Source organism: Ruegeria sp. BHSB058 (assembly GCF_059613285.1).
In genome coordinates this window covers 1-45,305 of sequence record NZ_JBXWSF010000028.1, presented here as the reverse complement: position 1 = coordinate 45,305, position 45,305 = coordinate 1, and the positions used below count along the sequence as shown (strand labels likewise).

Annotated in this window: 45 protein-coding genes and 1 tRNA gene; 28 read left to right on the top strand and 18 right to left on the bottom strand. The window is 57.6% G+C overall.

Features of this window, described 5'->3' with window-relative positions:
• Window positions 1-28 precede the first annotated feature (28 nt).
• The 4 genes from AC2FNB_RS09490 to fsa all read right to left on the bottom strand — a co-directional run bounded on the left by AC2FNB_RS09490 (window position 29) and on the right by fsa (window position 3,309).
• Entirely contained in the window at window positions 29-616 is a 588-nt protein-coding gene (locus AC2FNB_RS09490) for a cytochrome P460 family protein (protein WP_496745899.1), read from the bottom strand.
• 112 nt (window positions 617-728) lie between these two features.
• The gene (locus AC2FNB_RS09485; RefSeq protein ID WP_496745897.1) at window positions 729-1,649 is read right to left on the bottom strand and encodes a tyrosine recombinase XerC; all 921 of its coding nucleotides are present in this window, start codon (window positions 1,647-1,649) and stop codon (window positions 729-731) included.
• The gene (locus tag AC2FNB_RS09480; protein WP_496745895.1) at window positions 1,646-2,353 is read right to left on the bottom strand and encodes a DUF484 family protein; all 708 of its coding nucleotides are present in this window, start codon (window positions 2,351-2,353) and stop codon (window positions 1,646-1,648) included. Before AC2FNB_RS09480 ends, AC2FNB_RS09485 begins: the two co-directional genes overlap by 4 nt.
• A gap of 302 nt (window positions 2,354-2,655) precedes the next feature.
• Complete coding sequence (fsa, locus tag AC2FNB_RS09475) at window positions 2,656-3,309, bottom strand: fructose-6-phosphate aldolase (RefSeq protein WP_480748017.1); 654 nt, start codon at window positions 3,307-3,309, stop codon at window positions 2,656-2,658.
• A gap of 90 nt (window positions 3,310-3,399) precedes the next feature.
• Here fsa and AC2FNB_RS09470 point away from each other — a divergent pair, with 90 nt between their 5' ends.
• Window positions 3,400-5,595, top strand: coding sequence for a primosomal protein N' (locus AC2FNB_RS09470; RefSeq protein ID WP_496745893.1), 2,196 nt, complete (start codon window positions 3,400-3,402; stop codon window positions 5,593-5,595).
• A gap of 3 nt (window positions 5,596-5,598) precedes the next feature.
• On the opposite strand, the gene AC2FNB_RS09465 is transcribed toward AC2FNB_RS09470, so the two are convergent.
• Window positions 5,599-6,660, bottom strand: coding sequence for a YeeE/YedE family protein (locus AC2FNB_RS09465; protein WP_496745892.1), 1,062 nt, complete (start codon window positions 6,658-6,660; stop codon window positions 5,599-5,601).
• Between the two features lie 127 nt (window positions 6,661-6,787).
• On the opposite strand from AC2FNB_RS09465, the gene AC2FNB_RS09460 reads away from it, so the two are divergent.
• The 4 genes from AC2FNB_RS09460 (at window position 6,788) to AC2FNB_RS09445 (ending at window position 10,745) form a co-directional block, all read left to right on the top strand.
• Window positions 6,788-8,020, top strand: a complete 1,233-nt coding sequence (locus tag AC2FNB_RS09460) for an MFS transporter (RefSeq protein ID WP_496745890.1) — start codon at window positions 6,788-6,790, stop codon at window positions 8,018-8,020.
• A 6-nt stretch (window positions 8,021-8,026) separates the two neighbouring features.
• Window positions 8,027-9,421 carry an MATE family efflux transporter gene (locus AC2FNB_RS09455; RefSeq protein ID WP_496745888.1) on the top strand — a complete coding sequence of 465 codons (1,395 nt, stop codon included), beginning with the start codon at window positions 8,027-8,029 and terminating at the stop codon, window positions 9,419-9,421.
• Entirely contained in the window at window positions 9,421-10,299 is an 879-nt protein-coding gene (locus AC2FNB_RS09450; RefSeq protein WP_496745886.1) for a 50S ribosomal protein L11 methyltransferase, read from the top strand. Before AC2FNB_RS09455 ends, AC2FNB_RS09450 begins: the two co-directional genes overlap by 1 nt.
• Before the next feature lie 101 nt (window positions 10,300-10,400).
• Window positions 10,401-10,745, top strand: coding sequence for a hypothetical protein (locus AC2FNB_RS09445; protein WP_496745884.1), 345 nt, complete (start codon window positions 10,401-10,403; stop codon window positions 10,743-10,745).
• A 101-nt stretch (window positions 10,746-10,846) separates the two neighbouring features.
• On the opposite strand, the gene AC2FNB_RS09440 is transcribed toward AC2FNB_RS09445, so the two are convergent.
• Complete coding sequence (locus AC2FNB_RS09440; RefSeq protein ID WP_480748010.1) at window positions 10,847-11,059, bottom strand: DUF1127 domain-containing protein; 213 nt, start codon at window positions 11,057-11,059, stop codon at window positions 10,847-10,849.
• 333 nt (window positions 11,060-11,392) lie between these two features.
• Here AC2FNB_RS09440 and ruvC point away from each other — a divergent pair, with 333 nt between their 5' ends.
• The 17 genes from ruvC (at window position 11,393) to AC2FNB_RS09355 (ending at window position 27,361) form a co-directional block, all read left to right on the top strand.
• Window positions 11,393-11,890 (top strand): crossover junction endodeoxyribonuclease RuvC, encoded by a 498-nt coding sequence (gene ruvC, locus AC2FNB_RS09435; protein WP_480748009.1) that lies wholly within the window; start codon window positions 11,393-11,395, stop codon window positions 11,888-11,890.
• Window positions 11,887-12,570 carry a Holliday junction branch migration protein RuvA gene (gene ruvA / locus AC2FNB_RS09430; protein ID WP_496745883.1) on the top strand — a complete coding sequence of 228 codons (684 nt, stop codon included), beginning with the start codon at window positions 11,887-11,889 and terminating at the stop codon, window positions 12,568-12,570. The genes ruvC and ruvA overlap by 4 nt, the downstream gene beginning before the upstream one ends.
• Before the next feature lie 7 nt (window positions 12,571-12,577).
• Complete coding sequence (gene ruvB / locus AC2FNB_RS09425) at window positions 12,578-13,597, top strand: Holliday junction branch migration DNA helicase RuvB (protein WP_480748007.1); 1,020 nt, start codon at window positions 12,578-12,580, stop codon at window positions 13,595-13,597.
• Window positions 13,598-13,661: 64 nt separating this feature from the next.
• The gene (locus AC2FNB_RS09420; RefSeq protein ID WP_496745881.1) at window positions 13,662-14,285 is read left to right on the top strand and encodes a hypothetical protein; all 624 of its coding nucleotides are present in this window, start codon (window positions 13,662-13,664) and stop codon (window positions 14,283-14,285) included.
• Entirely contained in the window at window positions 14,282-14,665 is a 384-nt protein-coding gene (gene ybgC, locus AC2FNB_RS09415) for a tol-pal system-associated acyl-CoA thioesterase (protein ID WP_480748005.1), read from the top strand. Before AC2FNB_RS09420 ends, ybgC begins: the two co-directional genes overlap by 4 nt.
• A gap of 109 nt (window positions 14,666-14,774) precedes the next feature.
• Window positions 14,775-15,470: a protein TolQ gene (gene tolQ, locus AC2FNB_RS09410; protein ID WP_496745879.1), complete on the top strand. Its 696-nt coding sequence runs from the start codon at window positions 14,775-14,777 to the stop codon at window positions 15,468-15,470.
• Window positions 15,471-15,473: 3 nt separating this feature from the next.
• Entirely contained in the window at window positions 15,474-15,941 is a 468-nt protein-coding gene (tolR, locus tag AC2FNB_RS09405) for a protein TolR (RefSeq protein ID WP_480748003.1), read from the top strand.
• Window positions 15,942-15,956: 15 nt separating this feature from the next.
• Complete coding sequence (gene tolA, locus AC2FNB_RS09400; RefSeq protein ID WP_480748002.1) at window positions 15,957-17,093, top strand: cell envelope integrity protein TolA; 1,137 nt, start codon at window positions 15,957-15,959, stop codon at window positions 17,091-17,093.
• Window positions 17,090-18,409: a Tol-Pal system beta propeller repeat protein TolB gene (tolB, locus tag AC2FNB_RS09395; RefSeq protein ID WP_496745877.1), complete on the top strand. Its 1,320-nt coding sequence runs from the start codon at window positions 17,090-17,092 to the stop codon at window positions 18,407-18,409. Before tolA ends, tolB begins: the two co-directional genes overlap by 4 nt.
• A gap of 89 nt (window positions 18,410-18,498) precedes the next feature.
• Window positions 18,499-19,008, top strand: a complete 510-nt coding sequence (pal, locus tag AC2FNB_RS09390; RefSeq protein WP_496745875.1) for a peptidoglycan-associated lipoprotein Pal — start codon at window positions 18,499-18,501, stop codon at window positions 19,006-19,008.
• A 5-nt stretch (window positions 19,009-19,013) separates the two neighbouring features.
• Window positions 19,014-19,835 (top strand): tol-pal system protein YbgF, encoded by an 822-nt coding sequence (gene ybgF / locus AC2FNB_RS09385; protein ID WP_480747999.1) that lies wholly within the window; start codon window positions 19,014-19,016, stop codon window positions 19,833-19,835.
• Complete coding sequence (gene tilS / locus AC2FNB_RS09380) at window positions 19,832-21,085, top strand: tRNA lysidine(34) synthetase TilS (protein ID WP_496745873.1); 1,254 nt, start codon at window positions 19,832-19,834, stop codon at window positions 21,083-21,085. The genes ybgF and tilS overlap by 4 nt, the downstream gene beginning before the upstream one ends.
• Before the next feature lie 76 nt (window positions 21,086-21,161).
• On the top strand, window positions 21,162-23,078 hold the full coding sequence (gene ftsH / locus AC2FNB_RS09375; RefSeq protein WP_480747997.1) for an ATP-dependent zinc metalloprotease FtsH: 1,917 nt from the start codon (window positions 21,162-21,164) through the stop codon (window positions 23,076-23,078).
• Between the two features lie 339 nt (window positions 23,079-23,417).
• Window positions 23,418-25,094, top strand: coding sequence for a formate--tetrahydrofolate ligase (locus AC2FNB_RS09370; protein ID WP_480747996.1), 1,677 nt, complete (start codon window positions 23,418-23,420; stop codon window positions 25,092-25,094).
• 55 nt (window positions 25,095-25,149) lie between these two features.
• Window positions 25,150-25,455: a chorismate mutase gene (locus AC2FNB_RS09365; protein ID WP_480747995.1), complete on the top strand. Its 306-nt coding sequence runs from the start codon at window positions 25,150-25,152 to the stop codon at window positions 25,453-25,455.
• Between the two features lie 55 nt (window positions 25,456-25,510).
• Window positions 25,511-26,401, top strand: a complete 891-nt coding sequence (folD, locus tag AC2FNB_RS09360) for a bifunctional methylenetetrahydrofolate dehydrogenase/methenyltetrahydrofolate cyclohydrolase FolD (RefSeq protein WP_480747994.1) — start codon at window positions 25,511-25,513, stop codon at window positions 26,399-26,401.
• A 285-nt stretch (window positions 26,402-26,686) separates the two neighbouring features.
• Entirely contained in the window at window positions 26,687-27,361 is a 675-nt protein-coding gene (locus tag AC2FNB_RS09355) for a LytTR family DNA-binding domain-containing protein (RefSeq protein WP_496745870.1), read from the top strand.
• Here the strand turns inward: AC2FNB_RS09355 and pdeM are convergent.
• A complete protein-coding gene (gene pdeM, locus AC2FNB_RS09350) occupies window positions 27,358-28,020 on the bottom strand; it encodes a ligase-associated DNA damage response endonuclease PdeM (protein ID WP_496745869.1) in 663 nt (220 codons plus the stop codon). The genes AC2FNB_RS09355 and pdeM overlap by 4 nt on opposite strands.
• A gap of 53 nt (window positions 28,021-28,073) precedes the next feature.
• Window positions 28,074-30,482 (bottom strand): ligase-associated DNA damage response DEXH box helicase, encoded by a 2,409-nt coding sequence (locus AC2FNB_RS09345; protein ID WP_496745867.1) that lies wholly within the window; start codon window positions 30,480-30,482, stop codon window positions 28,074-28,076.
• Between the two features lie 210 nt (window positions 30,483-30,692).
• Here AC2FNB_RS09345 and AC2FNB_RS09340 point away from each other — a divergent pair.
• Window positions 30,693-30,769 (top strand) — tRNA-Met (locus AC2FNB_RS09340).
• Between the two features lie 88 nt (window positions 30,770-30,857).
• Here the strand turns inward: AC2FNB_RS09340 and AC2FNB_RS09335 are convergent.
• From AC2FNB_RS09335 to AC2FNB_RS09310, 6 genes are all read right to left on the bottom strand, one after another.
• Entirely contained in the window at window positions 30,858-31,661 is an 804-nt protein-coding gene (locus AC2FNB_RS09335) for a PaaX family transcriptional regulator C-terminal domain-containing protein (protein WP_480747990.1), read from the bottom strand.
• Window positions 31,662-31,759: 98 nt separating this feature from the next.
• Window positions 31,760-33,790, bottom strand: a complete 2,031-nt coding sequence (paaZ, locus tag AC2FNB_RS09330; RefSeq protein ID WP_496745866.1) for a phenylacetic acid degradation bifunctional protein PaaZ — start codon at window positions 33,788-33,790, stop codon at window positions 31,760-31,762.
• A gap of 134 nt (window positions 33,791-33,924) precedes the next feature.
• Window positions 33,925-35,277, bottom strand: a complete 1,353-nt coding sequence (locus tag AC2FNB_RS09325) for a TRAP transporter large permease (RefSeq protein ID WP_480747988.1) — start codon at window positions 35,275-35,277, stop codon at window positions 33,925-33,927.
• On the bottom strand, window positions 35,274-35,780 hold the full coding sequence (locus tag AC2FNB_RS09320) for a TRAP transporter small permease (protein ID WP_480747987.1): 507 nt from the start codon (window positions 35,778-35,780) through the stop codon (window positions 35,274-35,276). Before AC2FNB_RS09320 ends, AC2FNB_RS09325 begins: the two co-directional genes overlap by 4 nt.
• Before the next feature lie 53 nt (window positions 35,781-35,833).
• On the bottom strand, window positions 35,834-36,853 hold the full coding sequence (locus tag AC2FNB_RS09315) for a TRAP transporter substrate-binding protein (RefSeq protein ID WP_496745864.1): 1,020 nt from the start codon (window positions 36,851-36,853) through the stop codon (window positions 35,834-35,836).
• A 61-nt stretch (window positions 36,854-36,914) separates the two neighbouring features.
• Window positions 36,915-38,960: an FAD-dependent oxidoreductase gene (locus tag AC2FNB_RS09310; RefSeq protein ID WP_496745862.1), complete on the bottom strand. Its 2,046-nt coding sequence runs from the start codon at window positions 38,958-38,960 to the stop codon at window positions 36,915-36,917.
• 103 nt (window positions 38,961-39,063) lie between these two features.
• On the opposite strand from AC2FNB_RS09310, the gene paaG reads away from it, so the two are divergent.
• The 5 genes from paaG to AC2FNB_RS09285 all read left to right on the top strand — a co-directional run bounded on the left by paaG (window position 39,064) and on the right by AC2FNB_RS09285 (window position 42,501).
• A complete protein-coding gene (paaG, locus tag AC2FNB_RS09305; RefSeq protein WP_480747984.1) occupies window positions 39,064-39,849 on the top strand; it encodes a 2-(1,2-epoxy-1,2-dihydrophenyl)acetyl-CoA isomerase PaaG in 786 nt (261 codons plus the stop codon).
• A gap of 2 nt (window positions 39,850-39,851) precedes the next feature.
• Entirely contained in the window at window positions 39,852-40,280 is a 429-nt protein-coding gene (gene paaI / locus AC2FNB_RS09300; protein ID WP_480747983.1) for a hydroxyphenylacetyl-CoA thioesterase PaaI, read from the top strand.
• Window positions 40,281-40,295: 15 nt separating this feature from the next.
• A complete protein-coding gene (paaK, locus tag AC2FNB_RS09295; protein WP_480747982.1) occupies window positions 40,296-41,606 on the top strand; it encodes a phenylacetate--CoA ligase PaaK in 1,311 nt (436 codons plus the stop codon).
• Window positions 41,607-41,609: 3 nt separating this feature from the next.
• Window positions 41,610-42,206 carry a TetR/AcrR family transcriptional regulator gene (locus AC2FNB_RS09290; RefSeq protein WP_480747981.1) on the top strand — a complete coding sequence of 199 codons (597 nt, stop codon included), beginning with the start codon at window positions 41,610-41,612 and terminating at the stop codon, window positions 42,204-42,206.
• Window positions 42,207-42,288: 82 nt separating this feature from the next.
• Complete coding sequence (locus tag AC2FNB_RS09285) at window positions 42,289-42,501, top strand: hypothetical protein (RefSeq protein ID WP_480747980.1); 213 nt, start codon at window positions 42,289-42,291, stop codon at window positions 42,499-42,501.
• 59 nt (window positions 42,502-42,560) lie between these two features.
• Here the strand turns inward: AC2FNB_RS09285 and AC2FNB_RS09280 are convergent, their stop codons facing one another.
• The 4 genes from AC2FNB_RS09280 to paaC form a co-directional block, all read right to left on the bottom strand.
• Window positions 42,561-43,319, bottom strand: a complete 759-nt coding sequence (locus AC2FNB_RS09280; RefSeq protein WP_496745858.1) for a Phenylacetic acid catabolic protein — start codon at window positions 43,317-43,319, stop codon at window positions 42,561-42,563.
• A gap of 12 nt (window positions 43,320-43,331) precedes the next feature.
• The gene (paaE, locus tag AC2FNB_RS09275; RefSeq protein ID WP_480747978.1) at window positions 43,332-44,405 is read right to left on the bottom strand and encodes a 1,2-phenylacetyl-CoA epoxidase subunit PaaE; all 1,074 of its coding nucleotides are present in this window, start codon (window positions 44,403-44,405) and stop codon (window positions 43,332-43,334) included.
• Window positions 44,406-44,415: 10 nt separating this feature from the next.
• Entirely contained in the window at window positions 44,416-44,877 is a 462-nt protein-coding gene (paaD, locus tag AC2FNB_RS09270; RefSeq protein WP_480747977.1) for a 1,2-phenylacetyl-CoA epoxidase subunit PaaD, read from the bottom strand.
• A 6-nt stretch (window positions 44,878-44,883) separates the two neighbouring features.
• Window positions 44,884-45,305 (bottom strand): 1,2-phenylacetyl-CoA epoxidase subunit PaaC (paaC, locus tag AC2FNB_RS09265; protein ID WP_496745856.1); only part of this gene is annotated, 422 nt, incomplete at its 5' end.

Sequence of the window (45,305 nt, the reverse complement as noted above, 5' to 3'; positions counted from 1 at the left end):
TTGTCTTCAACCCTGACTGTCTTCTGCTTCAGTTTGATATGCGAACCTCTTCCAACGGATAGGCCAAAGCATCCTGCGCTTCCCAACTCACATGGCAATCGTGACAGAAAGACTGTTTGAACTTCATCGGCTTGCCGTTCGGCTGAACCGCTGAATAGACCCAACCATCGGTCTCGGGCGCTTCGTCCGAGGCAACCTTAGTCATCACGAAAAGTGGTCCGACCTTGGCTTGCTTGTTTTTCTTGTCGATGGAAATGCTCTCTTTGGCCAGAACGGACCCAATCGGCATTTCAACGCCTTCTTCGGCGAATTTCAGGTATTCCTCGGCAGCGATCGGGTTGGCAAATGTCAACAGCAACCGGTTGCCGTGTGGGCCGGCGACCGCAGGCCGGGTTCCGCTAACAGTCCAGTTGCGATAGTTCATCGCCAGCCGATCGCCTTCTTTTGCGTAGCTCTCCACCATCTTGTCTTTGATGCAGTCGTAGATAGTTCCGATATCTGTTTCGGTTAATTCAAACGGGTCTTCAGTCGGAATCGCGCATTCCTGAGCCGATACTGCGGTGACGCCGAACGTGCAGGCGATTGCTGCGGTGACCGTGAAAAGATGTCTTGTCATGGCTGTTCTCCCTTCAGTCGTCGTGGTGACTATCAGGCTCGCACAAAACAGACTTACTTATTCAGCACTTCCGTACACTTCAAAACACGAATCTGTGACAGAATGTGAGGACTTACGCTTTTGGGTGGGTGCGATTGTAGACTTCCATCAGACGCGCAGTGTCAACGGCAGTATAAGTCTGTGTTGTGGATAACGAGGCGTGTCCCAGCAATTCCTGGATGGCCCGCAAATCGCCTCCGGCGGCCAAGAGATGTGTCGCAAAACTGTGCCGAAGCGCATGCGGTGTGGCAGTTGCCGGAAGGCCAAGCTGCATTCTGGCCTTTGCCATCACCCCCTGGATTGTGCGAGGGTTCAATGCGCCGCCCCGGACGCCCCTGAACAGGGGCGCAGATGGTTCCTTGGGATAGGGGCAAAGGCGAACATAGGTGTCGATGGCGACACGGGCAGCTGGAATCACAGGTACAACACGTTCTTTCCCGCCTTTGCCGGTGATCCGAAGCGTATCCGGCAAGGGTGCGTCCATTCCCTTCAAAGACAAAGCTTCGGAGATCCTAAGGCCACAACCATAGAGCAAAGTGACAACCGCCACATCGCGGGCCGCTATCCAATCCTTTTCGGACTGCAGTTCGACAGTGTCGATAATGGCGCGAGCGGCGTCTTCAGCAAGCGGGCGGGGAAGCTTTTTGGTGAATTTGGGTGCGCGTGTGGATAGAACGGCGCTGGGTTCAAACCCTTCGCGCTCTGCCAGCCAGCGATAGAATGTCTTGACTGCAGACAGTTTGCGCGCAAGCGACCGGGCACCGACGCCTTCACTCCGTTGGTGCGCCATCCATGCACGCATGTCCGAGACTAATATCCTTGCGATGGGTGCCAGCCCTTCGGATTGCCCATGGTGCAATGTCATGAAGGACAGGAAATCAACCACATCTCCGCGATAGGCAATCAGGGTGTTTTCGGAATGTCCGGCCAGGGCTTTCTGGTTCTCCAGCCAGCGCTGAAGTGCGTCTCGGCAGGCTGGAGATATCAGGCTCACGACAGCCAGTGGCGCATCGAGCGTTCGAATACGTTGGCAAAAAATGACAGGAGATCGGTGCCAAGCTGCGGAGTGAAATGGCGGGGATCGGTGGAACCCATCACGATCATACCAGGAAGACGTCCGGTTCCCAGATCAAGCTTGAGGCACGCTTCGGATTTCAGTCGCATGGTCTGATCTCCAAAGATCTTCTGTGCAGAAGATGTTATCGGACGCAGTGTTACCGGTCGGGTTGCGCGCCGCGCATTACCACCGAGATAGGTATCGACAAAACCCGGCTCGACTACTTTCAATGCGTCGCCAAGCCGCGAAAGAACCGGATCGGTTCCATCAAGCGTGGACTCGAGGACAAGTGTGACGACGTCTACCCGCAGGATATCGGCTATGTCACCCCCAAGGGTCCCAAGGAACTCTTCGAAATCGGATGGTTCCAGCAGCCGAAGAATGGCGCGATGCACCAGATTGGTTCCTGCGAGGTTTTCATAAGCGGCAGCAATGACAGAACGGTGCGTGTCTTCCAACCGGTCGAGGCGGGCTTCCAGACGCTCCATTGCTATGGACCGCAAGTCTATGATGTTCTCGCCCATGGCGCGTTCATTGGCCGCAACCAGTGCTTGCATCAGATCCTTGTCGTCCAGAACAACGTCGGGTTTCGCTAGGATCGCGGCGCGCAGATTGTCTTCGAGTTTCGCTTCTCTGCTCATGATTTGTCCGTGTTTTTGTGTTGATGCGGTTTATAGCACGGCCTTTCGGCTTTGCTTAGGAAAAATCGAGGCAAAACCGTGAAATCGAAATCGCCCTGTGGTTGAAATGCAGCCAAGGCGTGCTGCTTCCTGCTAAGTCGCGACCAAAAGAGGTTTCCGGTGGAAAGCTTGGGGGCATGTGAGGGCATGGTTGGCCTGGCCGCGCACAAGACACGCTGCCAGACTCGATAGTCGCTTGCGCCGTGTAATCCGGTGTTAAGGGAATGTGTAAAAACCGGGGTTCCGCTTCACGAGCGGAAGTATCAAAGGATTTTCTGCCCAGTCTTAGCCCAGTCCGCCAAAAAGGTTTCAAGCCCTTTGTCGGTCAGCGGATGATCAGCCAACTTTTTGATCACGGCGGGCGGCGCGGTTATGACGTCGGCCCCGATCCGGGCGCTTTCAGTGACATGGTTCACGGTGCGGATCGAAGCGGCAAGGATCTCTGTCTCAAAGCCGTAGTTGTCATAGACGTGGCGGATGTCAGCAATCAGATCCATGCCATCAAGGTTGATGTCGTCAAGGCGACCGATGAAGGGTGAGATAAAGGTGGCACCCGCCTTTGCGGCGAGAATCGCCTGATTCACCGAGAAACACAGGGTGACGTTGACCATCTGCCCTTCGTCAGTCAGCGTTTTACAGGTTTTCAACCCGTCCCAGGTCAGCGGCACTTTGACTGCAATGTTCGGCGCGATGTTGGCCAGCTTGCGGCCTTCGGCAATCATGTCTTCTGCTTTTGTCGCAACAACTTCGGCCGACACCGGGCCATCAACGAGATCACAGATCTCCTGGGTTACTTCCAGAATGTCACGTCCCGATTTCAGGATCAGCGACGGGTTGGTGGTCACGCCGTCCACCATGCCCAGATCGTTCAGTTCCGCGATGGCATCGATCTCGGCGGTGTCTACAAAGAATTTCATGGGGCAGTCCTTTGATGGGTTGGCCTCTGTCGCGCTTGCCTTTACCTCAAAGGAACACCTGCCGAAACCCCTGTCGGAGAAAGGAAACACTTGAGGGCACCAGAATACTTTGGCCAAGGCGAGTTGGTGGCGGTTCTGACCACGCAGCCTCTTGATCGTACGCTGGACTACAAGGCGCCCGAAGGTGGCTGCTTTCCGGGTGCGTTCGTCGAAGTTCCATTGGGTCCGCGCAAGGTGCTGGGCGTGGTCTGGGGGGCGGGCAGAGGCGATTTCGATCGCTCCAAGATACGCTCGGTGATCCGGGTTCTGGATGTGGCGCCGATGCGCGAAGAGATGCGCCTGTTTCTGGCGCGCGCCGCAGATTACACACTGACGCCGATGCCCGCGATGCTGCGGCTGGCCACGCGTGCGCCCGGTCTCGCGGATCCGCCATCCATGCGCAAGATCTATCGGTCAGGCAATGTCGAACCGGATCGGCTGACAGACGCGCGCAGGCGGGTTTTGGAGGTTTTGCGCGACTACGGTGGCCTCGCCTTTACGTTGAGGGAATTGGCAGAGATGGCCGGGGTGACATCTTCGGTTGTCAAAGGGCTGGTCAAACAGGGGGCAGTGCGCGAGGAGGACAGTCCTCGAGATTTGCCTTACCCGATGCTCGATCCAGATAAACCGGGCAAGGTGCTGACGGAAGACCAGACTTTCGCAGCACGGACATTGCAACGAGCAATTCTGACGGGCGATTACGGTACGACGTTACTGAAGGGTGTGACCGGGTCGGGCAAGACCGAAGTGTATCTTGAGGCCGTGGCCGAGTCGGTCCGACTAGGAAGACAGGCGTTGGTACTGTTGCCCGAGATCGCCTTGACCGCCGAGTTCCTTACCCGCGTCGAAGCGCGCTTTGGGACCCGCCCGGCGGAATGGCATTCCGGCGTGACACTGACAGAACGCCGCCGTGTCTGGCGTATGGTCGGTCAGGGCGATGCGCAACTCGTTGTGGGTGCGCGCTCGGCGCTGTTTCTACCTTTTCGCGATCTTGGGCTAGTCGTGGTCGATGAAGAACACGACACATCGTACAAGCAAGAGGACGGAGTACTCTACAATGCGCGTGACATGGCCGTTCTGCGCGCTGCAATCTGCGGGGCGCGGGTGGTGCTGGCCAGCGCGACTCCCTCTTTGGAAAGTTGGGCAAACGCTCAAGCAGGCAAGTATGATCGGCTGGACCTGACAGCGCGCTTTGGCGAGGCAGTCCTGCCCGAGATGAAATCTTTGGACATGCGGGACGAACGGCTGCAGCCGGGGACGTGGATTTCACCGTCGCTCAGGCAAGCGGTCCTTAGACGGATCGAAAAGGGTGAACAGTCACTTTTGTTTATCAACCGGCGCGGTTACGCACCCGTTACTTTGTGCCGCGCTTGTGGCAATCAGATAGGATGTGATCATTGCGATGCGCGTATGGTCGAGCATCGCTTTCTCAAACGCCTGATGTGCCATCAATGCGGCGAAACCAAGCCGATGCCCGATGTCTGTCCTTCTTGCGGGGTGGACGGCAAGCTGGCACCGGTCGGGCCGGGAATAGAACGGTTGGCAGAAGAAGCCGCGGCGGCATTCCCCGATGCCCGGATCGCATTGCTGAGCTCCGATTTGTTCGGGTCTGCACGCGCGCTGAAGGAAAAGATCGAACAGATTGCCGAAGGGAACGCCGATATCATCATTGGTACGCAGCTTGTGGCAAAAGGGCACAACTTTCCGAAACTGACACTCGTAGGCGTCATCGACGCTGATCTTGGCCTGCAGGGGTCTGACCTGAGAGCAGCGGAGAGGACCTTTCAATTGATGCGACAGGTCGCAGGTAGGGCCGGGCGGGCAGACAGGCCGGGCCAGGCACTGTTGCAGACCTTTCAACCCGAACACCCGGTGATCCGGGGAATTCTGGCGGGCGACGAAGAGGCATTCTGGAAGGCCGAGGCTGCAGGGCGGCAGGCGGCGGGCGTACCGCCCTATGGGCGGATGGCGGGGATCATTCTGTCAGGTTCCGAGATTGGCCCTGTCTTCGATCTTGGAAATGATTTGGCCCGTAACGACTTTGCCATACGTCAGATCGGCGCTCAGGTCTTTGGCCCTGCACCCGCCCCGATTGCACGCATCAGGGGACGGCACAGGGTGAGATTGTTGGTCAAGGCCCCCAAAGGCGCATCGTTACAAGACGCAATCGCCAAATGGATTGCGCCGATACGGCTCAAGGGAGATATGCGGTTGGCAGTCGATATTGACCCGCAAAGTTTCTATTGACGATCAGATCGGCACCGTCCCGGATTTCTGATCGACAAGCATGTCGGTCGCCATGGCCCCGACCCACATGCAAAACAAGGCCAGCCATGCGGTTCCGGCAAAGATCGATCCCCCGGTAACGCCCGCACCGATGGCGCAGCCCCCGGCCAGCATTCCGCCAAAGCCCATCAAGGCGGCGCCGATCATCGCCTTGCGCATGGTCAAAGCATCATCAAATGCCTGAAACCGCATTTCGCCAGCCAGCCATGCGGCCAGCATTGCACCGATGAAAACGCCAGGAACCAGGCCCACGTCGAATTCCAGGACCGCATCGCGTTCTAGAAAAAACATCAGCGTATGTGCCGAAGGTCCGGTGAATGTCGCACTTTCGATTTGCACGGGTTCAAATGCAACTTGCGCAAGCGAGTAGGTCAGTACCCAGCCCAGAGCAACTGAAAACCCTACTCCCGACGCAAAGATCAACCGGGACACACCGATCTTTTGCCGGATCGATAGTGCCAATGCGACAAGTGCAATTGCCGCACCTAACATCAATCCACCGTATTGCGGTAACCCCAGCGCGGTCAGCATGTCCATATTGCGACCGCCGTCAGTGATCCACAAACTGGCCAGCTGATCGCGGAGCGGGGAAAGTATGCCGGTCAGGGTCATTTGGGCGACAACCGCAAAGATCAGCCCTGAAACCACTGAACGCAAATTTCCTGTTGCGGCCAGAACCAGCAAACGACCCGAGCACCCACGAGCCAAAACCATCCCGGCGCCAAACAAAAGCCCGCCTATGATCGCTCCGGACCAACTGCCGGGAACGGCCATCATGCGCGCGTCGGCCGACTCCATCAAACCCAGTAATTGTGCGGATTGGACCCAGACGACCGCCGTCGAAAATGTAAGGAACCAGACTGCAATCTTGTCCTCAATCCGTCCTCTGGCGAATTCGACTGTTGCGGCTCGCAGGCAGAATCGCGAACGCTGCGCTGCGACACCAAAAGTTATTCCGGTAATCAGACCGAACAGAGCGGCGGTTGGGGCTTCGCCGATCCGCTCGACGACGCTGACAAGGTCCATGGCAAACTCCATCGCATGCTTGGATGAGAACTAAGTAGATATTCAATTCTCTGCATTGATGCAGATCAGATGTGCGCAACCAGGTTTTCTCTCGCCAAGGTGACATATTGGGCGTAGAGGACATCTCATGCTGCAACCCGTCCCCTTGTCAGATGCGCGCGATCTGCCTTTCTGGCGCCGCCCGGTCACCTTGTTGTTTGTCATGGCCATGACCATGCCGATCGCGTTTAACGCGTGGAGCGCACTGCTGAACAATTTTGTCATTGAGGCGGCGAATTTTGATGGTGCCGACATCGGGTTGTTGCACACGGTGCGTGAAATCCCGGGTTTTCTGGCCATCGGGGTAATCGCTGTGATCATGGTGATCCGCGAACAGGTGCTGGCGATGATCTCGCTTGTGCTTTTGGGTGCTGCAACTGCGGTGACGGCATGGTTCCCAAGCCTGGGAGGATTGCTGTTCGTAACGCTCTTCAGTTCGATCGGCTTTCACTATTACGAAACGGTCAACCAGTCGCTGCAACTGCAATGGTTGCCCAAAGACCGAGCTCCGCAGGTTTTGGGATGGCTGGTGGCGACAGGCTCCACCGCAACTTTGATCGTGTATGGCCTGATCGTTCTGACCTGGAATCGTTTCGATTTGTCCTACAATACGGTTTTCATGGCCGCGGGCGGGATGACCGCGATTATGGCGCTATTTTGTCTTGTGGCGTTTCCACAGTTCGACTCCCCCACTCCACAAACAAAAAAGCTGATACTACGCCGTCGGTACTGGCTGTACTACGCGTTGCAGTTCATGGCTGGAGCGCGGCGGCAGATATTCATCGTGTTCGCCGGGTTCATGATGGTCGAAAAATTCGGTTTCGACGTACATGAACTGACCGGGCTGTACCTAATCAACCTGCTGATCAATATCTCCGTCGCTCCGATGCTGGGAAAGGCTGTAGCGTTGTTCGGCGAACGCCGAACCTTGATTTTTGAATACCTGGGTTTGGCAACGGTCTTTGCAGCTTACGGCGGTATCTATTGGTTCGGTTGGGGTGTGGTTCTGGCTGCCGTCCTTTACGTGATCGACCATGTTTTGTTCGCTCTGGCGTTGGCACTCAAGACCTACTTTCAGAAAATTGCCGACCCCGCCGATATAGCGCCAACTGCCGCAGTTGCCTTTACCATCAACCACATCGCAGCGGTGTTCCTACCCGCGCTGCTGGGTCTTTTGTGGGTGGTGTCTCCGGGTGCGGTATTCGGATTGGCCGCTTTGATGGCGCTGGTATCGCTTGGCCTGTCGCTGTTGATCCCGCGCCATCCCGAACCAGGTAACGAGACGGTTTTCTCAAAATATGCTCCGGCTCCGGCGGAGTGAGGCCTGATGTCTGACAAAAGGCGGTTCCTGAGCGGATCGACGATGGGGCATGTGGCGCGCATGACTCTGGCCGGTGCCGCCGGGATCACATTTGTCTTTCTGGTGGATGCGGCCAATCTGTTTTGGATTTCCAAACTCGGCCAGCCTCGTTTGATGGCGGCGATCGGCTTTGCCTTCGCAATCCAGTTTCTGTCAGTCAGCGTTGGCATCGGATTGATGATTGCGGCCACCGCGCTGATTTCGCGCCGGATCGGGCAGGGTCGGCGCGGGCTGGCGCGGCGTCAAGCTACCAGCACGATGGCCTTGGCATTCTTGATCCAGAGTGTCACAGGGTTCGGTATTCTGTTGTTCCGCCACCAGATCGTTGCCATGTCCGGGGCCGAAGGCGAAACAGCCGCACTGGCAGCGCGTTATCTGGCAATGACCGTGCCGTCTTTGGGCATCATGGCCGCGGGGATGATCGCCAATGGTGCGTTGCGGGCAGAGGGTGATGCCGTGCGTTCGATGTCTGTCACTCTGGCGTCCGGCGGCGTTGCGATGATCATCGACCCCATTCTGATCTATGGTCTGGGGTTGGGGTTGGATGGCGCTGCCGCCGGAGTGGTTCTGTTCCGGTTCGTAATGCTCGGCATGGCGCTCTATTTTGCGACCAATTCGAACGATCTTCTGGCACGTTTCAGGTGGCGTGATTGCCTAGGCACAACCCGCCCCTACCTTCTGATCGCCATACCTGCAATCCTGACCCAACTGGCGGCGCCGACCGGCAACTACATACTGACGTCGGTCATGGCCCAGTTCGGCGACCAGGCCATGGCCGGGTGGGCAGTTGTGGGTCGGCTTACGGTGGTCGCTTTCGGCGGCATCTTTTCTCTGGCAGGCGCGATCGGTGGCATCTTTGGTCAGAATTATGGGGCACGGTACTATGACCGGGTCTGCAGTACCTATCGCGATTCGATCCTGTTCGGTCTGGGGTATACGCTGGTGATGTGGGTTGTTTTGATTTCGGCAAGTCCGGTCATTGCCAGATGGTTTGAACTGCCTGCGGCTGCGCAGGGTGTTCTTCAGGCTTTCACCCATGTGGGAGCAGGTGGTTTCGTATTTGCTTCGATGTTGTTCGTCTCGAATGCGGCGTTCAACGCCCTGGGGCGACCCAGACGTGCAACTCTGACGAACTGGACAAGGGATATGGTGCTGACCTTACCAGCCGCCCTTTGGCTGGCTTCGATCTATGGCTCGTCTGGGGTCATTTACGCACAAGCTTTGTGCAGTTTCTTCGTGGGAATCGGCGCCGCTTCATGGGGGTGGAGATTCACAGTGTCGCTGGGTCGGGAAAAATTGCCAAACCTTGACCTCGAACCACCACGGTCTTACGCGCATGCAGACAGATTCAGGAGACGCTGATGCCCACATATACCGCATTGACCACATTGATCGGCAAAACCGCAGCCGAAGAGCTTGGCGTGGCGATGGAGCGGCTGCAGCCCGAACCGACCGGTGTCGGTGTGTTCGAAGTCGAGGATGGATCGGGGCTTTGGGAGATTGGCGGGTATTTTACCGAAGAGCCAGATGTTGCTGCCTTGGCGCTTCTATCGGCTGCGTTCGGGGCAAATCCCTTTGTTGTTTCAGAGCTTCCCGAAACTGACTGGGTTGCACATGTCCGCCGGGAACTTGCCCCGGTCGAGGCAGGGCGGTTCTTTGTCTACGGCAGCCATGATGCCGACAAGGTGCCGGACGGCAGCATTCCGCTGTTGATCGAGGCGGCAATGGCCTTTGGAACCGGTCATCACGGAACAACCCTCGGTTGCTTGCGGGCGCTGGATCGCTTGGTCGAAAACGGCTTTGAAGCGTCAAAGGTCGCAGACATCGGATGCGGGACCGCTGTTCTGGCTATGGCCGCGGCACGTGTTTGGTCCGGAGATTTTCTTGCCAGCGATATTGATGAAGTCGCGGTTGATGTGGCCAAGGCGAATCTTCGCGCGAACGGGATGGAGGGAAGTGTTCGGTGCCTTGAGGCGGCCGGGTTTGACCATCCGGAACTCAAGGCAGTGGGGCCTTATGAGTTGATTTTTGCCAATATCCTCAAAGGTCCTCTAGTCGCGTTGGCGCCTGATCTTGTGGAGAACCTTCAGCCAGGAGGATACGCCATATTATCGGGTATTTTGAATGAACAGGCACAAGATGTGGCGTCCGTCTATATCGAAAATGGAACCAATTTAGTGGAAAAAGAAGAAATTGGTGAGTGGACGACGCTCACTTTAACAAAAAATGGCGCAAAGTAGGCCTGTTTGCGGGGTTTTTTCGGTTTTCGCCATGCTTTCGGCGCATTTCGCGCCTAGCCTGACCTCTTAGAGGACAGGAGGGCGAAGTCCCGGAGGCTGCAATGGTTGATAAACCAATGGAGTTCGATCAACGAGTAAGGCGCTTGAATAAAAAGCACCAAGCCATGTCGCGCGGCTATTTTGCGAGAATGCGCTCGGATGGTTTGATTGTAATGAAACCGCACAGAGTCCGCTCGGCGCTGCCGCTTCGAGTGCTGGTGATGTTCGGGGTCGCTTTTTTCGTGTTCAAGGCTTTTCTTTTGGCCGCCTTGGGGCAAGCATCATACAGCGACCGGGTCGAGCGTCTGAGCGAAGGTACTTCGGTGGAGAAGGCTGGTGCGTGGGTGATGCAGGTCGAGCCCATCACCGAATTGATTGCAACTCAATTGGGGTCGATTTTGCGCTAAATTCAGCGACCAGTAGTGAAAAACGCCGCGTCTGGGAGAATACGCGGCGTTTTCGTTTTGCCCCCGAGGGAAAAGAATGGGGCGGGATGTGAGCGGCAGGCTTAGCGCTTACCATTGGCAACAAGATCAATGTCGCCACGGCACATGCCGATATCTTCCAATTCACGATCCGACAGCCCGGAAAGTGCGTCACGGGTGACGCGGGCGTCATTCCATTCGACAAAGGTGTTGATGACCATTGCGAAAAGCTCGCCGATACGGCCAACGAGGCCGAACGAGCCAGTGGTGGTGCGGGTGGTGTCCAGTGCAGCCATATCCTGTTTCCTTCTATCTAGAATGAATCGTACGTTGTTTCGATCTGCCGGGCATCTAGTGAGGTAAGAGTGTATCCACAAGCGCGAAAAATGCATGTGTCCTATGCAGTTTCTGCAATGGTCTGATGCTGTGAAACAGCCTTGAAACATTGGTGAATTTCGCCCTTTCAGTGTGTCGAAACCAGACCGCAAAAAGTCGAATTTGAGCGCCGAAGTCGTGAGTGTGGCATCAATGTCGTTTTTGTGCGTGAACGCAAACTTCTTGGAGAATGTTCTTGTTTCGTGCTAGTGGGGTAAAAAGGCATCAATAACCCGAGCGGGCTGAGGCGGAATATGCGAATTCTGGGGATTGATCCGGGGCTGCGTACCCTGGGATGGGGCGTCATCGAATCACATGGCAGTCGTCTTAGCCACGTAGCGAATGGGCTGTGTCATTCCGACGGTGATGATCTGGGTGAAAGGCTGTTGTCGCTTCATAATCAGATCGTCGAGGTGATTGCGGCCCATGCACCCGATCAGGCTGCCATCGAACAGACTTTCGTGAACAAGGATGGGGCCGGAACGCTGAAGTTGGGTCAGGCGCGAGGTGTGGCATTGCTCACCTTGGCCCAAGCGGGGTTGCCGGTCGGGGAATATGCGCCGAACCGGGTGAAAAAGACCGTCGTGGGTGTCGGGCATGCTGAAAAGGAACAGGTCTTGCACATGGTCAAACTGCAACTGCCCGGATGCCAGCCCAAAGGTGCGGATGCAGCGGATGCGCTGGCTATTGCGATTTGTCACGCCTATTACGGCAAGACGCAACCGGTGCGGTTGAAAAAGGTGCGGGGATGATTGGAAAATTGACGGGGCGGCTGGGTTATCGGGCTGCGGATCACATTTTGATCGACGTGCGCGGTGTCGGATACATTGTCTACTGCTCCGACCGGACCATGGCGGCGCTGCCCGGAGCGGGTGAAGCGGTCGCTCTTTATACCGATATGGTGGTGCGGGAAGACCTGATGCAGCTTTATGGTTTCATGTCCTTGGTCGAAAAGGAATGGCATCGTTTGTTGTGTTCGGTTCAAGGCGTCGGCGCCAAGGTCTCGCTCGCCATTCTCGGAGCCTTGGGGCCGGATGGCGTCAGCCGGGCAATCGCACTTGGAGATTGGGCATCGGTCAAGGCGGCCAAGGGTGTCGGTCCGAAGACGGCGCAAAGGATCGTCTTGGACCTGAAAGACAAGGCCCCAGGTGTAATGGCTATGGGCGGGGCCGTTGTTGATGCGATGGACGGGCCCTTTGCTGAAGTAGTCGAGCCGACTATTGCCGAGCCTGCACCGGCAGGGAAAAAACTGCCAAAGCAGCCCGTTGGTGCCGCGGCAGCGACCGCTGGGGCATTGTCTGCCTTATCCAATCTCGGGTATGGACCGTCAGAAGCCGCCGCCGCCGTCGCTGAGGCTGCAGCGAACAATTCGGATGCAGGGGAGGCGGAACTGATCCGCGCTGCGCTGAAACTTCTGGCTCCGAAAGGGTGACTGATTGATGGTCGATGCTGATCCAACTCTTCGCCCAGAGCCTTTGCCCGAGGACAATGACCGCGCCCTTCGCCCGCAGGGATTGGATGAATTCATCGGTCAGGCCGAGGCGCGCGCCAATCTGCGCGTGTTCATTCAGTCCGCTCGCCAGCGGGGTGAGGCTATGGACCACACCCTGTTTCACGGCCCCCCAGGGCTGGGAAAGACGACACTAGCGCAGATCGTTGCGCGCGAATTGGGGGTGAATTTCCGCATGACCTCGGGGCCGGTTCTAGCCAAGGCGGGGGATCTGGCGGCAATCCTCACCAATCTGGAACAGCGCGACGTACTGTTCATTGACGAAATTCATCGCCTCAACCCGACGGTCGAAGAGGTGCTTTATCCCGCGATGGAGGACTTTGAACTCGATCTAGTGATAGGTGAAGGTCCAGCTGCGCGCACTGTGCGGATCGAGTTGCAGCCGTTTACACTGGTCGGGGCGACAACGCGGATGGGTTTGTTGACGACCCCCCTGCGCGACCGGTTCGGAATCCCCACGCGGCTGCAGTTTTACACGGTGGACGAGTTGCACGAAATCGTCACACGGAATGCCAGAAAACTGGGCGCACCTGCGGATCATGACGGCGCGCGCGAGATTGCGCGGCGGTCGCGCGGAACGCCCAGGATTGCTGGTCGCCTGCTGCGTCGCGTTGTGGATTTTGCCGTTGTCGAAGGCGACGGGCGGATCACTCGCGACCTGGCGGATGGGGCGTTGACCCGGCTTGGTGTGGATAATCTGGGTCTGGACGGAGCGGATCGAAGGTATCTCAAGCTGATAGCCGAGAATTATTCCGGCGGCCCGGTGGGTATTGAAACCCTATCAGCGGCGCTTTCGGAAAGCCGCGATTCGTTGGAAGAAGTGATCGAGCCATTCCTTTTGCAGCAAGGGCTGATCCAACGAACCCCGCGCGGGCGAATGTTGGCTCAAAAGGCCTGGGCGCATTTGGGGATGCCGATGCCAAAGCGGCAAAGCGACCTCTTTGGTTGAAGCATTGTGCCACAATGTATTATGCCTCCGGCGGGAGTAATTCCGAAAATAAGAAGTTGTACTTGTGACACCAGAAGACGTCGAAAACTTGTTCACGCGCGAAAGCGGTGAATTTCTGTTTGCCCGTTGGGGACGCCCGATCGTTCCGATCGTATTTGGGGTCGAGGCCCAGACCCTGTCGGTCGTAAAGGGTGCGTTCGAGGCTGTCGTGGCGTTGGCTGGTCACAAAATGGCCGAGACGGATCCGGAGTTGGGCGCCAATTGCATGGTGTTCTTCTTCCGCGAGTGGGAAGAGTTGCTTGAAGTGCCGGATCTTGATCGGCTGATCCCCGATTTGAAACTGCTAATCGACCGGCTGGTTACGGCAGAGGCCAACCAATACCGGGTGTTTAGGTTCGAAGAAGACGGTGCAATCAAGGCTGCATTTGTATTTCTGCGTATGGACAAGCAATTGTCCGACATGCCTGCCGAAACACTTGCATTGAACCAAGTGGTGCAGACGATCCTGTTGTGGTCCGACACAGCCTTTCGTGCGCAGTCCCCTCTGGCCATCGCGGGTGACGCAACGATCCTGAGGCCCGACGTTGCCGCGTTGATCCGGGCCGCTTATGATCCGGTCTTGCCGGGGGCGGCGCGGGACAGCTCCCATGCGCTGAGATTGTTTGCCCGCCTAGAGCAAACGCTATGACGCATGTCTTTCCTGTCCGGGTTTACTATGAAGATACCGACATGGGGGGCATTGTCTATCACGCCAACTATCTGCGGTTCATTGAACGGGCCCGCTCGGACTGGGTGCGTCAGTTGGGCAATGACCAGAATGCCATGCGGGATGCGGGCATTGTCTGGGTCGTGCGTCGGATCGAGGCTGACTATATTTCCACGGCGAAATTTGAGGATGAACTGGTTGTCGAGACCGAAATGATTTCGTTGTCCGGTGTCCGCTTGACCATGTCCCAATCGGTCAAGCGCGGCGAAACAGAGGTGTTCCGGGCCATGGTTACAGCGGTCTGCATGAATACGGCTGGAAAGCCCGTACGCCTACCGGCAGAGATTCGCGCATTGCTGTAACATTTTTTGCTACAGAGGTGGTATTGTTGGCATTTCATTCCGATCTACGCTAGCGTTCGCCAAAACAAGGCCGAAACAATGGCCCTTCAGGCAGAAAAAGAGCAGGTTCATGGAAGCTGAGACGCTGGCGCTGGCGCAGGAGATCGATTTCTCCATGTGGGGGCTGTTTGCCCGCGCAACTTTTGTCGTGAAACTGGTGATGTTGATGTTGATCTTCGCGTCCTTCTGGTCGTGGGCCATCATCATTCAGAAACTGATCAACTACCGAAAAGCTCGGGCGGAAGCAGAGGACTTCGACGAAGCCTTCTGGTCAGGCAATCCGCTCGACGAACTTTTTGATCAGACAGGACCGCAACCGGACGGCAGTTCAGAAAAGATATTTGCCGCCGGGATGATCGAATGGCGCCGCTCTCATCGCAATGATGGCGGGATGATAGCGGGCGCACAGGCGCGCATCGACCGATCAATGGATGTTGCGATCGCCAAGGAGTCAGAAGCACTGCAAAAGGGGTTGCCAATTCTTGCCACTGTCGGTTCGACTGCTCCGTTTATCGGCCTGTTCGGAACTGTCTGGGGCATCATGAACGCCTTTATCGAGATTGCCGAACAGCAGAATACTAACCTGGCCGTGGTCGCGCCTGGGATTGCCGAAGCGCTGATGGCTACGGGTTTTGGCCTGCTGGCGGCCATTCCGGCGGTGATCTTCTATAACAAACTAAGCGCCGACAGCGACCGGATCGTTTCTGGCTACGAGGCCTTTGCTGACGAGTTCGCAACCATCCTGTCACGTCAGCTGGACACCTGAGCCATGGGAGCTGCTGTTCAGCAAAAAAGTGGCACAGGGCGTCGGCGTGGCCGCCGGCGCGGAAGTGTACGGCCGATGTCCGAGATTAACGTCACACCCTTCGTGGATGTGATGCTCGTGTTGCTTATAATTTTTATGGTGGCGGCGCCGCTGTTGACGGTCGGCGTGCCGGTAGATTTGCCGAAAACGGCAGCAACGGCACTGCCAAGCGACACCGAAGAGCCGCTGACTGTAACAATGACCGCAGATGGTAGTGTGCAGATTCAGACGACGGATGTCGTCCGCGAGGAATTGATTGGAAAACTGCGCGCTATTGCGGCAGAGCGGTCGAGCGACAAGGTGTTCTTGCGCGCGGATGGTGCCATTCCTTATGCGCAGGTGATGGAAGTCATGGGGGCGTTGAATGCGGGTGGTTTTTCGAATGTCGGCCTTGTGACGGATACCGGCGGGCCGACGCTGGATGACGGTTGAGAGTGAGGACGCGGTTTGCAAACCGGTACCAAGATCTCTGGCGTCGCTCATGTGATTCTGATCGGATGGGCCTTGTTCGGCGGCACCTTCCGTTCCGAGCCATTGCCATTCGAAGTTCAGGATGTTTCCGTGATCTCGGCTGAGGAGTTCGCGGCCTTGACCGCTCCACAAGAGGCACCTGAAGTGTCGGATTCACTTGCGGCCCTTCAACAGCCCGACGTGCCAGATGACAAACCTTCCGCTCCGGAGCAGGTCGAAGGCGAACTGCCCCGCCCTGAACCAGAAACGCCGCCGGAGCCCCAGGCAGAAACAGCGCCTGAGCCGGTTCTGCCGACACCTGATCCCGAAGTATCTGAGGAGCTTCCAACTTTGCAGCAGCCCGAGCCAGAGGTTGTCGCCCTACCAGTCCCGCCGGGGAAAAAGCCAAAGCCGCGCCCGGCCGACAAGGTCGCTCCACAGCCAGTTGCGCCGCCACTGCCGGACGTGACGCCTGACGATGTGGAAACCCCGCCTGTTGCGCAGGATGAAGGTGCGGAAGAACAGCAAGAGCAGCAGGAGCAAACCGCCCAGGAGGAGGCGACGGATCAAATCGTGACCGAAGCGGAGCAAAGCAAGGAGCTTGCCCCTGACCGGTCTCCGCGCCCGGCGTCGAGGCGCCCGCAAGCGCCCAAGCCCGAGCAGGTCGCTGAAGCGGAGCAAAAGCCCGAAGCCAAACCAGAGTCCTCGTCGACGAATACGGATTCAACTGCGAGCAGTGACTCTGCGGTCGAGGATGCATTGAAGGAAGCTTTGGCAAGCGGACAGGACGGTGCGCCTGCACCGAGCGGCCCGCCGCTGACCGGCGGAGAGAAGGATGCTCTGCGCATCGCGGTTTCGAATTGCTGGAACGTCGGGTCCCTGTCGACAGAAGCGCTGAAAACAACAGTGATTGTATCAGTGGCCATGCAACAGGATGGTAAACCTGTCGCCAACAGCATTCGCCTACTTGAAAGTTCCGGCGGATCGACCGGAGCCGCGCAGCAGGCTTTCGAGGCGGCGCGTCGCGCGATCATTCGATGCGGTGCAAAAGGTTACAACCTGCCTGCCGATAAATATGGCCAGTGGCAGAGTATCGAGATTACATTCAACCCCGAGAGGATGCGGATCAAATGATGAAATTCCTGACGAGCCTCCTACTGGGTGCGGCGGTGCTCGCCATACCCGCACTTGCACAGAACCAGCCGTTGCGGATCGAGATCACGGAAGGTGTGATCGAACCATTGCCTTACGCGATTCCAGATTTTGTGCCCGACAACGCGGCGGCGGTGGAGTATGCGTCGCAGATTGCACGGGTCGTGGCTGCAGATCTCAGTGGAACAGGACTGTTTCGCGAAATTTCAGCGGACGCTTTTATCAGCCGGGTGAGCAGTTTCGAGGCCCCTGTCCAGTTCGCGGATTGGAAGGCGATCAACGCACAGGCGCTGGTAACCGGTGCGGTCAATGTCTCGGGGAATCGTCTGACCGTCCGGTTCCGGGTCTGGGATGTGTTTTCCGGTGCAGAACTCGGCGACGGTCTGCAATTCACCGGCACCTCGGACGGCTGGCGGCGTATGGCACACAAGGTCGCCGATCAGGTCTACAGCCGTATCACCGGTGAAGGGGCCTATTTTGACAGCCGCGTTGCCTTTGTTTCGGAAAGCGGCCCCAAAGACCAGCGCCGCAAGCGCTTGGCAATCATGGACTATGATGGCGCCAATGTTCAGTACCTGACCGATAGCGCCGCGATTGTTCTGGCCCCGCGATTTTCATCGTCTGGAGATCGGTTGTTATACACAAGTTATGAAAGCGGCGCACCGCGCATCTATGTGCTGGATATTGGCAGTGTGCAGCGAAGGGTGCTGCCAACTCAAGAAGGGACAATGAGCTTTGCCCCAAGGTTCTCTCCCGATGGCGGCACAGTTCTGTATTCTCTGTCCCAAGGCGGAAATACTGATCTTTGGAAGATGGACGTTGCCTCGGGTAACAGTGCCCGGCTCACCAGCGCTCCATCGATTGAAACCGCGCCCAGTTATTCTCCGGATGGCAGCCGGATCGTATTCGAAAGCGACCGCTCGGGTTCGCCGCAACTGTATATTATGTCAGCCGCTGGCGGCGATGCCACGCGGATCAGTTTCGGCCCAGGGCGCTATGGGACACCGGTATGGTCCCCGCGCGGTGACCTGATTGCCTTTACCAAGCAGAATGAAGGCCGTTTTCACATTGGGGTAATGCGAACCGACGGCAAGGAAGAACGCCTATTGACGGCCTCTTTTCTTGATGAAGGGCCAACATGGGCGCCGAATGGGCGAGTAATCATGTTCACGCGGGAAACGCAGGGTGCAGATGGGCGGTCAACGCTTTATTCAGTGGATATTTCGGGGCGCAACCTGAAGGCGGTTCGCACGCCGGATGGTGGCAGCGATCCAACGTGGTCACCCTTGCAGAAATAGCGGCATAACGACTGCGCGATCTCGTTCACAAGGGGCGGGCAGTGTGGTAAACAAAGACAAACAACAAACAAACCAAGAGGCGACTGGAAATGAACGTATTGAGCAAATTTGCCGCTCTAGGCGCGGTGGCGCTGCTTGCGGCGTGCAGCAACAACGACCCTTCAACATGGGGCAACGGTGGGGCAGGCGGGGCCGGTGGTGTATTGGCGCCGGGATCGGTCAGTGATCCGCACTCTCCAGCATATTTCCAGCAAGCCGTTGGTGATCGTGTACTGTTTGCGGTCGATCAATCGACTCTGTCGCCCGAGGCACAGGCGACGCTGCAAGCACAGGCGGAATGGCTGATGAGCAACCCTGACTATACCGCGACCATCGAAGGTCATGCGGACGAACAGGGCACACGTGAATACAACCTTGCTCTTGGTGCACGCCGTGCCAATGCGGCACGCGAGTTTTTGGTCTCGCGTGGTGTTGCGGGCAACCGCCTGACAACTATCAGCTATGGCAAGGAACGACCGATTGAGATTTGCAGCGACGAGGCGTGCTATTCCAAGAACCGCCGGGCTGTTACGGTCCTGACCGGCGCAACTACAGGATAATTTCGATGCGCATCGCGGCTTTGGTTCTGGCAGCAGTTGTTTCCACGGCGGGCGTCGCCCGAGGGCAGGATCAGCAGACACTTGCGGATATCCGGCAGGAACTTACGGTTCTCCATGTGGAAATCCAGCGGCTCAAGCGCGAGTTTTCCACCACCGGGTCACCCTCGCCCAATCTGGCGGGCAGTTCGGTGTTGGAGCGCGTGGATGCAATCGAGGCTGAGTTGCAGCGGATTACGAAGCAGACCGAACAGCTGAACGCTCGAATTGACCGCGTAGTTATCGATGGTACGAACCGCATAGGTGACTTGGAGTTCCGGCTGGTCGAACTGGAAGGTGGCGATCTGGGAGCATTGGGTGAGACGACCACGCTGGGCGGTGATACGGGCGGAGAGACAGCACCCGTCATTGCACCTGCACCGCCAACCTCTGTGGGTGAGCAACTGGCAATTGGTGAACGGTCCGAATTTGATGCCGCTACTCAGGCTTTGGCCGAAGGCGATTTTCAGAAGGCGGCCGATCTCCTTACAGACTTCGACCTTAATTATCCGGGTAGCCCCCTGTCGTCCGAAGCGCACCTGCGCCGCGGTCAGGCGTTGGAAGGTCTCGGTGACACTCGGGAAGCTGCACGCGCCTATCTGGCCAGTTTCACCGGCGATTCTGAAGGGCCTTTCGCGCCAGAGGCGCTATATGAACTCGGCGCGGCGCTGGGGCGCTTGGGACAAACCGAACAGGCTTGCATCACGCTGGGTGAAGTCAATGTGCGGTTTCCGACATCGATCTCGGTGGCGGACGCCAGCCAGGAGATGGCGGCGCTGGGCTGTTCTTGACGCAGAGCAGCCATACATTTTCTAAAGAAATCCGGGCCGCGCTGCCACTCGATTTGCCGACGCGCCTGGGCGTCGCGGTGTCCGGTGGCGGAGACTCGGTTGCGTTGCTGAACCTTTTGAGCGAGGCACTAAAAGCCGAGAATACCGAATTGCTTGCCGTCACTGTGGATCACGGCCTGCGCAAGGGTTCAGCCGCCGAGGCCGCTGGCGTGGCAGCCTTGGCCAAGACTATGGGGCTTGCCCATGACACCCTGCACTGGACAGGTTGGGATGGAACCGGGAATTTGCAGGACCAGGCGCGCCGGGCCCGTTACCGGCTGTTAGTCGATTGGGCCAAACGCAATGAGGTGACGGCGATTGCCTTGGGGCACACTGCGGACGATCAGGCGGAAACGGTTCTGATGCGGCTGGGGCGCGCATCGGGCGTTTCGGGATTGGCAGCCATGTCACGCGTCCGCGAGCAGGGCGGAGTGCTGTTTTTGCGTCCTATGCTAGGGATCACACGGAACCGTTTGCGCCAGTATCTGTGCAGCAAAGATCTGGCATGGGTCGAGGACCCTTCGAATCGGGACGTTCAATTCGACCGGATCAAGGTGCGAAAATCGCTTCCAGAGTTTGAAGCACTGGGGATCACGCCCCTGGTATTGGCCGAAGTTGCTCAAAACATGGGGCAGGCGCGCGACGCCTTGGACCATTATTTGCGCAAGGAAGCCGAAAAGCTCACAACAATTTCAGACGGGGATATTCTGGTCGACCGGCAAGGATTTGCAGCGTTGCCCGATGAAATTGCGCGGCGATTGATTGTCGCGATCGTGCGATGGATCGGTGGAGGAGATTATCCTCCACGCCGAGCTTCGGTGCGGCGGATTATGACGGCCATGGCAGAAGAAAAAACCGCTGTTCTGGGCGGTTGCCTATTTCTACCGGACGGCGGAAACATGCGTTTCTGTCGTGAATACAACGCAGTCCGTGATTGCGTTTGTTCAATTGATGCAATTTGGGATCGGCGCTGGCACATCACTGGTCCGCTGGAAGTTGGAATTGAAGTGCGTGCTTTGGGTGCCGAAGGACTGAAGCAGGTTCCTGACTGGAGGGCTGTTGGTCGCCCGTATTCCACCTTGCTTGCGACGCCATCCGTGTGGCGCGGTGATGAATTGCGGTCGGCCCCGCTTGCCGGATTTGCCAACGGCTGGGAGGCGAAATTGCTTGCAAACGGCGAAGAGTTTTATGCATCGCTTTTATCGCATTGAACCTGCGGCAATCATCTCTATTTTAGTGGTCTAGCTGGCAACCTCCTTCAATGCCGAACGATTTGGGAGTATTTCCTTGGGCAACGCTCGTAATATCGCCTTTTGGGTCGTCCTTTTTCTGCTGATTCTGGCACTGTTCAACCTGTTCAGCGGGTCGGGCGGAACGCTCCAGAGCCATGAAAAGACCTATTCCGAATTTGTCTCTGCCGTGGACGCCGGTGACGTAAGCCGCGTGACGCTGGATGGCGAACAAATCCGATACCGGACCAATGACGGGCGCGACTATGTGACCATCAAACCGGGTGATGCCGAGGTGACCCAACTTTTGATCGGCAAGGACATTCCGGTTCGTGCGGAAAAACAGCAGCAATCCGGTTTCCAGTCATTCCTGATCACGCTTCTGCCCTTCCTGTTGCTGATCGGTGTCTGGGTCTATTTCATGAACCGGATGCAAGGTGGCGGCAAAGGTGGCGCGATGGGCTTTGGCAAATCCAAGGCCAAGATGCTGACCGAAAAGCATGGTCGCGTGACCTTTGACGATGTTGCCGGTATCGACGAGGCCAAGGAAGAGCTGGAAGAGATTGTCGAATTCCTGCGAAACCCGCAGAAATTCAGCCGCCTTGGTGGCAAGATCCCCAAGGGCGCGCTGCTTGTTGGCCCTCCGGGTACCGGTAAGACGCTTCTGGCCCGGGCCATTGCGGGTGAGGCGGGCGTGCCGTTCTTCACCATCTCGGGTTCGGATTTTGTCGAAATGTTCGTTGGTGTGGGTGCGTCTCGCGTGCGCGACATGTTCGAGCAGGCGAAAAAGAATGCGCCCTGTATCGTGTTTATCGATGAGATTGACGCTGTGGGCCGCCATCGTGGCGCCGGGTATGGCGGCGGCAATGACGAGCGCGAACAAACGCTCAACCAGTTGCTGGTCGAAATGGACGGGTTTGAGGCCAACGAAGGTGTGATCATTCTGGCAGCCACCAACCGCAAGGACGTTCTGGACCCTGCGCTGTTGCGTCCAGGCCGGTTCGACCGTCAGGTCACGGTTGGCAATCCCGACATCAAGGGCCGTGAAAAGATTCTTGGTGTGCACGCACGCAAGACGCCGCTGGGCCCCGATGTCGACTTGCGCATCATCGCGCGCGGTACGCCAGGCTTCTCGGGTGCGGATCTGGCCAACCTCGTGAACGAGGCTGCACTGATGGCCGCGCGCGTGGGTCGCCGCTTTGTCACCATGGAAGATTTTGAAAACGCCAAGGACAAGGTGATGATGGGGGCCGAGCGCCGCTCGATGGTGCTCACTCAAGATCAAAAGGAAAAGACCGCCTATCACGAAGCCGGTCACGCTGTTGTCGGTCTGTCTCTGCCGTTGTGCGATCCCGTTTACAAAGCGACGATCATACCACGTGGGGGCGCATTGGGCATGGTCGTATCCCTGCCTGAAATGGATCGGCTGAATTATCACCGGGACGAATGCAAGCAAAAGCTGGCCATGACGATGGCGGGCAAAGCCGCCGAAGTCATCAAATACGGCGAGGATCACGTTTCGAACGGCCCGGCTGGCGACATCATGCAGGCCAGTCAGTTGGCGCGCGCCATGGTAATGCGTTGGGGTATGTCCGACAAGGTCGGGAATATCGACTATGCAGAGGCACATGAGGGATACCAAGGCAACACAGCCGGATTCTCGGTGTCGGCTCATACCAAGGAACTGATCGAGGAAGAGGTGAAGCGCTTTATCCAAGAAGGCTATGAAAAGGCTCATGAGATCCTCAGTGAACGGAAAGAGGATTGGGAGAGACTGGCGCAAGGTCTGCTGGAATATGAAACGCTGACCGGTGACGAGATCAAGCGGGTCATGAATGGTGATTCCCCGCACGAGGGCGACGATGAAAGCGATGATTCGGATAAGGGGAACGCGCCCAGCGTCACGGCCATCCCCAAGACCAAGCCCAAAAAGACTCCGCCAGAGGGCGGAATGGAGCCGGAACCTACAACTTGATCAATGAGAGAGACCCGGGGATAATCCCGGGTTTTTTTCTACCGTCCTTGACCCCACGAACCGTTTGGAAGCGAATTTTGGTTTTGCCTGATTTATGGGAAACCAACTACTCTACTGTCCCGATCGGAATGGAGCTGCAACTCACACCGTTCGAAGAAAACTGAACGATCAGAAACTGATCACGTTTCCGATTTGAAACCTCAGATTTTAGCATACGCCGCTTCATAGCGTGATTATGTCGGAATCCATATCTTGCGCAATTGTACACAACGGTATGGGTTGTCCAGCGCCGACGCTTGGCGTCGGTTTTGCACGGACTTCAATCAGGGATCACGCCCAATGGCTTATAAATCCGATATCGAAATTGCCCGCGAGGCGAACAAGAAGCCGATTCAAGAGATCGGTGCGAAGCTGGGGATATCCAGCGATGACCTTCTGCCTTATGGCCACGACAAGGCGAAGGTGAGTCAGGACTTCATCAACTCGGTTCAGGGCCGCGAAAACGGCAAGCTGATCCTTGTGACTGCGATCAACCCGACGCCGGCGGGCGAGGGCAAGACCACCACGACCGTTGGTCTTGGCGATGGTCTGAACCGCATCGGCAAGAACGCGATGATCTGTATCCGCGAAGCGTCCTTGGGTCCGAACTTTGGCATGAAGGGCGGCGCTGCTGGCGGCGGATATGCGCAGGTTGTTCCGATGGAGGAGATGAACCTGCATTTCACCGGCGACTTCCATGCCATCACCTCGGCGCATTCGCTGCTGTCTGCAATGATTGACAACCACATCTACTGGGGCAACGAGCAGGCCATTGACATGCGCCGCGTTGTCTGGCGCCGCGTTGTCGACATGAACGACCGTGCTTTGCGTCAGATCACTTGTTCGCTGGGCGGCGTGTCGAACGGCTTTCCGCGGGAAGCGGGTTATGACATCACCGTGGCCTCCGAGGTCATGGCGATCCTGTGCCTGGCAAACGATCTGCAGGATCTGGAAAAGCGCCTGGGTGACATCATCGTGGCCTATCGCCGCGACAAGACGCCGGTTTATTGCCGCGATATCAAGGCCGAAGGCGCGATGACCGTTCTGCTGAAGGACGCGATGCAGCCGAACCTGGTGCAGACGCTGGAAAACAACCCCGCCTTCGTGCATGGTGGCCCGTTTGCCAACATCGCGCATGGCTGCAACTCGGTCATCGCCACCAAGACCGCACTGAAAGTGGCCGACTATGTCGTGACCGAGGCAGGCTTCGGGGCCGATCTGGGTGCCGAGAAGTTCATGAACATCAAATGCCGCAAGGCGGGTATCGCTCCGTCTGCGGTTGTGGTTGTTGCCACCGTGCGTGCGATGAAGATGAACGGCGGCGTGGCCAAGGCCGACCTGGGCGCGGAAAACGTCGATGCGGTCAAGAAAGGCTGTGCGAACCTCGGCCGTCACATCGAGAACGTCAAATCATTTGGCGTCCCGGTTGTGGTTGCCATCAACCACTTCGTCACCGACACCGATGCCGAGGTTGAGGCGGTCAAGGCTTATGTGGCCGAGCATGGATCCGAGGCGATTGTGTCGCGTCACTGGGAACTGGGTTCCGAAGGATCCGAGGCGTTGGCCCGCCGGGTGGCGGAAATTGCCGACGCCGATATGGCCAACTTTGCGCCTATCTATCCCGACAACATGCCACTGTTCGAAAAGATCGAAACCATCGCCAAGCGCATCTATCGCGCTGACGAGGTTCTGGCTGACAAGTCGATCCGCAACCAGTTGAAGGATTGGGAAGAGGCTGGCTATGGCAATCTGCCGGTCTGTATGGCGAAAACCCAGTATTCATTCTCGACCGATCCTAACCTGCGCGGCGCGCCCACGGGCCATTCGGTTCCGGTTCGCGAAGTGCGGTTGAGCGCCGGTGCTGGGTTCATCGTGGTTGTCTGCGGTGAGATCATGACCATGCCAGGCCTGCCGCGCAAGCCGGCGGCCGAGACGATCCGTCTCAATGACGCAGGTCAGATCGAGGGCTTGTTCTAAGCGTCGAAATACGCCAATCCGTGGCCCGGGACATCCCGGGCCACAGGAGATTCCAATGCCCCCTTTGACACCGCCGCAGGACTGCACAACGATGCGCGAGTTGCGGGTTCAGATCGACCGGATTGACCGGGACTTGATCGGAATGCTGGTGGCTCGCACGCGCTATATCGACCGTGCGACCGAACTGAAGCCGACTGAGGCCATGCCCGCCCGCATTCCGGCCCGCGTCGAAGAGGTGGTTCATAACGTCCGCGCTACCGCTGCCGTTTCTGGAATGGATCCGGATCTGGCCGAGCGTCTTTGGCGCATATTGATTGATTGGTCGATCGCCCGTGAAGAGCAGGTGATCGGCGCTGACTGAAAAGCGGCCTGCGCCGAGTTGCGCCCCGGGCCGAAGCTGATGGAAGGGATCGAAAATGGTCGCGCAAGTAATCGACGGAAAAGCCTTTGCCGCCACGGTACGCGAACAGGTGGCCGGTCAGGTTGCAAAACTGAAGGCAGAACACGGTATCACCCCCGGCCTGGCCGTGGTGCTGGTGGGTGAAGACCCGGCCAGCCAGGTCTATGTCCGCTCCAAGGGCAAGATGACCGTCGAGGTCGGAATGAACAGCTATGAGCACAAGCTGGATGTGGATACCTCCGAGGCGGACCTGCTGGCGCTGATCGACAAGCTGAACAATGATCCGGCCGTTCATGGCATTCTGGTGCAACTGCCGCTGCCCAAGCACCTGAACGAAGATCTGGTGATCAATTCAATCGACCCGGCCAAGGATGTGGACGGGTTCCACATCTCGAACGTGGGTCTGCTAGGCACCGGCCAGAAGTCGATGGTTCCCTGCACACCGCTGGGCTGCCTGATGATGCTGCGCGATCACCACGGATCTCTGTCGGGTATGGATGCGGTTGTCATCGGTCGCTCGAACATCGTGGGCAAGCCGATGGCGCAGCTGCTGCTGGGTGACAGCTGCACCGTGACCATCGCGCATTCGCGCACCAAGGACCTGCCGGATGTGGTGCGCCGCGCCGATATCGTTGTAGCCGCCGTTGGCCGCCCCGAGATGGTGCCCGGCGACTGGATCAAGGAAGGCGCCACCGTGATCGACGTGGGCATCAACCGCATCGAGCGGGATGGCAAGACCAAGCTGGTCGGCGACGTACATTATGAAAGCGCATCACAAGTCGCGGGCGCCATCACCCCGGTCCCCGGCGGCGTCGGCCCCATGACCATCGCTTGCCTGCTCGCAAACACCCTCACCGCCTGCTGCCGCGCAAACAAACTCCCCGAACCAGAAGGCCTAACCGCGTAATTCTGACCGGCCGGGCCGCCTAGAGAGTTTGCTCGCCGCACCACAGATTCGAATGAAATCTCGAGAACCGCTGCTGACGCCCTGTCGGCGGCGGTATTCGTTTTCTCAGGATTGGATATTAAATTATTCACATCTGAATGATCTACGGTTATGGAACCTGCATATCCCCCAGCAGGTTGAAATCATTGAATTTGGGTGAACGAGAAGATGCTTCGGAGTGCATATCGGAAACTACGGCACGGCCTGTATGGCGTGGTCGTTCCCGCAATTGCCCTTGTTCTGGTCTTGGCCTTTTCCTTTGAGAATTTGGGTGGCGTCGATTTATCGATCTCCCGCAGGCTCGCTTTTTGGTTTGCATTGGTGGCGGCCTCGCTCATGATTGCACGCATTTCAATCCGATACGTCGAGAATGCGCGCGTTTTGTCCGGGCGGGCAATCAAAGATGTCGCTGTTGTCTTGATGTTCATGGTTTTATTTACGCCGTGGCTTTGGATTTCGGCCAGTTTGGTTTTTTCATATGCCGATGGCACTGATCCCATGTTTACAACAGTGACGAAATTCGGGGCTTTGTTCGCGATCGGCCTGGTGGTGGTGCGGCGCGGGCTTGTGGAAGCTCAGACTATGCCTGACGAAACCCCTGAACCTGCTAAGCCCAGATTGTATCGGCGTTTGCCAGAGGCGTTTGGCGGCGACATTCTTCGGCTGACGGCCACAGACCATTGTGTCGAGGTTGTCACGAGTGAGGGAACGCACACCATTAGAATCCGGTTCGGTGATGCCATCGATGAGATGGATCCGGTTCCGGGGTATTGTGCCCACCGATCTCATTGGGTCACCTCTGCTGCTATCCAGAGTTCGGAACGACGGAATGGCAAGATTGTATTGCGCTTGACGAACGGAGATCTGGTGCCGGTCGGCCGAAAATACCGCCCAAATCTGGAAGCAGCAGGAATCCTTTAGCGGGGCATTGGCACTGGTCTGGGTTGAGGGCCAGTGAGAATTGCGATTGCGTCCAGGGCAAAAAGCGAGGTCAAAGCGCTGGTGTCGCTGCCCAGCCCTCCAGTATAGGTGCCATATGCGGGCAGGATCAGGCGCACCGCATCCACAAGGAAAGCAGGCCTTGACACGCTTCGTCCACGGACACGAAGGGTGACTTTGGGATGAAAATGACCGGAAATCTCAGCCTTACTGCCAGAAGCCGCGATGTGTCGGAAGGTCAGTGGCCCGCATGCCCAATCGGACAGATGCGCACCGCCCATGTCGACGGGTCCAGGATCGTGGTTTCCTTCGATCCAGATCCAACGGCGGCCGGCTTGCAATGCCGCAATCTGCGCCCTTTCGGCTACCGGCATTTTTTCGGCTGCATCGAGGTCGTCGAAACTGTCTCCAAGGCAGACAACAGTGGACGCGCGAGACAGCGCAATATCGGCGGCAAGCCTGTCGACCGTATCCCGTGTTTCGTAAGGCGGCAAAAAAGCCCCGTAGCGGCGAGCAGCGCGTTCAGATTTTCCGAAATGAAGGTCTGAGACACAGAGCAATTTCTGTTCCGGCCACCATAGAGCACCGGACCCAAGGGCCACCAGTTTTTGCCCGAAAAATGAAAACTCAAACCCGTTCATGGTACGTTGCTATGCCTGACTGAAGTGAGTTTTCAACCCGAAATCGATCGCCCTCAAGGGGCGAGGCCCGCGTGCCGCAGAAGCATTTGACTTTCCTCGGCCAGCAGCCGCTCTTCGGCCTCGCCCCTAATTGCCACTTTCCCGACTTCCAGAAACAATGGAGCCGCCAGTGGAGAAATGTGGTTCAGGCGGATGAGATCAATCCTGCCGTCGACGCGTTCCAGCATCTCTTCGATCCGCGCGAAATCGACCAGTCCGCGCATGGCCTCCTCACGTGTGATCTGCAACAGCAAATGTTCGGGGTCATATTTGACCAAAGTGTCATAAAGGATATCTGATGAGAATGTGGCCTGCCGACCGGTCTTGCGTTGCCCCGCTATGTTGCGCTCAATCAGCCCTGCAATTGTTGCGCTGGTTCGAAATGTGCGTTTCATCAACTGATTGCCGGAGAACCATCGTTCCAAGCCGTTACGCAGCACCTCTACTTCAAGCAAAGATCGAGGATCGGAAACTTTATCCAATCCCCAGATCAGAGTTGCATAGTCGTTAGCGACAAAGCCAAGTGGCGCCAATCCCTGTTCCTCCATCTGCTTCGTCAACAGCAAGCCCAAGGTTTGTTGTCCGTTTCGACCGGCAAAACCAAAAACGCAGATATGTTCGCGCCCTTCGCTGGGAAAGCTTTCTATCAGCAGTCGACCTTGCCGGGGTAACTGCGAAACCTCGCGTTGAAGTGCCAGCCATTCGGCCGTGTGCGCGGGGAGTTGTGGCCAGTCGGGCTGCGCAAAGATGTCAAGAATGCGCGAACACAGTTGGGTGGATGTCGAGAATTTGCTTCCGGAAAACACTGCGATCTTTGGCTTTCGACTAGCCTGCCGGCTGACTTCGACGACCATTTCACGCAACCCCTCGTACCGCACGATCTGGCCGCCGATCAGAAATGTGTCACCGGGTGTCAGTGAGGCGGCAAAGCCTTCCTCCACTTCTCCCAACGGTTTTCCGCCTCTGTTTCGTTTCAGGCGGACCTTGAGCATGTCGGCGTCCTGAATCGTTCCGATGTTCATGCGTATCCGCTGTGCTGCGCGAGGGTCGCGCAGCTGCCACATACCGTTTGGTTGCTCCTGCAATCGCTGCCAACGGTCGTAAGCCTGTAAGGCGTAGCCGCCTGTCGCGCAGAAATCGAGACAGGCATCGAACTCTGTTCTACTCAAGTCGGAAAATGGCCCAGCTGCCGACATCTCGGTATAAAGCGCCTCGGAATCAAAGGGGCCCGATGCGGCTGCGATCAGAATATGCTGGCACAAGACATCGCGAGGACCACGGCCGCGTGGCTCGCCATCCAGATCGCGCGCTCGCACCGCCTCCAAAGCGGCAACGCATTCCACCACTTCAAAGCGGTTTGCGGGCACCAGCAACGCCTTGGAGGGTGCATTGTAGCGATGGTTCGCCCGTCCGATCCGTTGGACCAGCCGCTTGACGTTCTTGGGAGCGCCGATCTGGATCACCAGATCCACGTCGCCCCAATCGATCCCCAGATCCAATGAGCCAGTGCAGACGATGGCACGCAACTCTCCCCGCACCATCGCGGCTTCGACCCGTTCACGTTGTTGCCGGTCAAGGCTGCCGTGGTGTATACCAATCGGTAGTCGGTCATCGTTCGCCAACCACAGATTGTGAAAGAAGATTTCGGCCTGCGCTCTTGTATTGTGAAAGATCAGCGTGGTCTTGTGTTTCCTGACCTGTTCCAGAACGGCAGGGATCGCATAAGCCGCTCCTCCGCCGGACCACGGCGGTGCCTGACCGATTTCAAGCATCGAAATATCCGGGTCCGGCCCCGGGTCGGCCAGAACGATTTCGCAAGGATCGGGGTGGTGGGCAAGATAGGACGCGATCGATTGCGGATCCTCGACCGTGGCTGACAGGCCCACACGGCGCAGGTTTGGGCGCATGGATTGAAGCCTGGCCAGCGCCAGCATCAATTGGTCCCCGCGCTTGCTTTCTGCCAAGGCATGGATTTCATCGACGATCACCCGTTCCAAACCAGCAAAAACTCTTGGTGCGTCCTCATATGACGTCAGCAGAGCCAAGCTTTCAGGGGTCGTCAGCAGGACATGCGGCGGATCGGCGCGCTGACGTTTCTTCTGCGTCGCCGAAGTGTCGCCGGTTCGGTCTTCGACACGGATCGGCAGGCCGATTTCGTCCACTGGCGCGCGCAAGTTCCGTTTTATGTCCGCAGCCAAAGCCTTGAGTGGCGAGACATAAAGCGTGTGCAGCCCATAATGTGACCCATCGGCTAGTTCCGCGAGAGTCGGCAGAAAGCCGGCCATGGTCTTGCCTCCGCCAGTGGGCGCGACGAGCAATGCTCCAGGTTTCGCGGCTTTCTCGAAGAGTGCGATCTGATGCGGATGGATCGCCCAACCTTTCGACCTGAACCAGTTCAAGATAGGAGCGGGAATCATTACCATAAGATCAGACTATCCCGCACGGCCAACCGACTGAAACAACAGTCTCAAATTCTCGCTAGCCAGTGGTGCGCAAGAGCACAGTGACTGCGGCGTTTGTGCGATCTGCACCAATCCCTTTCGCGTGTTTTCGAATTGTTGGAAACATTCTCGGGACACTACATTTCCCTCTTGACCCTTCTTGGCCCCTCCCTTAAATGCCCTCTCACTTGTGGCGGAGTAGCTCAGTTGGTTAGAGCAGCGGAATCATAATCCGCGTGTCGGGGGTTCAAGTCCCTCCTCCGCTACCAAATACCCTGAAAACATTGTACGCTTTCAGATGGCTTTGCTCGCGCAGAGCCGCCGACCCATGCCTTGTCATGCAATCTCAAGGCCGGATCAGACTGACGCATTGATCTGATCGAGTGACGGGCGTGGCAAAGTGTCCAGAAAACGAAACACGTCTCTTCGGCACGTGGTTCCAGACCAATCCGGCGGGAAGAAGACAGCGGGCAGTTCCGGGTGTCTAAGGACCACGCGGCGCCATCGATGCACGATCAGAGTTCGCAGGGTTGCGGCCTGTAACGGCGTGGGTCGCCAGTTCGCAGGGCGAGCCTCAAGCACAGTCCGAATGGAGTGTTGTAGGCTGTTGCACGCCTCTCGCAGGTCCGGAGGACAGAGGCGGTTTTGTAGCCAGACCGGTGCGGCGTGCGCCGAAACCTCAAAAACGGCCAGGTCTTCGCAATTCCTTGGAGCAGGGCCGGCGCCAAGCGCAACAGTTCGACCTAAGGCGGTATAGTCACTCGCCATCATCAGGTCATCCAGCGTGTGGACGCCAGGCCCATCTTCGGCGATCAACAGGTGCCATCGGTCTGGAATCTGAAGGTCGCGGGCGTAAATGCGCGGTGTGACCTGCGCCGATTGGGTTCTGCCAAATTCACTGAGAAAGTGTTTGGATTCGCGCCCTGAGCGGACGCTTTCAATCCAGCCGTCCTTTCGAAGTCGATGCAATGCGACGCGTATAGCTTCGGGCTTGATACCCATCGGTTCGATGATCCGGCTTAGTGCGCCGCCAGAGATCCGTGCGTCGCGCTCCTGCGCCAAATCGCCGAAAAGGGACACGATAATGGACCAGACCCTCTGGTTCTGAGGGTCCGCCAATTCGGCTGCAGCATCTTCGAACCAGGTATTCCCATTCGTCATGAAGACAGATTAAACCTGTGCGACCGATAAGAAAATCCGATTATTTGTCGCCAAACAACGCGGGTCAGATTCGCGGGCAAGCGGGTCAGGCCCGCCGATCAATACGCGTTCATCGTAAGCAACTCGTATTCCGCCACCAACTCGTCATCCTGATTGGTCAGGGTGACATGCCAGCGTATTTCGCCATAATCGTCAGTGCGGCGGGTCTTTTTCTTGACAGTTAAGCGTACCTTTATGCTGTCGCCAGCGCTGACGGGTTTCATGAAGCGCAGACCGTCAAGCCCGGTATTGGCCAGAACCGGCCCTTCGTTCGGTTCCACGAACAGGCCGGCAGCAAAGGATAGCAGCAGATAGCCATGTGCCACGCGGCCGGGAAAGAAAGGGTTCCGACCAGCGGCTTCCTCGTCCATGTGGGCATAGAATGTATCACCGGTGAATTGCGCGAAATGTTCGATGTCGTCCATCGTGATGGTGCGCGATGGAGTGTGCAGAGTTTCGCCCAAGGCCAGTTCCCCGAACTTTCGGGTGAAGGGGTGGGCAGGCCCCTTGATTTCCGCTGCTCCGGGTACCCATTTCTCCCCAATGGTGGCCAGCATTTCGGGCGAACCCTGCACCGCGGTGCGCTGCATATAATGTTTCACACCGCGCACACCACCCATTTCCTCACCGCCGCCGGCGCGGCCGGGACCGCCATGAACCATGTGAGGCAGGGGAGAGCCGTGGCCGGTCGCTTCCTTCATCGAGTCCCGATTGTTTATGTAGATCCGTCCATGATAGGCTCCCGCGCCTAGCACGATGTCTCGGGCAACCTGCAGGTCGTGGGTGATGACAGACGTTACCAGCGAACCCTGACCGCGATTTGCGAGGGCGACCGCATGATCCAGATCACGATACCCCATGATCGTCGAGACAGGGCCAAAGGCTTCGGTGTCATGCACCCGGGCGGCGTTGTCAGGATCGGCGCAATGGTACAGCATCGGCGGCACAAACGCGCCCCTGGCCGCATCTGCCCCTACCACCTCGAATGCGTCGGGGTCGCCAAATACGCGCTCGGCTTCTTGACCAATGATCGCAGCCTTGGCCAGAACATCCGCTTTTTGCCCGTTCGATACCAACGCACCCATCCGTGTGCCTTCCAGCCGGGGATCTCCGATCACGGTTTTCGACAGTCGTGCGGAAAGAGAGTCGATCACGGCTTCAACTCGCGCTTGCGGTGCGATGATGCGGCGGATGGCAGTGCACTTTTGCCCCGCCTTGGTGGTCATCTCGCGCGCGACTTCCTTGACGAACAGGTCGAACTCGGTTGTGCCGGGTTCGGCGTCCGGCCCCAAAATCGAAGCGTTGAGGCTGTCCTGCTCGGCCACGAACCTCACGGAGCTTTCAAGAATAACGGGGTTCTGCCGCAGTTTCAGTGCGGTGTTGGCCGAGCCGGTGAAACTGATCACATCCTGACAGTCCAAACGATCCAGCGTGTCACCCAGACCGCCGGAAACCAGTTGCAACGCGCCTGCTGGCAGAATGCCACTGTCAAGCATGATCCGAACCGCCAGTTCGGTGACATAGCAGCTGTTTGTGGCGGGCTTTACGATGGCCGGAACGCCCGCCAACATGGTGGGGGCCAGCTTTTCCAGCATCCCCCAGACCGGGAAGTTGAAGGCGTTGATGTGAATGGCAACACCTTGTAGCGGGGTACAGACGTGCTGGCCGAGAAAGGTGCCGTTGCGAGAAAGCTGTTCCACGTCGCCGTCAAGATAGACGTGCCCATCAGGCATCTCACGGCGGCCCTTGGAGGCGAAAACGAACATCGTGCCGATTCCGCCGTCGATATCGATCAGATGGTCGGACTGGGTCGCGCCAGTGTTGAAGCTCAACTCATACAGCTCCTGCTTTCGCGCGTTCAGAGCCTGCGCAAGAGCCTTGAGCATCTTGGCGCGCTCGTGGAACGTTATCTTTCGTAGGGCCGGGCCACCCTTGCTGCGGGCGTAGTCCAGCATTGCCTGCACATCCAGGGCCGAGTTTCCTGCAGTTGCGATTGGTTCACCAGTGATGGCCGAAGCGATGATGCGTGCGCCCGCACCGGGAGCCACCCAATCTCCGGCGGCAAAACTGGAAATCTGTTGCAAGCTCATGGGACTCTCCTGTTCCTGTCACGCGGCTACGGCGGCGTATCGATTACTATATAATTAACCGAACGATCGGTCAATAAATTGTTGTTTGTACCATACCCGAATGGCGTAGGCGAAAGCTCCGGCCAACGGAAATGTCAGTGACCTAGTGCGCCCATCTGCTGAGGCAGATACAGAACCACGATGGGGACCAGAACGATCAGGGCCAGACGAAAGATATCCGCCACCCAAAAAGGCGTCACGCCACGGAAAATCGTGCCGGTCGAGACGTCGCCGACAACCCCTTTCAGGATGAAAACGTTCAGTCCGACCGGTGGGGTGATCAGTGATATCTCGGTCACAACCACAACGACAATGCCAAACCAGATTGGATCATAACCCAGCGAAGTCACCAGGGGAAAAAAGATAGGCACGGTCAGCAACAACATCGATAGGGATTCAAACACGCAGCCCAGGATGATGTATATGCCCAGGATCATCAGGATCACGACGAAAGGCGATACGTCATAGGCAGTAACTAACCCTATGAGGGCTTCGGGAAGACCTGCGAGGTTGATGAAGTTTGAGAAGATCTGCGCACCGATCAGAACCGAAAACAGGGCCGCCGCTGTGAAGGTGGTTTCTTTCAACACCTCAAATGTGGAGCCGACGGTCAAACCGCCACGGAACAAGGCGATCAGAAATGCTCCTGCGGCCCCCATTCCCGCCGCTTCGGTCGGCGAAAAAGTCAGGTTCAGGGGGTGGAAGTCAAAGGCCCCGTACAAGCCGCCAATAACAAGGAAGAACAGCAGCAAGACAGCCCAGACAGACCCAAGCGCGCGGAGCCGTTCGCCCCAGCCGGCGCGTTCGCCTGCGGGGCCGGCCTCGGGGTTGCGCCACACGGTCCAACGCACGGCAAACAGGTAGAACAGGATGCCCAGAAGCCCCGGAATGATCCCTGCCATGAACAGTTTTCCTATCGAGGTTTCGGTCAGAAGCCCATAGATCACAAGGATGACCGAGGGCGGTATCAGGATGCCCAAGGTACCGCCCGCCGCGATGGAGGCGGTGCTCAATTCATCCGAATAACCATAGCGGCGCATCTGCGGCATGGCGACCTTGGACATGGTGGCTGCGGTGGCCAGTGATGATCCGCAGATGGCCGAAAAGCCACCACAGGCCGCAACGGTTGCCATGGCGATACCGCCGCGCATGTGGCCAAGAAAAGCATTGGACACTGCGTAGAGCTCGCGCGCCATTCCGCCCTTGTTCACGAAAAGACCCATGAGGATGAACAATGGAACCACAGAAAGACCATAGTCCTGGGCGGTGTCCGTGATCTGACGACCAACCATCGACATCGCGGCCTTGAGGCCGCGTTCGTCAAAGATCGAGCCGCCGCGCTCGTAAGCGAAGCCCAGCGTCCCGACCAAACCCATCGCGAAAACAATAGGCAGGCGCACGAGCACCAGAATCAGGACCAGTGCAAATCCGATCAGTGCTGCGGTCATTGGGTGTGCTCCGAGAGGTAGTGAGGTGCGAAGAAGTGCAGAAGGCCGGTAACGATCATCACAACTCCGGTGATTGCCACCGAGATCGTGATGAACCAGCCAACGATGTAGGTCGGAATGGCCAGGTATTCGGTCACATCCCCATAGTCGCGCGCGCGCTCGGCCAGAATCCAGACACGTTGCGCGGGCCAGTACATCATGATGCCGCTCGCCAGATAGATGATGCCATCACGTATGCGATCAAGCCGGAACCGGTGAAAAAAACTGTCTGTCAGATCCACGGCGATCTGGCCATTTGTTACCGAGATGATTGGCAACACGGAAAACACCAGAACAGCCATAAAGATGCGGGTAAGTTCAGTGGCGGCTTCGATGGGCGAATTGAACACCGAGCGCAGGATCACGTCGCAGAAGGTCATCACCATCAGGATGAACAGGGCGATGCTGGCCACTATCACCGGCAGGATGCTGGCTCGGCGCACAAGGTGAATAAGGGATGTCATGAATGGTCTCCCGGAGGTTCAGGGGCGGCCGACTGCCGCCCCCGGTGATGGGCTTAGTTGCCCGCCATTTCCGACTTGATCATGTCATAGGCGGCCTGCGCATCTACGCCGGTTGCGTCGACTTCGGCGATGACCTTTGCGCGGATGTCTTCGGCAATCGCCGCGAATTTCTCAAGGTCTGCATCCGAGGCAGCGTTGATTGCATTGCCCTCGGCAGCTTCGGTTTCCTCGCGGCCAATGGCGTCGATCTCATCCCAGATCTTGCCGATCTCGCGGCTCAGCGGCTCGCCGAACACCTTCTCTTCCAATACGGCCTGAATATCTTCAGGCAGATCTGCAAAAGTGTCTTCGTTCATGATGAAGGCGAAGGAACCACGGTAAAGTCCGCCGGGCATTTCATAGACGTTTTGCGCGACTTCGGTCAGCTTGAAACCTTTGCGGGATTCGAAGGGCATAACTACGCCATCGGCCGCTTTCGATGCAAGTGTTTCATAGACCTTTGGGGCTGGAACCTGAATGCCGGTCGCGCCTAACGCCGTACCGACATCGCCACCGACACCGCCGGGAATACGGACCTTGAGGCCCGAGAACTGGTCAAGGCCAGTCACGGACGAGTTGGAATGGAGTTGGGCGGGACCATGCGTGTGCAGGGCGATCACCTTGACGCCGCGATGCTCGTCTGCGGCCTTCAAGTACTTGTCATATGTGCGCCAATAGGCAACCGAAGCCGCCTCGGCCGAGCCTTCGTATCCGGGCAGTTCGATCAGCTTGGTGACGACGAACCGCCCCGGCTGATAACCGTGGAAAATGATCGAGGCATCGGCGGCGCCATCCTGGATCAGGTCCATCTGCGCGGGCGGTGGTGCGATGCCAAGCTTCAGCTCGGCGGTCACCTGGCCGTCGGTTGCCTCTTCGACCATCTCGACAAACTTGGGCCACATCATTGCGTTGATGCCGTGGGTCGGCGGCGCCCAGCTGGAAATGGTCAGCGTATAGTCCGCCGCCATCGCCACGGTGCCGCTTACCGCCAGCGCGGCCGAAGCCAACAGGGATGAGAGCTTGGTGAATTTCATGACTGGATTTCCTCCTCCAAAACGTGAGTCATAAATGCGTTAATGGTCCTTTTTGTAACCATCAACAGGTTAAGTTGTTCTGCATCGGATCGGCGAGTTGCCACGAATTCGGGCTTTCGATTTCGAGCTTTCGCATGATTGCGGCCATGTGTTCCGGGCCATTTTTCGCGGCCAGATGCATCGGCCCGCCGCGCCAGCGCGGAAAGCCGTAGCCGTGCAATTGAACCATATCCACGTCTTCCGGGCGTTCGGCGATTCCTTCCTGCACGATCAGCGCGCCCTCGTTGGCCAGCACAGCCAGAAGCCGATCTGCAATGTCTTTTGGGGTGAACTTTCGGCGAGTGATGCCACGCTGTGTTGAATTGGCTTCGATCAGGGTTTCAACCTCAGGGTCGCGTTGGGGGAAACGTGACCCATCGTCATATTTGTACCACCCTTCACCGGTTCTTTGGCCAAACCGCCCCATCTCGCAAAGCGTATCAGCGATGGTCTCATAGCGCTCACGCGGGTTACGGGCGGGGGCTTGCCGTTTCCGATTGGCCCAGGCGATTTGCAATCCCGTCAGATCCTGCAACTCGAATGGCCCCATCGGCAGGCCCTCCGCCCGCATGGCAGCGTCGACCTCGTGAGGCAGGGCACCATCGGCCAGCAGGTATTCAGCCTCGCGCCGGTATGCGGCAAGCATTCGGTTCCCGATGAAGCCGTCGCAGATATCAGCAAGGACCGCAATCTTGCGCAGTTTCTTGGCAAATGCAAAACCAGTTGCAAGTACCTCTGATGCGGTATCTGGCGTCTTGACGATTTCCAGCAGTTTCATCACATGCGCAGGGCTGAAGAAATGCAGCCCCAAACAGCGGGCCGGGTTGGCGACGCTGTCGAAGATCAGGGTCGGATCAAGGTAGGACGTATTGGTAGCCAGAATGGCGTCTTTCGACATCGCCATTGAGAGTTGCGAGAACACGCCGCGTTTTGTGTCGAGATCTTCGAACACTGCCTCTATCGCTAGATCGGCGTCGGCTGCATCGGTATAATCACTGGTCGTGTTCAGTTTCCCGAGCATTTCTTGATACTGTTCGGAACTGGTTTTCCCCCGTTTGACGCCCCCTTCGATCAGGGCGGATACGCGATCGCGGGCGGCCAGGGCAGCCTCTGTATCGCGCTCGATCAGGGTGACCGAATACCCGCCACTTAGGCAGGCAGTGGCGATACCAGCGCCCATCAAACCGCCGCCGACAATTGCGATCTGGTTCAGGTCACGTGGGGTAACGCCGTCGATCGCTTTGGGTTTGCTGACAATCCTTTCGGCAAAAAAAGCGTACCGAAGTGCACGGCTCTCATCGGATTGGCGAAGTCTGAGATGCAGCGCCCGTTCCTTAGGCTGACCTTCGGAAAAAGGCCGCGCGACCCACTGCAGCGCTTTCAGGTTCAGGACGGGTGACTTCTGCCCCTTGGCGGCTTTTGAAAGACTGGCGACGGTCGCCTCATAGGTGTCGCGATCCAATGTGTCGGATTTACGCAGGCTGACAATTTCGGGCCGGTTCTGAAGGGTTCGGGTGAACTCCACAGCAGCTTGACGCAGGTCTCCCGACACAATCTGGTCAATTCCGCCCAAAGCGAGCATCTCTTCCGCGTCAAATATTTTACCCCTGCACGCCATGTCGATCGCAGCCTGCATCCCGATCAGGCGCGGGGTGCGCTGGGTACCGCCTGCACCGGGGATGAGGCCGACATTAACTTCCGGCAAGCCAAACTTCGTGCCCTCTGAAGCGATACGCCATGCGCAGGCCATTGCTATCTCAAAGCCGCCTCCAAGGACGTTTCCGTGCATGACGGCGACAAATGGGGTTTTACTGTCCTCAAATAACTGGACTACATCGGGCAAATGCGGTTCCTCTGCAGGGCGATCGAATTCCGACATGTCGCCCCCGGCGATGAATGTGCGGCCCGCGCAGATCAAAATGGCCACGCGCGCGCCCTGCACGTCAGCAACCGCTTTCTTCAATCCCGCTCGAACGGCGGTCGAAGTGGCATTCACCGGCGGATTGTCAATTTCCACCCAAGCGATGTCACCTTTGCGTTCTACCGAGATCACCGGTTTGTCAGACATATCCTTGCCCCGATTGGCTGGGAATCGTTTCGTGAAGAATTTATTGACCAACCGTTCGGTTTATGCAAGAACATTGTTGAAATAATCGCAAAGCGAGCTGGTGATGACCGATACGATTCTTACCCAAAGCCATGGGAATTGGGTTGAAATCACTCTCAACCGTCCCGACAGGCTGAACAGTTTTACCGATGAGATGCACAATGCGCTTCGATCCGCATTGGAAACGTCGCGCGACGATGGTGCGCGTGCGATACTGTTGACTGGGGCGGGGCGCGGGTTTTGCGCAGGGCAGGATTTGGGGGATCGTGATCCTTCGAAAATGGATGGTCCTCCCGATCTCGGCAACACGGTTCGCACGTTCTATGCGCCGCTGGTCCGCCTGATCCGGGCGCTGGATTTTCCGGTCATCTGCGCGGTGAACGGGGTAGCCGCGGGGGCGGGTGCCAATATCGCGCTTGCCTGCGACATTGTTATGGCAGCTGAAAGTGCAAAATTCATCCAGTCGTTTTCTAAGGTCGGCCTGATCCCTGACACCGGCGGTTCTTGGCACCTACCTCGCCTGTTGGGCGAAGCTCGAGCTAAGGGGTTGGCGCTGACGGCGCAACCGTTACCGGCAAAGCAAGCCGAAGATTGGGGCTTGATCTGGAAGGCATTGCCGGACGATCAACTCATGACCGAAGCACGTGCAATGGCCGAGCAGTTCGCTAATGGTCCGACCCTTGGTCTGGGGTTGACAAAACAGTCGATCCAGGCCGCTGCGGTCAATACGTTGACGGACCATCTTGAGCTGGAAGCGGATGCCATGAAAACCTGCGGTGAAAGCGCCGATTATGCCGAGGGCGTCACAGCTTTCCTCGAAAAACGCGCGCCGAGATTTCAAGGTAGGTGAATATGACTCCCAAAGAACGCGCAGAAGAATCGGCAGCGATGATGTGGGCCGAAGATAATGCCTCGAAATGGGCAGGGATAGAAATCACTCATATCGATGAAGGTACCGCGACGGCGGAATTGACGGTCGAGGCGCATCACTGCAACGGGCACAAGATATGTCATGGTGGCGTGACGTTTCTGCTGGCGGACAGCGCGTTTGCGTTCGCCTGCAACAGCCGAAATCAGTCCACCGTCGCGCAGCACAACGTGATCAGCTACATCGCGCCGGGGCGATTGGGCGACCGGCTGACAGCTATCGCAACCGAAGTGAGCCTGACAGGGCGTAACGGAATTTATGACATCACTGTGACAAATCAGGACGGCCGAAAGATTGCGGAGTTTCGAGGTATGTCCCGCGCGATCAACGGCACTTTGTTTGACGAAGAGTAAGGCGAGGAGGATACCATGAAGGACCTGACCCCCAACAAGGCTGATCTGGACCCGATCGAGATTGCCTCGATCGATGAAATCCGTGCCCTGCAGCTGGACCGGTTGAAATGGTCCGTCCGCCACGCCTATGACAACGTGCCGATGTACAAGAATCGGTTCGACGAGGCCGGGGTGCATCCGGATGACCTGCAAAGCCTGAGCGACTTGGCCAAGTTCCCGTTCACATACAAGAACGATCTGCGCGACAACTATCCGTTTGGCCTGTTCGCCGTGCCGCGCGAACAAATCATCCGGTTGCACGCGTCATCGGGTACGACGGGCAAGCCGACCGTCGTGGGCTATACGCAGAATGACATCGACAACTGGGCAGATCTGGTGGCTCGGTCCTTGCGGGCCAGCGGTCTGCGTCGCGGTGACATGGTGCACAACGCTTACGGCTATGGCCTGTTCACAGGCGGTCTGGGCGCGCATTACGGGATCGAGCGTCTGGGAGCGACGGTGGTTCCGATGTCGGGCGGGCAGACCGAGAAACAGGTTGGCCTGATCACTGATTTCAAGCCCGACGGGATCATGGTGACGCCGTCCTATATGCTCAACATTCTCGAACAATACAGGAAGGTTGGCATGGATCCCCGCGAAAGCTCGCTGAAGGTGGGTGTGTTCGGGGCCGAACCTTGGACTGACGCGATGCGCAAAGAGGTTGAACAGGCCTTCGACATGCATGCGGTCGATATTTACGGCCTGTCCGAGATCATGGGTCCGGGAGTGGCGAATGAATGCGTAGAGACCAAGGACGGTCCCGTGATCTGGGAAGATCACTTCTTTCCAGAAATCATCAACCCCGAAACCGGCGAGGTTTGTGACGATGGCGAGATGGGAGAACTGGTGTTCACAACGCTGACCAAGGAAGGTCTGCCGATGATCCGCTATCGCACCCGCGATCTGACCCGGCTTTTGCCGGGGACCGCACGGTCGATGCGGCGGATGGAAAAGATCACCGGTCGCTCCGACGACATGATCATTCTACGCGGGGTCAACGTGTTCCCCAGCCAGGTCGAAGAACAGGTGATGGCCACCGGCGGGATCTCTCCGCATTACCAGATCGAGCTTTACAAGGCCGGTCGCATGGACGCGATGCGCGTTTTTGTCGAAGCGTTGCCCGGGGCTGCGGACGAGTTGAGCAAGACCGCCGCCGCCCGCATGCTGACCAAGCGGATCAAGGACATTGTTGGCGTTTCCACCGAGATTATTGTAGGGGAACCCGGTGATGTCGAACGCTCTCAGGGCAAGGCCAAGCGCGTTGTCGACAACCGCGACAAGGAGTGAGGTTTGGCCCGTACAATAGCGAAAGACCACGATCAGAAGCGCGAGCAGATCTTGAAATCTGCCGCGCGTGTCTTTGCGCGCGAAGGATTCGACCGCGCTTCGATGACCCAGCTTGCGCGCGAATGCGGAATATCTAAGGCGAATATCTATCACTACTACGACAGCAAGGATGCGATCCTGTTCGACATTCTTGAGACCTACCTGCGCGAGTTGCGCGACCTGATCTGCGGGATCGAGTTGGACGGGTTGAGCAAACCGGATCGGCTGCACAGGGTGGTTCGTGAAATACTGCTGGCCTATCAGGGCGTCGATGACGAGCACAGGGTTCAGACCAGCGGAATGTCAGCCTTGCCCATCGAGCAGCAGAAGTTGCTGCGCGGCTATCAGCGCGACATGATTGTCTTCGTGAGCAACATCATCAGTGACATCGCGCCTGAAGTTTTCAATGGTGATCCGGGCAAGCTGCGGTCTGCGACGATGTCTGTGTTTGGCATGCTGAACTGGTACTACATGTGGAACTCGGGTGCGGATAGCTCCGCTCGGGAAGATTATGCGCACATGGTCAGCACGCTGACTCTGCATGGCTTGCAGGGCCTCTGATACATCACATTGGTATGAACAGCGCCTAAAGAGGTTTGGGTTTTGGCGCGTTTCCTGCTTTGTTCGGGGCAGGAGAAACACCATGCAGAAACCGGAAAGCTTCGAAAAATTCTATTTCGCCAAAGTCGGAATGGGAGAGGCCTGCGGTTGCGCCGAACGCATAATCGATGTCTACGAGTTCAACCGTCAGGGTGGAACCGCGCTGAAGCCAGAGCGTCTTGCGGCACGGCGCAAACGCTGGTCATTCAGATCGTTCGCATTGAAATATGGCTTGATCGGTCGACCGGCCAAGTAACCGCGGCGGTGCCCAAGAACGCGGGGTGGCCGGCGGGTTTGCCGCCGACCGAATTGTTATCAGGGGCGGTTGAGGCCAAGCGTTTCAAGGATGCTCGCCGCCTCGGCTTCCCAACGCGTACGCAGTTCCGCGTTAGTGGATTTGCGCAAACCCATATCCTTTAGGCTGCTGGCTTTCTGAGAGGTGCCAGTACCAAAGCTGGCTGCAACCCGAGGCCACCAATAGTCGGCCGATGCCTGCATCTCCGAGGCGTGGCCGTCTTCGATCAGTTTCACCGCGCCTTCCATCGCCAGTTCACCATGATGCGCCTCGATGGGTGCGATCACGCGGAACGCTTCGGCCAGTGGCTGATACGAGATCAGCGAAAACTCGGCAAGCTGAACGGCCACCGCGCGGCTCATCAGCAGGTTCATCATCACGGCGTCCACCCAGCCTTCGATGGGATAGTTGAACACAGCCAGACGCATGTCGTGCTCGGACCGTGTTGCACCGATGTCTGCTGCCCGGTCCAGCCGCGCCGTCCATGGGTGATGGTTGGCATAGCGCTCGGCATCGGCCCCGAACTCGCCCATGATCCGCAAGACACGGTCGGCATTGTCGGTCTTTTCCAGAACGATCTTTGCAGCCGCAATCCGTTCCTTGATCCCCGGTCCCCGGTTTATCACGTCGGCAAAACCTGCAGCCCCCGCCAGTTCGCTGTCCACGAATGTCGCCATCAGTTTCATCAACTCAGCGCGGTAGCGTGGCGGCACGTTGGTCGGGTTGGTCAGCACTCCGCCAGCCGCGAGATAGCTTTCAATCGTCATGTCTTCGGCCATTGTCTCTCTCCCTCACTGGTCATAGTCGACGACGACGCTGTCTGTCAGCGGATAGGCCTGGCAACTCAGAACATACCCTTTCTCGACTTCGTAATCTTCGAGCGCGTGGTTTGCGATCATCTCGACCTCGCCTTCGATCACGCGGCAGCGGCAGGTCGAACAGACGCCGGCCTTGCAGGCATATGGCGCGTCCATCCGGTTTTCCAGTGCCGCGTCAAGGATCGACAGATCCTTGGGCATGGTGATGGTCTGGGTCGCGCCATCCAGCGTTATGGCGGCTTTGGTCTGGTTCGCGCTGGTTGCGGCCTCGGCGGAAACCACCTTGCGCCTGGCGCGACCGGGCTGGGCGCTGGCGAACAGTTCGAACTTGATCTGACCGTCGGTCAGCCCGTGCGCCCGCAGCGCGGCTGCGATGCCCAGCATCATCGGCTCGGGACCGCAGATATAAGCCATGTCGGTGTTTTCGATGTCGATCCAATGCTTGAACAGCTCGGCGCATTTCTCTTGCGTTACCAGGCCAGTGAACAGATCGATTTCCTGTGCGTCCGATTCGAGAATGTGGATCACATTCAGACGACCCATATAGAGGTTTTTGAGATCCTCCAGTTCTTCTCGAAACATAATCGTGTTCACACCCTTGTTGGCATAGACCAGCGTGAACTGCGATCTGGGTTCCCGCGCCAGAGTGGTCTTGAGAATTGACAACACCGGCGTGATGCCCGAGCCACCGGCAAAGCCGACATATTGCCTCTCGGCAGCGGCATCGAGTGGCGTAAAGAACCCGCCCATCGGAGGCATTGCCTGCAGCGTGTCGCCAACCTTCATTTCTTCATTGGCCCAGGTCGAAAACGCCCCACCATCGACGCGCTTGATGCCAACTTGAAGGATGCCTTCATCCTTGCCCGCACAGATCGAGTACGACCGGCGCAGTTCCTCGCCATCGAAATCCCGGCGGAAGGTCAGGTATTGGCCTTGGGTAAAATCGAACTCCTCCGCCGAGCCGTTCACCGGTTTCAGCGTTACCACGACAGCGTCGCGGATGGTCTTGTGGATGTCTGTGACTTCCAGATCGTGAAAGCGCGCCATCGGCTCCTCCTCAGATGCACTTGAAATAGTCAAAGGGTTCCAGGCAGTCTGTGCAGCGCCAATGCGCCTTGCACGGGGTCGAGCCGAACTGGCTGACCTTTTCCACCGCCTTGCTGCCGCAATGGGGACAGCGTTCCGGCCCGCCCGCCGGTTGCGGCGGGGCAATGCCATATTCTTCAAGCTTGGCACGACCCTTGTCGGTCAGCCAATCAGTTGTCCACGCGGGCGAAATTCTGGTTTGCAACCTGATTTTGTCGATGCCGTGGTCACGCAGGGTGGTTTCGATGTCCATGCTGATCACGGATGTCGCCGGGCAACCCGAGTAGGTGGGCGTCACGGAAACGGTCAGCGTGTCGCCGTCCCATTCAACATCGCGCACGATGCCCAGATCGACGACCGAGATCACCGGAATTTCAGGGTCGGGAACGGCATCAAGCCATTCCCACACCTGTTCTGTCGAGGCCCGCACCATCGGCCTTTACCAGCTTGCGCCGGGATAGGCGCGTTGCAGCCACTGCATCTCGGTCAGTAAGTGGCCCAAATGCTCGGTATGCATACGCCCGTCGCGTCCACCCTTTCGGGCAAAGCGGCTATCCGGGATTGTCAGGGTCGCTTCGCCCAATACGCGCTCAACCAGCGCATCGAATTCTTCGCGCAGGCTGGCGGGGTCGGGTGCAATACCCGCAGCTACCATCTCGGCATCCACGTCATCGCTGGCGAACATCTCGCCGACATAAGGCCAGAGGTAATCCAGCGCCTCCTGCATCCGGGCGTGACTTTCTTCGGTACCGTCGCCAAGACCGACAACCGTGTCGCCCGAGCGTTCGAGGTGATAGGCAACCTCTTTGCTAGCCTTTGCGGCGATTGCCGCGACACGTTCGTCCGACGATGTCATCAGAC

Coding starts and splice junctions, on each gene's coding strand:
- AC2FNB_RS09490 (WP_496745899.1), bottom strand. CDS start 616: ATGACAAGACATCTTTTCACGGTCACCGCAGCAATCGCCTGCACGTTC.
- AC2FNB_RS09480 (WP_496745895.1), bottom strand. CDS start 2,353: ATGAGCAGAGAAGCGAAACTCGAAGACAATCTGCGCGCCGCGATCCTA.
- fsa (WP_480748017.1), bottom strand. CDS start 3,309: ATGAAATTCTTTGTAGACACCGCCGAGATCGATGCCATCGCGGAACTG.
- AC2FNB_RS09465 (WP_496745892.1), bottom strand. CDS start 6,660: ATGGACCTTGTCAGCGTCGTCGAGCGGATCGGCGAAGCCCCAACCGCC.
- AC2FNB_RS09460 (WP_496745890.1), top strand. CDS start 6,788: ATGCTGCAACCCGTCCCCTTGTCAGATGCGCGCGATCTGCCTTTCTGG.
- AC2FNB_RS09455 (WP_496745888.1), top strand. CDS start 8,027: ATGTCTGACAAAAGGCGGTTCCTGAGCGGATCGACGATGGGGCATGTG.
- AC2FNB_RS09450 (WP_496745886.1), top strand. CDS start 9,421: ATGCCCACATATACCGCATTGACCACATTGATCGGCAAAACCGCAGCC.
- AC2FNB_RS09445 (WP_496745884.1), top strand. CDS start 10,401: ATGGTTGATAAACCAATGGAGTTCGATCAACGAGTAAGGCGCTTGAAT.
- AC2FNB_RS09440 (WP_480748010.1), bottom strand. CDS start 11,059: ATGGCTGCACTGGACACCACCCGCACCACCACTGGCTCGTTCGGCCTC.
- ruvC (WP_480748009.1), top strand. CDS start 11,393: ATGCGAATTCTGGGGATTGATCCGGGGCTGCGTACCCTGGGATGGGGC.
- ruvA (WP_496745883.1), top strand. CDS start 11,887: ATGATTGGAAAATTGACGGGGCGGCTGGGTTATCGGGCTGCGGATCAC.
- ruvB (WP_480748007.1), top strand. CDS start 12,578: ATGGTCGATGCTGATCCAACTCTTCGCCCAGAGCCTTTGCCCGAGGAC.
- ybgC (WP_480748005.1), top strand. CDS start 14,282: ATGACGCATGTCTTTCCTGTCCGGGTTTACTATGAAGATACCGACATG.
- tolQ (WP_496745879.1), top strand. CDS start 14,775: ATGGAAGCTGAGACGCTGGCGCTGGCGCAGGAGATCGATTTCTCCATG.
- tolR (WP_480748003.1), top strand. CDS start 15,474: ATGGGAGCTGCTGTTCAGCAAAAAAGTGGCACAGGGCGTCGGCGTGGC.
- tolB (WP_496745877.1), top strand. CDS start 17,090: ATGATGAAATTCCTGACGAGCCTCCTACTGGGTGCGGCGGTGCTCGCC.
- pal (WP_496745875.1), top strand. CDS start 18,499: ATGAACGTATTGAGCAAATTTGCCGCTCTAGGCGCGGTGGCGCTGCTT.
- ybgF (WP_480747999.1), top strand. CDS start 19,014: ATGCGCATCGCGGCTTTGGTTCTGGCAGCAGTTGTTTCCACGGCGGGC.
- AC2FNB_RS09370 (WP_480747996.1), top strand. CDS start 23,418: ATGGCTTATAAATCCGATATCGAAATTGCCCGCGAGGCGAACAAGAAG.
- AC2FNB_RS09365 (WP_480747995.1), top strand. CDS start 25,150: ATGCCCCCTTTGACACCGCCGCAGGACTGCACAACGATGCGCGAGTTG.
- folD (WP_480747994.1), top strand. CDS start 25,511: ATGGTCGCGCAAGTAATCGACGGAAAAGCCTTTGCCGCCACGGTACGC.
- pdeM (WP_496745869.1), bottom strand. CDS start 28,020: ATGAACGGGTTTGAGTTTTCATTTTTCGGGCAAAAACTGGTGGCCCTT.
- AC2FNB_RS09345 (WP_496745867.1), bottom strand. CDS start 30,482: ATGGTAATGATTCCCGCTCCTATCTTGAACTGGTTCAGGTCGAAAGGT.
- AC2FNB_RS09335 (WP_480747990.1), bottom strand. CDS start 31,661: ATGACGAATGGGAATACCTGGTTCGAAGATGCTGCAGCCGAATTGGCG.
- paaZ (WP_496745866.1), bottom strand. CDS start 33,790: ATGAGCTTGCAACAGATTTCCAGTTTTGCCGCCGGAGATTGGGTGGCT.
- AC2FNB_RS09325 (WP_480747988.1), bottom strand. CDS start 35,277: ATGACCGCAGCACTGATCGGATTTGCACTGGTCCTGATTCTGGTGCTC.
- AC2FNB_RS09320 (WP_480747987.1), bottom strand. CDS start 35,780: ATGACATCCCTTATTCACCTTGTGCGCCGAGCCAGCATCCTGCCGGTG.
- AC2FNB_RS09315 (WP_496745864.1), bottom strand. CDS start 36,853: ATGAAATTCACCAAGCTCTCATCCCTGTTGGCTTCGGCCGCGCTGGCG.
- AC2FNB_RS09310 (WP_496745862.1), bottom strand. CDS start 38,960: ATGTCTGACAAACCGGTGATCTCGGTAGAACGCAAAGGTGACATCGCT.
- paaG (WP_480747984.1), top strand. CDS start 39,064: ATGACCGATACGATTCTTACCCAAAGCCATGGGAATTGGGTTGAAATC.
- paaI (WP_480747983.1), top strand. CDS start 39,852: ATGACTCCCAAAGAACGCGCAGAAGAATCGGCAGCGATGATGTGGGCC.
- paaK (WP_480747982.1), top strand. CDS start 40,296: ATGAAGGACCTGACCCCCAACAAGGCTGATCTGGACCCGATCGAGATT.
- AC2FNB_RS09285 (WP_480747980.1), top strand. CDS start 42,289: ATGCAGAAACCGGAAAGCTTCGAAAAATTCTATTTCGCCAAAGTCGGA.
- AC2FNB_RS09280 (WP_496745858.1), bottom strand. CDS start 43,319: ATGGCCGAAGACATGACGATTGAAAGCTATCTCGCGGCTGGCGGAGTG.
- paaE (WP_480747978.1), bottom strand. CDS start 44,405: ATGGCGCGCTTTCACGATCTGGAAGTCACAGACATCCACAAGACCATC.
- paaD (WP_480747977.1), bottom strand. CDS start 44,877: ATGGTGCGGGCCTCGACAGAACAGGTGTGGGAATGGCTTGATGCCGTT.